The sequence below is a fragment of the Stenotrophomonas sp. GZD-301 genome (assembly GCF_049310345.1).
Classification (GTDB): Bacteria; Pseudomonadota; Gammaproteobacteria; order Xanthomonadales; family Xanthomonadaceae; genus Stenotrophomonas.
This window is the reverse complement of sequence record NZ_JBMOWY010000050.1, coordinates 55,924-104,498: the sequence shown is the minus strand read 5'-3', so window position 1 is coordinate 104,498 and position 48,575 is coordinate 55,924. Positions and strand designations below refer to the sequence as shown.

Below are 48,575 nucleotides of genomic sequence, written 5' to 3'. Positions count from 1 at the left end.
CCATCAGAGAACGCCTGGAGCCGGCCAGCGGCCGGCACTACACGCGTCATATCGGCGCCTGTGCGGGGCGCGCAGAACAAAACGCCCCCGCATGTGGCGGGGGCGTGCATTCACCCGTAGTACGCGCGCACTACGCCGCCTGCGGCATCCGCAGCGAACGCACCAGGCCGCCGATATCCACGATCAGCGCGACGCGGCCGTCGCCCAGAATGGTGGCGCCGGAGACCCCGCTGATGCGGCGGTAGTTGTTCTCGATGTTCTTGACCACCACCTGCTGCTGGCCAACCAGTTCATCCACTTCCAGCGCGATCTTCTGGCCATCGCCTTCGACCACCACCACCAGCGAATCGTCCTTGGTGCGCCCGCTGTAGCCGTAGTACTCGCTGAGCGACAGGATCGGCAGGTACTCGCCGCGAACCCGCAGCACGCGGCCTTCGCCGGCCATCGTGCGCACGTCTTCGGCCTGCGGCTGCAGGGCCTCGAGCACGTAGGCCAGTGGCAGGATCAGGGTTTCGCCAGCCACCGACACGGTCATGCCGTCGAGGATGGCCAGGGTAAGCGGCAGGCGGATCAGCACGCGGGTGCCGTTGCCGGCCTGGCTTTCCAGCTGCACTTCGCCGCCCAGCGCCTGGATGTTGCGGCGGACCACGTCCATGCCCACGCCGCGCCCGGAGAGATCCGTGACGGCATCGGCGGTGGAGAAACCGGGCTGGAAGATCAGGTCCCAGACCTGTGCGTCGGTGGGGTTGTCCGGCACGCTCAGGCCGCGTTCGACGGCCTTGGACAGAATCTTGTCGCGGTTCAGGCCGCGGCCGTCGTCGCTGACTTCAATCACGATGTGCCCGCCCTGGTGCGAGGCGGCGAGGGTGATCGTACCGGTCTCATCCTTGCCGGCGTCGCGGCGGACGTCGGGCATTTCCAGCCCGTGGTCGATCGAGTTGCGGACCAGGTGCACGAGCGGATCGGCGATCTTTTCGATCAGGCCCTTGTCCAGCTCGGTACCTTCGCCGATGGTGCGCAGGCGCACGTGCTTGCCCAGGCGCGAGGACAGGTCACGGACCAGGCGCGGGAAGCGGCGGAACACCGCGTCCACCGGCAGCATGCGCACGCCGATCACCGCTTCCTGCAGGTCACGGGTGTTGCGTTCGAGCAGGTCCAGGCCGGCGAACAGCTGCTCGGCATGGACCGGGTCCAGGGCGTGCGAGACCTGCTTGAGCATGGCCTGGGTGATGACCAGTTCGCCGACCAGGTTGATCAGGGCGTCGACCTTTTCAACGGCGACGCGGATCGAGGTTTCCGCTTCATGCGCGGCGGCGGCGGCCGGCGCGGCAGCAGCAGCGGCCACAGGTGCGGCTGCCGCAGCGGGGGCGGCGACCGCGGCCGGTGCCGCCGGTGCGCTGGTGGCCAGGCTCGGCGGCGCAGCCGGACGGATGTCCAGTTCGCAGTCGTCCACCACCCACGCGAAGGTGTCTTCAATCTTGCTGCGCGGCACCTTGCCGACCAGGCCCAGGTCCCAGGCCAGGTGGGCTTCGAGCGGATCGAGCTGGGCGAACCCGGGCAGGCGCTCCATGCGTGCAGCGACCTGCAGCGAACCCAGGTGCTCCAGCTCGCGGATGATGCGCAGCGGATCGTTGCCGCTCATGAACAGCGACGGCGACGGCACGAAGCCGATCTGCCAGGCTTCCGGCGTATCGTCCACTGGTGCGGCGGCGACCGGGGCGGCAGCCGCCACGGCCTGGCCGGACAGCACCGCTTCCAGGCGCGCCTTGACGTTGGCCACCGCTTGCGGATCGGCGGGCTGGCCATGTTCGGCTTCACGCAGCAGGGCGCGCAGCACGTCCACCGAGGACAGCATGGCGTCCACGGCAGCCGGTTCCAGTGCGCGCTTGCCGGCGCGCAGTTCATCCAGCAGCGTTTCCAGCACGTGGGTCAACGCGGCGATCGCGTCGAAGCCGAAGGTGCCGGCGCCGCCCTTGATCGAATGCGCGGCGCGGAACACGGAGTTGATGATCTCCGGGTCCTGCTGGCCCGATTCGAGTGCCAGCAGTCCGGCCTCCATCGCATCCAGCCCTTCGCGGCTTTCTTCGAAGAACGTGGCGTGGAAACGTTGCAGATCCATGCTCATGGTGCGTTGGGTCCGGTTGCGGGAAGGGGGGAGGGCGGAAGCGAAGCGGGCTGGGACTCAGCCCAGCACTTTCTGTACGGTGGCGACCAGCTGTTCGGGATTGAACGGCTTGACCAGCCAACCGGTGGCACCGGCGGCCTTGCCTTCGGACTTCTTGTCGGCGGCCGACTCGGTGGTCAGCATCAGCATTGGCGTGAACTTGTAGTCGGCCAGCTGGCGCAGTTCGCGGATCAGCGAGATGCCGTCCATGTTGGGCATGTTGACGTCGGTGACCACCGCATTGAAGCGCTGACCCTTGGCCCGGCCGAGTGCGATCGCACCGTCTTCGGCTTCTTCGACGGTGAAGCCGGCCGAGGTGAGGGCGAATGAGACCATCTGGCGCATCGACGCCGAATCGTCCACCACCAAGATACGTGCGCTCATGCAGCGTTCTCCACAGATTTCAGGTTGTCATGGGGTGCATCCAGGCCCAGGGCCTGGGTGACGCCGAGCAGGCGCGCGGCGTCACGGAAGGTTGCAGTGCAACCGTCGAATCCGGTCGCATGGCCCGCCTGGCGGCGGGCGTCGACGAATGCGCACAGGACCTGCATTGCTGCGGTATGGATACGGCTGACGTCGCTGGCATCCAGCGTCAGTGCGCCGGCCTGGTCCACAAAGGGGGCCAGGCGGGATTTGAGCTCGGTGCTGGTCTCGATACCGAGATCACCACCCAGGGCCACAGTGCTCATCGTTGCTCCGGACAAACGGTTCCGAGGTTGATAACGGCCCCGTGAGGGGAACCTTTAGGCCCGGCGCGACCGGCCAGCCCTCAGTTCAGCAGCTGCGTGGCATCAAGCAGGATCATCGGCTGGGCGGTGACGCGGGCGACGCCACGGAACAGGTCGTTGGAGATCTGGCAGATCCGGGCGGTGTCGGGCGGTTCGATCTGCGAGTCGGTGAGGTTGGCGACGTCTTCCACCGCCGATACACGCAGGCCCATCGTCTCGCCGTCCTCCTCGAGCACCACGATGCGAGTGTTGGCATCGTTGGCGGCCGGGCCGCTGCCGAGGTGGATGCCCAGGTCCATCACCGGCACCACCTGGCCGCGCAGGTTCATGATCCCCAGCATCGCCGGCGCGGTGCCGCGCAACGGCAGCAGCGGCACCGGCAGGACCACTTCCTGCACCTTCAGCAGTTCCAGTGCATAGGCCTGGGTGCCGCAGCGCAGGCGCAGCCAGCGCGAGGCGCGTTCGCTGGCGCGGCGGTTTTCGCGCGGGCTGGAGGCCGGATCGCGCGCCTGCGCCTGCAGTTCTTCCCAGCTGTTGGGGCGGCCGCCGCGCGGCGGTGGTGCGGCGGGGCGCGGCAGCGGTGCCGGCATCGCACGCGCGACCGGGGCCGGCGCTGCAGGTGCAGGTGCTGGCGGCGGTGGTGTCGGTGTCGGCGCGGCAACCGGTTCGGCGGCACGCGCGACCACGGCCACCGGCGCGCTGTCGTGCAGCACCTCGTCGGGCAGGTCGTCCCAGCCGGGGCGCGCCTCTGCCTGCGGGGCAGGCGAGATCACCGGGCCGAGCGCGGGGTCGTTCATCAGCTCGTCGAGCAGTGCCAGATTGGCCGGCGCGCCGGGCGAGGTCGGGGTGTCATGCGCAGGCGCGGCCTGGACCGGGCCGAGCGCGGGGTCGTTCATCAGTTCGTCGAGCAGTGCCAGATTGGCCGGCGCGCCAGGCGAGGTGGGGGTGTCATGCGCGGGCGCGGCCTCTACCGGCCCGAGCGCGGGGTCGTTCATCAGCTCGTCGAGCAGTGCCAGATTGGCCGGCGCGCCCGGCGAGGTGGGGGTGTCATGCGTGGGCGCGGCCTCGACCGGTCCGAGCGCGGGATCGTTCATCAGCTCGTCGAGCAGCGCCAGGTGGGCCGGCGCGCCGGCCGAGGTCGGGGTATCGAAGGCGACATCGGCCGCCGGCGCGTCGCTGTCCACGTCGGGGCGGGCGAACTCGGCGCTGATCGCCTGGGCCACGCCGCCGGCATCGTCCTCGTCGACGGCAGGCGGAGGCGCTGCCGCCACGGCCGGGGCCGCCGGCACGGCATCGCCGAGCAGCTGCTCCAGGTAATCGTCGAGCACGCCGGTGGTACTCATGCCGCGCGCTCCATCTGCTGGGCATCGTCGGCCAGGATCCACTCCAGCGCACGGCGATAGGCGGCCAGGCCGCGGCCGGGGTAGTCGTCCGACTGCGACGGCACGGTCAGGCTGGCGGCGTTGCAGATGCGGGTGTCCACCGGGATCGCGTCTTCCCAGACGCGGAGCCCGTGCCGTTCCTGCATCAGCTTGACGGTCTCGTGGCCGGCGCGGGTGCGGCGGTCGAACAGCGTCGGCAGGATCGACATCGGCAGCGTGCGCCGGCGCGAACGTTCGACCATCTCGCCGGTCCGCACCATGCCATCCAGGCCGTGCAGCGCCAGCGGTTCGGCCTGGGTGGGAATGATCAGGCGGTCGGCGGCGGCCAGCGCGTTGATCATCAGCAGGCCCAGGGTCGGGGCGCAGTCGAGCAGGATGTAGTCGTGCTGGCCGTGGTGCCGGGTCAGCGCCTGCTGCAGCGCCAGCCCGAGCCCGGGCTGGTTGGCGCTGCGGCGCTCCAGTGTGGCCAGCGCCGCCTGGGCGCAGACATGGTCCAGCCCCGGGATGGCGGTGGCATGGGCGAGCGCGGACAGCTCGGCCGGCGGGGTGGCGAACAGTTCCAGCACACCCTGCGGCGGCGGATCGACCGCGACACCGAACGCGCGGGTCAGCGAGGCGTGCGGATCCAGGTCGATCAGCAGCACACGGTGGCCGAGCGCGGCCAGACCGCGACCGAGCGCGAGGGTGGTGGTGGTCTTGCCCACGCCGCCCTTCTGATTGGCAATGGCCCAGATACGCATGCGGTTCACTCCTTCATTGCAGGGGGGACGGCGGCGCCGACACGGCTGCCAGCCGGCACCGGTGGCAACTGCACCGGCGCGATGGGGGAAACGGGGGAGGGGGCGGCCGCCGCAGCGGTGGCCGGTGCGGCGCGTTCGGTATCGGCGGTGAGCTGCGGGCCAATCGGGTCCACGCCCTGGGAGGTGTCAGCGAGGATGATCACCATCACCCGGCGGTTGCGGTTGCGCCCTTCGGCGCTGGCGTTGTCTTCGCGCGGGCGGAACTGGCCATAGCCGACCATCGCCAGCCGCGAGGGCTGCAGGCCCTGGTCGGCAAACAGATGCACCACGCTTGCCGCACGCGCGGCCGAGAGTTCCCAGTTGGACGGGAACAGTGCGGTGGCGATCGGCACGTTGTCGGTGTGGCCTTCCACGCGCACCCCGTTGGGCGCGTCGTGCAGCACCTTGGCCAGGCTGGACAGGGTGTCGCGCGCGTGCACATCCAGCGACGCCGAGCCGGTGGTGAACAGGATGTCGCTGTTGATCTCCACTTCGATCCACAGTTCGGTGCGGCGCACGGTGATCATGCCGCGGTCGATCAGCGGCGCCAGCGTGGCGGTCAGGCGGTCGGCGATGCCGTTGAGCTGGCGCTCGGCCCGCTTGAGCTGTTCCTGGTTGTGCACCGAGACCGGCATGCGCATCTGCGAGGCCATCGCCGGCAGCAGGGTGGGGTCGTTGGACGGCGCCGGCGCGGACGGGCCGATCTTGGTGCCGGACTTGATCACCGACGGGCTGTCCCAGCCGCCGCCCTGGACCTGCTGGTTGCCCACCTGCACCGGGTTGATGGTGCGCGGGGCGCCACCGAAGGCGGTGGTCAGTGCATCGGCCATGACCCGGTACTTGCCCTCGTTGATCGAGGAGATCGCGTACATCACCACGAAGAAGGCCAGCAGCAGCGTCATGAGGTCGGCATAGGGGATCGCCCAGGCCTCGTGGTTGGCATGCTCTTCGTGGTGCTTGCGACGGGCCATGTCAGTGCAGGAAGCCGGACAGGTTGGTTTCGATGTTGCGCGGGTTTTCGCCCTGCGCGATCGAGATCAGGCCTTCGATGATCATCTCGCGGTCGCGGCTGTTGTGGTGGATCACGCTCTTGAGCTTGGCCGACACCGGCAGGAACAGCAGGTTGGCCGAGGCGATGCCGTAGATGGTGGCGGTGAACGCCGCAGCGATGCCGTGGCCCAGCTTGCTGGGGTCGGCGAGGTTCTTCATCACCGCGATCAGGCCGAGCACGGCGCCGATGATGCCCAGGGTGGGCGCGTAGATGCCCATGCCCTCGAACACCTTGGAGGCGGCCAGGTCCTGGCTCTCCTGGCTGCCCAGTTCGATCTCCATCATGTGGCGGATGGTTTCCGGCTCCACGCCGTCCACCAGCAGCTGCAGGCCCTTGCGCAGGAACGGATCGTCCTGCGCCTCGACCTGGGCTTCCAGGCCCAGCAGACCCTGGCGGCGGGCGATGTTGCTCCACTCGACGATCTGCTGGATCAGCTCGCGGCGGTCGCTGCTCGGCGGGCGCACGACCCAGCGCACGATCTTGAAGGCATGCTTGAACACGGCGGGCGAGGTGTGTAGCAGGATCGCGGCGAGGGTGCCCACGATCACGATCACGAAGGCGGCCGGCGACCACAGCGAGGCCAGCCCCGCGCCTTTGAGGATGCTGCCGCCGACCAGTGAGGCCAGGGCGAGAAAAAGTCCAATGAGGCTGAGTCTATCCATGAGTCCGGTATCGGCTTGTGTGAATGGGACTTGAGACGCCGACGGAACAGGGTGATGCGGCGGTCACACTTTTGGGGGGAGAAGCCGCCGGGCAGCGCCCGGCGCTACCGGAGGTCAGCGCAGGCCGTCTACGTCGAGGATCAGCGACATGCGGCCGTCGCCGATCAGGGTGGCCCCGGCGTAGCCGCGCAGGCCGCGCAATGCCTTGGGCAGCGGCTTGATCACCACTTCCTCGCGGCCCCGCACCTGGTCCACGACCAGCCCGAAGCGGGCTTCACCGGCCTGCAGCACCACGATGGTGAGCAGCGGCGAGGGCACCGGGTCCACCTCTAGCCAATGGCGCAGGTCCACCAGCGGCAGGGTGTGCGACTTGCGGTCCAGCACCGCGCGGCCGTCGAACCAGCCCAGCGAGGTGTTCGGGGCGTGCAGCACTTCCATCACGCGCGCCAGCGGCAGCGCGTAGACGTCCTCGCCGGCCTGCACCAGCAGGGTGGGCAGGATCGCCAGGGTGAGCGGCACGCGGATCATGAAGCGGCTGCCGCGGCCCAGCTCGGACTGGATCTGGATCTGGCCGCTCAGCTCGCGGATGCGCGACTGGACCACGTCCATGCCCACGCCGCGGCCGGAGATGTCGGTGACCTGCTGCTTGGTGGAGAAGCCGGGCAGGAACACCAGGTGCAGGCACTCCTCGCTGGTCAGGCGGGCGGCCGCTTCCGGATCGATCAGGCCCTTTTCACGGGCCTTCTGGCGCAGCCGCTCCGGGTCGATGCCGGCGCCGTCGTCCTGCACTTCGATGCTGACGTAGTCGCCTTCCTGCTGGGCCGACAGCCGCACGTGGCCGCCGCGCGGCTTGCCCTGGGCTTCGCGCAGGTCGGGCATTTCAACGCCGTGGTCGATCGCGTTGCGCACCAGATGCACCAGCGGATCGGCCAGGGCCTCCACCAGGTTGCGGTCCAGTTCGGTCTCGGCGCCGACCAGTTCCAGGTCCACTTCCTTTTTCAGCGAGCGGGCAACGTCGCGGGCCACCTTGGGGAAGCGCGAGAACACCTTGCCCACCGGCTGCATGCGGGTGCGCATCACCGCCGACTGCAGGCGCGCGGTGGCGATGTCCAGGGTGGAGACGGCGCGGTCCAGCTCTTCATCATGCAGGCGCGCGCGCAGGGTCTTGAGGCGGTTGCGCGAGAGCACCAGTTCGCCGATCAGATTGACGATGGCATCCAGGCGCTTGGTGTCCACGCGCACGGTGTGCTCGGCCTCGGCGACCGGTTTGTTGGGCGCCGGTTTGGCGGCGGCCGGGGCCGGGGCACGCGGGGCCGGTGCGGCGACGGCGGCCACGGGCTGGGCGCCGGGGGCGGCGCCACCGTGCAGCTGGTCGAGCAGGGCTTCGAATTCGTCTTCGCCGATCAGGCCATCGGCGGCCTTGGCCGGCGCCACGGCGGTCGGTGCCGCGCCGCCATGCAGCTGGTCGAGCAGCGCCTCGAACTCGTCATCGGTGATCAGTGCACCCGCGGCCGCCGGGGCGGCCACCGGCGCCGGCGTGGCCGGTCCGTTGACGTCGAACTGGGCGATCAGCTCCGGCGGTGCGTAGCCCGGCTCGGTGCCGGCCGAGACCGAGTCCAGCATCGACTGCAGGTAGTCCAGCGACTGCTGGCCGGCGTCGAAGTGGTGTGCCTGCAGGGTGGCCTGGCCGGAACGGGCCATGCCGAGGGTCTCTTCGGCGGCGTGGCACAGCTCCACCATCGCCTGGATGCCGAGGAAGCCGGCACCGCCCTTGAGGGTGTGGAAGCCGCGGAACACGGCATTGAGCTGATCCGTATCCTGGGGCGACTGCTCCAGCGACACCAGCTGTTCGCCGAGGCGATCCAGGATCTCCTGGGCCTCGAGAATGAAATCGGCGGCAATGTCGTCCGGAACAGCACTCATCGTCTTACAACCCCAAATCGGAGAGCAGGTCGTCAGCGTCGACCTGGGATACCTGGTGGCGGTCAAGCCCGGTGACGGCCGGGCCGGCCAGTCCGGTGTCGCGCCTGCGCGCGTCGTCGTCCTGCGGCGGCAGGCCGAGCGCACCGAACCCTTCGTGCACGCGGCGCACGATGCCCACCACGCGGCGGATGATCTGCCCGGTCAGGTCCTGATAGCTCTGGGTCAGGGCGATCTCGGTGAGGTTGTGGCGGATCCGGTCCAGCTGCAGGTCCTGGTCGGGGCTGAGCCCGTTGGCGCGCAGCTGCTCGGTCAACGCACGGCATTCCTCGGCCAGGTCCAGGGTGCGGTGGGTGGCCTGTTCGGTCATCGCCACCACGTGGTCCAGGCGCGCGCAGGCGTCATCCAGTTCGCCGGCTTCGCTGGGCAGACTGGGCAGTTCGCCCAGTGCCTGGCCGAGCTCGCGGGCGAGCCGGTTCAGGCCGGCCATCATCGGCTGCGTGCGCAGCGCGGCCAGCGCGTCGATTTCCCGGCGCCAGCCCGCCTCGTCGCCGCCTTCCAGCGCGGCCAGGGCGTCCTGCAGGCGCTGCACCAGCGCCGATTTGTCGCTGAGGGTTTCCATCAGGCGCTCGCTGCCAGGCGTTCGAAGATCTTGCCGAGCTTCTCTTCCAGCGTCTGCGCGGTGAACGGCTTGATGATGTAGCCGTTCACGCCGGACTGGGCCGCTTCGATGATCTGCTCGCGCTTGGCTTCAGCGGTCACCATCAGCACCGGCAGGGTTTTCAGCTTGGCGTCGGCGCGGATCGCCTTGAGCAGGTCGATGCCGGTCATCACCGGCATGTTCCAGTCGGTGACCACGAAGTCGAACGGCTGGCTCTGCAACAACGCCAGCGCGGCATGCCCGTCCTCGGCTTCGGCCGTATTGGTGAAGCCCAGATCGCCCAGCAGGTTCTTGACGATACGACGCATGGTCGAAAAATCGTCGACGATCAGGATACGCATGTTCTTGTTCAAAGCACTTTCCTCGATTTCAAGGGTTCTCGAGGCCGGCGTCGGCCGCCTCGAAGATCTTCAGTCGGCCGCGCAGGCGCAATACCGCCTGGCCGTGGATCTGGCAGACCCGGGATTCACTCACCCCGAGCACCGCGCCGATTTCTTTCAGGTTCAATTCCTGTTCGTAGTACAGCGACAGCACCAGCTGTTCGCGCTCGGGGAGCAGGCCGATCGCATTGCCCAGCTCGCGGCCGAACTCGCCGCGCTCCAGGACCTGCTGCGGGGTCGGGCCGCCCTGGGCGACGGTGTCCAGCTCGCCCTGGTCTTCGATCCGCGATTCCAGGCTCAGCACCTGGCCGCGTGCGGCGTCTTCCATCAGCCGCAGGTATTCCGGCAGCGGCATGTCCATCGCGCTGGCCACTTCGGTGGCGCTGGCGGCACGGCCGGTGCTCTGCTCCAGGCGGCGGATGGTGGCGGCGGCGTCGCGGGCACGGCGGTGCACCGAGCGCGGCACCCAGTCGCCACGGCGGATCTCATCGATCATCGAACCGCGGATGCGGATCGACGCGTAGGTCTCGAAGGAGGCGCCCTGATCAGCGTCATAGCTGCGCGAGGCCTCGATCAGGCCCATCATGCCGGCCTGGATCAGGTCGTCCACTTCCACGCTCGCCGGCAGGCGCGCGGCCAGGTGGTGGGCGATGCGCCGGACCAGGTCCGAGTGCTGGGCGATGCACTCGTTGGCGGCGGTACGTTGGACCTCTTTGTATTGTGCGGCGCCTTTCATGCGGCCACCCCGCGTTGTTTGAGGATGCGTTCGAGGAAGAATTCGACGCCGCCGCGCGGCTCGGTCGGGGCCTGCCAGCGGGCGGTACGGCGGGCGATCTCGGTGATCGCCAGCGCCGACGGGCTGGACGGGTAGGCCTTGACCACCGGCTGCTGGCGTTGCACCGACAGGCGCAGCCAGTCGTCCTGGGGGACGCAGCCGAGGTAGTTGAGCGACACGTCGGCCAGGAACTTCTCGCAGACCCGGGTCAGCTTTTCGTACAGCACGCGGCCTTCGTTGGGGTCGCGCACCATGTTGGCCACGACCTGGATGCGGTCCACGCCACGCTCGCGCGAGAGCACCTTGATCAGCGCGTAGGCGTCGGTGATCGAGGCCGGCTCGTCACAGACCACCACCACGGTGTCCTGTGCGGCCTGGCAGAAGGTGAGCACGCCATCGGTGATGCCGGCGGCGGTGTCCACCACCATGATGTCCAGCTCGCGCTCCAGCTCGGAGAACACGTTGACCAGGCCCACGTGTTCGGCCGGCTGCAGTTCGGCCATGTGGCGGCGACCGGACGCGGCCGGCACCACCAGCACGCCGCCCGGGCCCTCCATGATCACTTCCTCCAGCGTGCAGCGCCCGGCGACGAGGTCGGCCAGGGTCACCTTCGGCTGCAGGCCGAGGATCACGTCGATGTTGGCCAGGCCGAGGTCGGCGTCCAGCAGCAGCGTGCGTTTGCCCATGTCGGCGAGCGCCACGGCCAGGTTGGCCGAAACGTTCGTCTTGCCCACGCCGCCCTTGCCGCCAGTGACGGCGATGGTGCGGACAGGGCCCAGCGGTTGGCTGCGGGTAGCCGACAACGGGAAGGTCTTGGTCAGCTTGGCGTACTCACGCGACGGCATGGTTGAACTCCGGGTTGCAGGGCATATCGGCCGCGCGGCGCAAATCTTCAAGGCGAAGTACAAGATTGGCTGCACTGGCGCGGTGCAGGTCCTCCGGAACGTCCTGGCCGTCGGTCACCCAGGTGATCGGCAGGCGGTGGTCGACCGCCACGGACAGGGCGGTGCCGAAGCGGCCGGTCTCGTCCAGCTTGCTCAGCACCACGCCCTGCGGGTTGGCGGCGCTGAAGCGGCGGACCACTTCGTCCATGTCGCCGAAGCTGGTGTTGGCCGGCAGCACCAGCAGGGTGCGGATGCGGTCGGCGGCCCGCAGCCACTGCAGCTGGGCCGCCAGGGCGCGGTCGCGCGGGCCCAGGCCGGCGGTGTCGATCAGGACCAGCTTGTAGTCCTGCAGGCGTTCCAGCAGCTGGCTCAGGTCGGTGCCGCTGTTGGCCTCGTGCACCGCGATGCCGAGCTGGCGGCCGAACCCGTACAGCTGCTCGCGGGCGCCGATGCGGCCGGTGTCGGTGGTGACCAGGGCCACGTCGCGGGCGGCGTGCTTCTCGGCGAAGCGCGAGGCCAGCTTGGCAATGGTGGTGGTCTTGCCGGCGCCGGTCGGGCCGACCAGGGCGATCACGCCACCGGCCTCGAGCGGATCGACCGGAGCGATCGGCAGCTTCTTGGACAGCAGGCCCAGCATCAGCCCGCGGCCACGGTGGGCTTCGGTATCCAGCGGAATCTGCAGGGCCACGTCGCGGCTGATGCCGGCGTCGAAGCCATACTCGTCCATCAGGTCCAGCGCGGCCGCACGGACCGGCGAGCCGCGCAGGCGCTCGTCGGTGAAGCGGTGCATTTCACGCTCGATCACATGGCGCATGCCGGCCACTTCGTGACGCAGCTGGCGGATTTCCTCGTCGTCGCGCGGGACCACGGTCAGTTCCGGTGCCGGGCGGGCAACCGCCTCGGCGGCGACGTCGGCAGCCGCGGCGACCGCGACCGGCAGTGCCGGCGGCTGCGCTGCCGGCACCGGGGCGAGGACGGCCGGGGCCGGCTCGGCCACGGCGGCGACCGGCAGCGGCGGCATCGTCACCGGGGCCTCGGCCGGCGGTGCATACATCTGGATGTGCGGCGCGTCGTCCATCGGCGGGTCGATCACGAAACGGGCGCGGTTGATCGGGGCGGCAAGCGCTGCGACCGGGGCGGCCGTCGATGCGGGCGCGGCGGCGGCAGCCTGCTCGACGTTGAACGGCGCGAAGATCTGCTCCGGCAGCGACGGTTCATTGACGGGGGCGGCAACGCTGGCACGCGACAGCGTGGCGGCAAAGCCGGCGCTGCCCGGCGGGGGCACGTTCTCGTTGGCGGTATCCAGCGTGCGGCCGGTGGCACCAACGGCGGCGCGTGCCAGCGCAGCTACGGCCGAGGTGGTGGCGGCCACCGGTTCCGGGGCGACGACCGGCGCCTTGCGGCGGGTGACGGCGGCGATCACTGCATCGGCGGCGCTGCGCGGGCGCGGCACCGGCGGCGGGGCGACGTCCTTGCGGGCGGCTTCCAGGGCGCGCTGCACGGCGCCTTCGTCGTAGTTGGCGGCGGCCACGATCTCCACGCCTTCCTCGATCCGGCGGTTGGACAGGATCACCGCGTCAGGACCGTGTTCCTTGCGCACCAGGTTCATGGCCGAGCGCATATCGGAGGCGACGAAGCGTTTGATTTTCATGCTGTGGTACCGGGACTGGGGCGGCGGGGTGGTGGAAGGGAAGCGCTGGTTGTCGGTGGTCTGCACGGTCCGGGTTTCCCTTTGTGTCCTGCTGCGGTGATGTCAAAAGTGGGGGTGTCTGTTTTCTGGCGCGTTGCCGTCGGGGTCCCGGCTCAACTGATCGTGCCGACCAGCTTCAACCGTTTGTCCTCGGGCACCTCGCTGTAGGCCAGTACCGACAGCGAGGGGACGCTGTGGCGTACCAGCCGTGCCAGCGCGGCACGTACCGGGCCGGGAACCAGCACAACCGCGGGCTCGTTCTTCGCTTCCTGCTTGCCGACACATTCGGCCAGGCTCTGGTGCAGTCGCTCGGCGAGTCCGGGTTCCAGCGCGGCGCCGTTGCCCTGCGTGGACTCCTGCAAGACGCGTTCCAGTTGCGGGTTGAGAGTGAACACCGGCAGCTCCGCCGACATTCCGGCGATCTCCTGCACGATGAAACGCCCCAGCGCGTTGCGCACGGCGGCCGTCAGTACCGACGGGTCCTGGCTGTTGGGGGCGTTCTCCACCAGCGCTTCGACGATCTTGCGCAGCTGGCGGATCGGAATGCGTTCGATCAGCAGGTTCTGCAGCACCCGCACCACCGCCGACAGCGGCAGCGACTTGGGCGTGAGGTCTTCCACCAGCTTGGGCGCGCTCTTGGCGAGGTTGGCCAGCAGCTGCTGCACTTCCTCGTGGCCGAGCAGTTCCGGGGCGTGCTCGCGGATCAGGTGCGACAGGTGCGTGGCCACCACGGTGGCGGGGTCGACCACGGTGTAGCCCATCGATTCGGCATGGGCGCGCTGATGCGGCTGGATCCAGGTGGCATCCAGGCCGAACGCGGGGTCCTTGCCGGCAATGCCCTCCAGAGCACCGAGCGCGCTGCCCGGGTCCAGCGCCAGTTCGCGGTCCGGATGGATCTCGGCCGTCGCCACGGGCACGCCGTGGATGAGCAGGCGGTAGCCGGTGGCCGGCAACTCCAGGTTGTCGCGGATGTGGACCGACGGAATCAGGAAGCCGATGTCATGGGTGAGCTTGCGGCGCACGCCCTTGATCCGCGCCATCAGCTCGCCGCCCTGGTTTTTGTCCACCAGCGGAATCAGCCGGTAGCCCACTTCCAGGCCAAGCGGATCGACCGGGCGCAGTTCGTCCCAGGTCAGCTCGGCGGTGGGCGAGGCGGCAGCGCCGGGCAGGCCCGGTGCATCGGGGCGGCCGGCGCTGGCGGTTTCAGCGGCGCGGGCGGCAGCGGTGCTCTTCTTCCAGAGTTTCCAGGCGATGAAGCCGAGGATGGCGGCCAGCGTCAAGAAGGCGACGTTGGGCATGCCCGGGACCAGGCCGACCACGCCGAGGATGGCCGCGGCGATGGTCAGCGCGCGATGCTGGCCGAACACCTGGCCCATCATGGCCTGGCTCATGTCCTGCGAACGCGAGGCGCGGGTGACCAGCATGGCCACGGCCGAGGACACCAGCAGCGCCGGCAGCTGCGCCACCAGACCGTCGCCGATGGACAGCAGGGTGTAGGTGGCCGCGGCCTCGCCGAACGGCATGCCGTGCTGGAGCACGCCCACCGCCAGGCCGCCGAGCATGTTGATGAACAGGATCAGGATGCCGGCGATGGCATCGCCGCGGATGAACTTGCTGGCACCGTCCATCGCGCCGTAGAAGTCGGCTTCTTCACGGACTTCCTCGCGACGGGCCTTGGCCTCCTCACGCGTCAGCAAACCGGCGTTGAGGTCGGCGTCGATGGCCATCTGCTTGCCGGGCATGGCGTCGAGGATAAAGCGCGCGGTCACTTCCGAGACGCGCCCGGCGCCCTTGGTGATCACCACGAAGTTGATGATGGTCAGGATCGCGAACACCACGATGCCCACGGCGTAATTGCCGCCGATCACGAACTCGCCGAACGCGGCGATCACCTTGCCGGCCGCTTCGTGGCCGTTCTGGCCGTTGAGCAGGATCACGCGGGTGGAGGCCACGTTCAGCGCCAGGCGCAGCATGGTGGTGATCAGCAGCACGATCGGGAAGATGGTGAAGTCCAGCGGCCGCTTCACGTAGACCACCGCCAGCAGCACCATCAGCGAGATGGCGATGTTGAAGGTGAACAGGGCGTCCAGGACCGGCGGGGCCAGCGGCACCACCACCATCGCCAGCAACGCCAGCACGATCAGCGGGGCACCAAGCCCGTGGCGGATCATATCCAGCGCCTTGCGCACGTTCATTCCTGCAGGCTGGGCGCTCACGGGCGGGCTCCGTTGGTGAATTCTTCAATGTCGATGCGCGGCGAGGCCGGCATCGGGCCGGAACGCCAGCTGCGCAGCTGGTAGACGTAGGACAGGACCTGGGCGACGGCCGAATACAGTCTCACGGGGATTTCCTTGCCGAGTTGGCCTTCCCGATACAAGGCGCGTGCCAAAGGCGGCGCGGAGACGATGGCGACCTTGTTGCCGTCGGCCACTTCGCGGATGCGCAGGGCGGTTTCATCCACGCCCAGGGCCACCACGGTGGGGGCGCCCATCTTGCCGCCGTCGTATTTCAGGGCCACGGCGTAGTGGGTCGGGTTGACCACCACCACGTCGGCGGTAGGCACCGCTTCCATCATCCGGCGATTGGACATCTGCTGCTGCAGCTGGCGGATGCGGCCCTTCACCTCGGGGCTGCCCTCGCTCTCCTTCATTTCCCGGCGCAGCTCTTCGCGGGTCATCTTCAGCTTGCGCATCCAGTTCCAGCGCTGGTACGGGGCATCGATCGCCGCCAGCAGCAGCATCGCGCCGCCGGTGGCCAGCATCAGCTTCAGGGTGAAGCCCAGCCCGTGCACCATCGCCGCTTCCAGCGGCTGGTGGAGCAGGGCGCGCAGCGGCTGGATGCCGCCCCAGACCACCAGCCCGGCCGCCGTACCGACGAATGCGATGCGCAGCAGTGACTTGGTGAACTCGGCGATCGCCTCGGCGCCGTACAGGCGCTTCATCCCGGCCATCGGGCTGAGGCGCTTGAAGTCGGGCATCAGGGACTTGTTGGACCAGCGCAGCCCGCCCATCACCACCGGCGACAGGAAGCTGGCCAGCAGGCACACCACCACCAGCGGCCACAGGGCCAGCAGCAGTTGCGCCAGGCTTTCGCCGAAATGGCCGAACAGCGCCATCGGGTTCTGGCGCAGGCCGGGCTCGGGGCTCAGCGCCTGCTTCATCCAGGCCTGTGCATTGCGTGAAATGCCGCCGGAGAAGGCCATCAGCGCCAGCACCCCGGCGCCGAACACCGCTGCCGTGGCCAACTCGCGCGAGCGGGGGATGTTGCCCTGCTCGCGGGCGTCGCGCAGCCGTTTCTCGGTAGGTTGTTCGGTTTTTTCGCCGGCTTGTTCGTTCTCGGACATCGGGGCACGACACGGGGGAGGATTCCCCGGGGAACGTGCAAGTTCCGTTCCGTTCCGTTTCGCGGCCCGGATGCCGGTGCCTGCGGGGCGGGGCAGGCCGATCACGACAGCTGCGGCGCGTTGGGCGGTGCATGAGATCGCCCTGCCCGGGGGGACGCAACCGTCTACAGGCAGATTCAACGCAGTCCGATGGCGCTGCCGGTTCCGCCCGGGAGACAGTCCCCGGCCCACGGAGGGCAGGAGGACAGTGTCATGCGCAGGTACTGGATCGTCGTTGGTGACACCACCAGCAGTTGCGGGCGGGTGATCACCGGCTCGCCCTTCACCGATATCGAGGGCGCGGCGGTGGCGCGCGTGGGCGACTACGCCACCTGTCCGCTGCACGGCGGCGCGTTCTCCATCGTCGGCGGCGATCCCACCCTGCGCGTGGACGGTCAGCCGGTCGCGCTGGACGGGGACCTGCTTGCGTGCGGCTGCCACCTCCGTTCGACCGCGCAGCGGCTGGTGTACGTGGAGGAGGCGCCGGCGCGGGCGACGGAGGATGTTGTGGGACCGGAACAGGCCCGCGCGCCTGCAGCCGCACCCAGTGCGCCGCAGGTGTGTCAGGCGTGCCTGGAGGACGCCGCGCGGTCCGGAACGCCGATGGTGCGGTTGTCGTGAGCGGGCTGCAGGAATTCGCGCTGGTGGACTGTGCCGCGTCACCCGGACGCATCGGCGACCTGCGCTACCACGTCGCCAGCGCGGGGGTGGCCGCAAGGTGCCTGTTCGCCGGGCGTCCCGAGGCCGTCCATGCCGACGCGGCGCCCTGGCTGGTCGCCCTGCCGCAGGGCGCACTTCAGCAGCCGGTGGAGCGTTGGCGATTGGCGCTGGGCGGCACGGCAGCCGGCGTTACCCGGGTCTGGGCGGAGGGCGGGTTCGATGCGCTGTTCGACCACCTGCAGGCGTGCCTGGAACTGCGGCTCCCGGATGGCCAGCGGGCGTTGATGCGCTTCTATTGCCCGCGCGCCTGGCGGCGCTATGGCGAGGTGCTGACGCCGGCGCAGCAGCGCGCCGTGCTCGGCCCCGTGCAGGAATGGGAGACGACGCTGAAGGGGTGTTCTGTCACGGTACGCGCCGACACCGCCATTGCGCCTGCGGAGATGGCTCCGCTGCAGCTGTCCTCAGGGCAGTACGCCGCGCTGAGCCTGCCCGATCCCGCTGACTGGGCACCTGCACTGACGGCCGAGGTCCGCCGCGACTACCCAGGCGCCACGCTCGCCGTCGCCGACGATGCCCTGCGGGCGACTGTGCACGACAGCTACCGGCACGCCGTGCGTGCGCTGCGCATCACCCACCTGCCCACGCTGGTGCGCTGGGTCAAGGCCGACGTGGCGTGGGCACGCACGCTGCGCGACCACGCCGTGACCGGTGTGTGGTTCAACACCTCCGACCAGCCCAACGTGACCGCCGCCGACCTGCTCGCGCTGCTGGCCTCGCCACACCTGTCCCACTGAAAGGAGCTCCAATGGGCGCGATTCCCTTGCCTCTGCCACTTCCGCTTCCACCCCCGGCCCAGCCCGGCGGCTGGGATCCGACCCGCGAGGTGCCGAGCGGGCCGCGCCTGGGCCAGGTCTGGGCGGACATCCAGCGTGCGATCGGCATCGGCACCGCAGCGGAGCCGGCCGTGCAGGCGCGCGAGACCGACTGCGCGCAGACCAGCAACCAGAACGCCTGCACGCAGTGCAAGCTCTCGCAGGGGCGCCTGACGCCGGCCAACTACACCATTCCGTACAGGCAGTTTCGTGATTTCGACTACCAGCGTCGCATCGCCAACCTGTATGCGGGGCCGGAACGCTTCGACTACACCTATGGCGGAACGACGATGGACCGGGTGCTGGCCAGGGTGCCGAAATCCAGAAGCGAAATCACGATCACCGAATGGCAGCACGGCGCGATCCGGTTCGACGGATTCTGGCGATCGCGGTGCACGGTGATCGAGGCGAAGGGGCATTACCAGCAGTTCTTCGATGAGAAGGGGCGCTTGCATGCATGGGCGGCGGCCCGGTCGCCGAACGTGCTGGGCACGTGGGTGATTCAGGCTCAGACCCACCGTGTTCATGTGGCTGCGTTGGGCAGCCCAGCGAAACTGGAGTGGCACTTTCTGCAGGCAGGATGTTTTGCCGCCGCGTGTAGAGCGTTCGGGCCGTTGGCCGACATCTGCAGGCACTCTCCGTGAGCGGCTTGTTCACCGCGTTCATTGATGTCGTTCTGCCGGCCGAAGCGATTGACCCGTGCGTGCTGCACCGGCGATTGCTTGATCTGACAACGCGTCTGGCCGACGTTCATCCGCTATTGGCAACATGGTACGAGCCGCCCCGTGCGGAGGGCGAGGTCGCCATGCCATTGGCCGATACTGACGGATTCATCGCGCGGATCACGCGAAATACGGCACAGGATCTCGTCATGCACCCGCACAGGCCGATGGCGGGAGGCGCTGACGCCAATCTCCGTAACACGCGGGACACTCACGACTGGCTGATGCCGGGCCGCCTGTCGATGTCCTATATGCCGTGGTGCGGGAGGCTGACGTTTGACATCAATGACCCGCTTGAGGCCTTCGGCGCCGCGACCCCAGGAATCGTGCGCGACTGTATCGCAGCCGTGGCAGCATCACTGGATACGCCATTCATCGGCACGGACGTGAGCTGCCTGCTGGCCGGAGGCAGTGGCTTCGACAGCTACGCGCTCGACCACCGCCTGTTCCCCCATCGCCGCTGGCTCGGCTGGATGGGGTTTGTCCCGGAACTGGTTCCGCATCGTTACCTCCCCGAAGCCGCTGCCGTCCATGTGGTCAACGGCCGCGGCACGATCATCGTGGCCGTGGAAGGCTGCCTGGACCTGCGCAACAGGGCGCACCTGCGGCAGGTGCACGAGGTTGAAGCGCGGATGGCGCAGCTGGGGCTGCTGGATGTCACCGATGCGACGCTGCTGGAGTGACCCGGCCGGGCCCGCTCAGCCGGCCGGGTGGCCGGGCTGGGAGAGGCCTTCGTCCGCGCTCCATTCCGGTGCCACTTCCATCCGCGGCCGCGGATGGTCATGCAGCTGCATGAAGCGCTGCGCGTCCACCGGCCGGCCGAGCAGGTAGCCCTGCAGGTAGTCGCAGCCCAGCCGCTCCAGGTACGCGCGCTGGCCGGCGGTTTCCACGCCTTCGGCGACGATGTCCATGTCCAGTGCATGGCCCAGGGCGACGATCGCCGAGACGATCACCACATCCTCCGAACTGTTTTCCAGATCGCGCACGAAGGCGTGGTCGATCTTGATCTCGCTGGCCGGCAGCCGCTTGAGGTACAGCAGGCTGGAATAGCCGGTACCGAAGTCGTCGATGGAGATGCCCACGCCCAGCGTGGCCAGCGCCTGCAGCAGGCGCAGGCTGGCCTCGGTGTCGCGCATGACGGTGTTCTCGGTGATCTCCAGGATCAGCCGCCGCGGGTCCATGCGGTGGGTCTGCAGTACGCGTCGCACCTCCTGCAGCAGGTCCGGCGAGCTGAACTGGACCGGCGACAGGTTGACCGACACGGTCCAGCTGTCGTGGCCGGCGTCGTGCCATTCGCGCAGCTGCCGGCATGCCTCATCCAGCGCCCAGCGGCCGATCTCGTTGATCACGCCGCTGCGTTCGGCGAGCCGGATGAAGCGCTCGGGCGGCACCAGGCCGTGCTGTGGATGACGCCAGCGGATCAGGGCCTCGGCGCCGCAGACGGTGTGTGCGGCCACCCGGGTCTTGGGCTGGTAGTGCAGGAACAGCTGGTCGGTGCCGATCGCCCGGCGCAGGTCGGCCAGCAGCTGGAACTGCTGCTCGGCGCTGTCGTTCATCCAATCGGAGAACAGCACCTGCGCGTTGCGGCCGGCTTCCTTGGCCTGGTACATCGCCGCGTCGGCGAACGCCATCAATTGCCGTTCGCTGGCGGCATGATCGGGGCAGATGGCGATGCCGATGCTGGCGGTGACCTGCAGCTCATGGTCCGGCAGCAGCGGCTCGTGGCCGATGGTCTGGATGATGCGGCTGGCCAGGGCGGCAATGTCCTCGCCGTTGTCGATGCCGACCACCAGCACGAACTCGTCACCGCCCAGCCGTGCGATCACATCGTCGGGGCGCAGCAGCTGGCGGGTGCGCTCGGCCACGGCGACCAGCAGCGCGTCGCCGGTCTGGTGGCCGTAGGCATCGTTGACCTGCTTGAACCCGTCCAGGTCCATGAACATCACGGCGAAGCGGGTGCCGTTGCGCTCGGCGTGGGCCAGCGACTGTTCGATGTGCTGCTGCAGCAGCAGCCGGTTGGGCAGGCGGGTGAGCGGATCGTGCAGGGCGGCCTGGGTCAGTTCGGCCTGGGCGTCGTAGAGCGAGGTGCGCAGGTCCGAGTTGCGTACCCGCAGCAGGTGCGACTGCATGCGCTGGTCCAGCCAGGACACCACCAGCACGATGGTCAGGATCGAGATGGTGAGCACCAGCACGATCGCCGCCAGCCACTGCGTCTGCAGCCCGTCCTGTCCGGCCGCGCCGCAGATGCTGCCGGCGGGAAAACGCGCCGCTGCCATGCCGGTGTAGTGCATGCCCACGATGGCGGTGCCGAGCAGAACCGCCGGCGCCAGCCGGTCGCGCAGGCGGCGTTGGCTGCCGCGCAGGCGGAAGGCCACGAACAGGGCGGTCCAGGAGGCGGCCACGGCGATCAGTACCGAGGCCACGAACCAGGCCGGGTCGTACACGATGCCCGGCTGCATGCGCATCGCGGCCATGCCCAGGTAGTGCATCGAGGCGATGCCGATGCCCATCAGCAAGGCCCCCAGCGCCAGCCGCGTGTGCGGCAGGGTGGGCAGCGAGACCAGCCAGAGGGCGAATACGGACGAGGCGATCGCGGCCAGCAGCGACATCCCCGTGATGGCGATGTCGTAGCCCAGCGGGATGGGCAGGCGGAAGGCCAGCATGCCGATGAAGTGCATCGACCAGATGCCGAGCCCCATCGCACACCCGCCGCCGGCGAGCCAGAGCGCGGTCTGGCGTCGGCTCGGCGCGGTGGTGACCCGTGCGGCCATGTCCAGCGCGGTGAAGGACGCCATCACGGCGACCAGGAGCGAGATCAGTACAAGGGACGGGGCGTAGCTGCCGACGAGCATGGGTGACTCTCCCTGGCCTGCACGAATGCAATGGCATGGCGTACACCGCCGTGGTCACCGAGGGCGCGCATTGGCACCCCCACCGGCAGTCTCCCCATGACTCCGATGAAACGAACGCTACCTGTGAAGACTACCGCGATCCCCGGGGGGTCTCGCAAGGGGCGCGGCGCAAATCCGTGACGGAACGTGCATCGCGCCCTGCGGCTCAGTGCGTCACGCCGTCGGCGGCCTGGAACGCGGCGTCGAACAGGCGCTGTACCGGCGGGCCCATTTCACCGGCCAGCACGGTCAGCAGGAACAGGCCGAGCAGCAGGGCCACCGGCAGGCCGAGCTGGATCGGGTTCAGGGCCGGCGCTGCCCGGGCCAGCACGCCGAAGGCCAGGTTGACCGCCAGCATCGCCACGGTGAGCGGCAGGGCGAGGGTCAGCGCGCCGCGGAACACCTGCAGCAGAAAGGTCGGTGCGGCACTCAGAAACGCATCGACGTTGGGCAGCTCGGCACCGATCGGCACGGCCTTGTAGCTGTCCATCAGCAGCGAGATCAGCGCGAGGTGTCCGTTGGACGTGAAGAACAGCAGCCCGAACAGCAGGTAGAACCATTGCCCGATCACGCCCGAACTGCCGCCGCGCAGCGGGTCGCTCATCTGCGCGAAGGCCAGGCCGGTGCCCTGGGCAACCAGCTCGCCGGCCATCGCGCCGGCCTCGAACACCAGGCGCAGCAGGAAGCCGATCGACACGCCGATGGCCAGTTCGCGCGCGATGCTGAGCACGGTGGCGGCATCGAACCCGGTCCAGGCCGGCACGGGCGGTAGCATCGGCGACAGGGCGATGGCCAGCGCGCCGGCCAGCATCACCCGTACCCGCTGCGGCACCGCACGGGTGCCGATCAACGGCATCGCCATGACCATCGCGCCGATGCGCAGCATGGTCCACAGGATGGTGCCGATCATGCCGAAGGCCTGCAGGCCGTCGGCAGCCATCTGGGTGGCCGAATCCATCGAGCGTGCCTGCCTAGCCGATGAGGTGGGGAATGCGCTGGAACAGCAGCGTGGTGTATTCCACCAGGTGGCCGATCAGCAGGCTGCCCAGCGCGAACAGGACCGCTGTCAGTGCGGCGGCCTTGGCCACGAAGGCGATGGTGGGCTCGTTGAGCTGGGTGGCGGCCTGCACCACGCCCACCACCACGCCGACGATCAGCACGGTGAGCAGCAGCGGGCCGGCGACCCACAACACGGTGATCAGGCCACCGCGCAGTTCGGTAAGGGCAAGTTCGGGCGTCATGGCGACCTCAGACGGCGTTGAAGCTGGCGGCAAGGGTGCCGACCACGAGGACCCAGCCGTCGACCAGCACGAACAGCAGGATCTTGAACGGGGCCGAGACCAGCATGGGCGACAGCATCATCATGCCCATCGACATCAGCACGCTGGCCACGACCAGATCGATGATCACGAACGGAATGAAGATCAGGAAGCCGATCTCGAAGGCGGTCTTCAGTTCGCTGGTGACGAACGAGGCCACCAGCACCGGGAACGGAATGGCATCGGGGCTGGCGTAGGTGCCGTGACCGGCCATGCCGGCGAACGTCATCAGGTCGGTCTCGCGGATCTGCGCCAGCATGAAGGCGCGCAGCGGCTGGGTGGTCAGCGTCCAGGCGGTCTGGAAGTCGATCTCACCGTTGAGGTAGGGCGCCATGCCACTGCCCCAGGCCTTCTGCCAGACCGGCAGCATCACCATTGCGGTCAGGAACAGGGCCAGGCCGAGCAGCACCTGATTGGACGGGGTCTGCCCGGTACCCAGCGCCTGGCGCAGCAGGCCCAGCACGATGATGATGCGGGTGAAGGCGGTCAGCACCAGCAGCATCGACGGGATCAGCGTGATCGCCGTCATCAGCAGCAGCGTCTGCAGCGGCAGGCTTACCGGCTGGCCGCCGATCTTGCCGACGTTCACGTCCGGCAGCGACGGCGTCCCCGGCAGGCCGGGGGCGGCCCAGGCCAGTGCCGGCAGCGCGCACAGGGCCAGCAGCAACAGCAGGGGCAGGTAATGGGTCCAGGAGTTACGAGGGCCACGCATGTCAGGAGTCCTTGCGCAGCCGCTGGTGCAGCATCTGCGCGAAATTCGGCAAGTTTTTGAAGTCCGGCAGCCGCGCCGGGGCAGGCGTCGGCAGCGGTTCGGGCAGGCGGTGCAGGGCGTTGATGCCACCGGCGGTGACGCCGAGCAGCAGCTGCTCGCCGTTGACCTCCACGACCACCACGCGCTCCTTGGCGCCGACGGTCAGGCTGGCCACCACGCGCAGGCCTTCGGCAGGGCGGAAGCCGCTGCCGGGCATGCGCTTGAGCACCCAGCCCAGGCCGACGATCAGGGCCAGCACCGCCAGCAGCGCCAGCACGGCACCGAACATGCTCGGCGCGGCGGCGGCGTGCTGGCCCACCTTGGCGGTGGTGGTGCCAGCGGCAATCAGCGCCCAGGCGCTCAACGCAGTCTCCGGATCCGTTCGCTCGGGCTGACCACGTCGGTCAGGCGCACGCCGAAGCGATCGTTGATGACCACCACTTCGCCATGCGCGATCAGGGTGCCGTTGACGAACACGTCCAGCGACTCGCCGGCACCGCGTTCCAGCTCCACCACCGAGCCCTGGTTGAGCTGCAGCAGGTTGCGGATCGGCAGACGCGCGCGGCCCACTTCCAGCGACAGCGTGACCGGGACATCGAGGATCACGTCCAGGTTGAGGTCGGTGCTGCCGGGGAGCTCGTCGGACTGCAGGGTGGTGAACTGGGCCGGTGCCGGCTCGTTGGTGTCGATGTCGTTCATTGCGGGTCTTCCTGGATTACGGGAACGCGCGGGCGGACGCCCGGGGGGTGGGTGGCGGTGATCTTCACTGCGTTGCTGCCGTTGGCGATGCCGAACTCGCCGGTGAACACCGGGATGTTCTCCACGCACACCGGCACCTGCGCCGGCAGCTCGATCGGCAGGATGTCGCCGATCTTCAGCCGGGTCAGTTCGCGCAGGCTCATGCGCTTGCTGGCCAGCACGCTGGACAGGGTGACCTCGGCGATGTTGAGCTGTTCGCGCAGCATCACGCCCCAGCTGGCGTCGCGGTCGTTGCGGTCACTCTGGATGCCGGCGTCGAGCAGCTCGCGGATCGGTTCGAGCATCGAGTAGGGCAGGGTGACGTGGATGTCGCCGCCGCCGCCGTCGAGTTCGACGTGCAGCCGGCAGACCACCACGTATTCGCGCGGCGTCACGATGTTGGCGAAGTGCGGGTTGATCTCGGAGTTGATGTACTCCAGTTCCACGTCCATCACCGGCGCCCACGCTTCCTGCAGGTCGGCGAAGGTCTGCTTGAGCAGCAGGTGGATCACGCGCATTTCCGTGGCGGTGAACTCACGGCCTTCGATACGGGTCGGGTAGCGCCCGTCGCCGCCGAAGAAGTTGTCGACGATGGCGAACACCAGGGTCGGCTCGAATACGATCAGCCCGGTGCCGCGCAGGGGCTTGAAGCGGATCAGATTCAGATTGGTCGGCACGTACAGCGAGTGCATGTAATCGTTGAATTTGATCAGCTCGATGCCACGCACCGACAGCTCGGCCGACCGGCGGATCAGGTTGAACAGGCCGATCCGCCACAGGCGGGCGAAGCGCTCGTTGACCATCTCCAGGGTCGGCATGCGACCGCGGATGATGCGGTCCTGGCTGGCGAAATCGTAGTTGCGCGCCTCGCCGGGGGGCGTTGCATCAATATCGGTTTCCACCGCACCGGAGTCCACGCCGTGCAGCAGGGCATCGATCTCGTCCTGGGAAAGCAGGTCATTCATGGCATGCCCTTACTGGGTCACGAAACTGGTGAACAGCAGTTCGTCGGCGCCCTTGGTGCCGGTCTCGGCCTTGAGCAGCTTCTGCACTTCGGCGAGCGAGGCGGCCTGCAGGCGCTCCTTGCCGGCGCGGTCGGCGATCTGCGCCGGCTCGACCTGCGAGAACAGCATCAGCAGCTTGGCGCGGATGGCCGGGGCGTGGACCTTGATCGCCTCCATCGCGGCCGGATCACGGGTCATCAACTGCACTTCCACCTGCAGGTAGCGCGGGCCGTCGAAGGAGCCGTTGAGGTTGACCACGAACGGCGGCTCCAGGCCGAAGTACTGCGCCGGGGCCGGCACGCCCTTGCTGGCGGTGGCCTTGGCCGGCTTTTCGTCATGAGTAGACTGGGTGAAGTACCACACACCACCGCCGGCGGCACCGGCGGCGAGCACCGCGACCAGGGCGGTGATCAGAAGCGGACTACGGGGCTTGGCGGCCTTGTCCTTTTCGGCGGATTTCTTGGTTTTGTCGGCGGCTGCGGCCACGAGGGGAAGCTCCATTGGATTGCTTCCTGGCTACATGCAAAGGCTGTGCCTGAATGGCCCCGGCCGCGCTTGCCGGAAAATTGACGGTGTGGGTACCGACCGTTGGCCGGTACGCCTGATGCGCTACGCGTAGGCGTCAACCAACCCACGCTGGCGCATCAGCTGCGCGGTGCTCACGGTGGTTTCCACGCTGCCCGAATCGTGATTGCCGCCGACACCGCCGCCGCGCTCGCCCTGGCCGCTGCCGTCCTTGCCGTCCTGGGCCGTGTGCTGGTGGCCGACGTCGGCGTTGCCCAGCTGGAAGCCCTGGTCGTTCAGCAGTTCGCGCAGGCGCGGCAGGGTGGATTCCAGCGCGTGGCGCACGTCGGCGTGGGCGCTGGTGAAGCTGGCGTGGACCTTGTCGCCGTCCATCTGCAGGCGGACTTCGATCAGGCCCAGGTCGTGCGGGGTCACCTTGATGGTGGCGTGGCCGATCTTCTGGTCGGCCAGCCAGCCGATGCGCGCGCTCATTGCCTCGTCGAAGTCCTCACCGCCCACGTGCGGGGTGGCCGTTGGGCTGCCGCTGAACGGTGCGGTCGCGGCCGGCGACTTGAGGTCCGCCGCGGTCTGCAGGGCGTGCAGGAAGGGCGTGGTCGGTGCGTCGCCGTCGGCGCTGCTGCTGGCGATGGCGTCGGCCAGCGCGTTGGGCAGGGCCAGTTCGTCGCTGACCTCGGCGTCCAGCGGCAGGGCGATCGGGCCCGGTTCGCCGGCGTTGCCGGCTGCGGTCGCGGCCGGCGCGGCCAGTGCCGGACCCGTGGCCGTCGGTGCGGACGGCGTCACCGTCGGCAGGGTGTTTGTGTTGGCCGCCACTCCCGGGGTACTGCCGGTGAGTGCACGCACTGCCGCTGCGGTGCCGTCTGCCGCAGGCGGAGCGAGGCCGCTCAGGGCCAGACCGGCCAGGCCCAGCGGCGGCCACGCGACGGCCTCGGTGGTGGGGTCGGTGGCGTCGGTCTCGTCGGTCGGCTTGCTCGCATCCGCGGCCGTGGCCGGTGCCGGTGCCGTGCTGTCGTCGGTCGACGGCTTGCTGGCGCTGTTCCGGGGACCGTCGGGCTTCGGCCGCGCGGTGTTGTCCTGGGTCGCACCGTTGGCACTGTCGGGGCTTTTGGCCTTCGGCTTGTCGGCGCCTGCGGTCGGACGCGGCGTGTCTTTGTTGCCGTTGAGCAGCGCGTCAAAGTCCCGGCGGTTGCCGCCCGCGCTGTTGGTGCGCGCGGTGCTGCTGCCCGCGCCGGTGCCGCCGGTCGGGGAGGACGGCGCGCTGCCGCCAAGCAGGGTCGGGGACGTCACGGGGTGCCTCCGGTGTCGGTGTCCGGCGCGTTGGCCAGGCGGCTGCGGCGTGCGCCGATGTCGTCCATCTCGCGCTGGTCGCGGCGGTCGGTCAGCACTTTCTCCTGCGCCCGGTAGCTGGCGGCCAGCTGTTCCAGCACCTGCTTGTCGCGGCTGGCCAGGATCAGGCGCGCGCGCTCGGCTTCGACCTTCTCGCGGTTGGTGTCCACGGTCTGGCGCTGCTGCGCCACCGCGCTGTCCAGGCGGTCCAGGAACGCGCGGCGGTTCATCAGCTGGGCCGGGCTGGTGGCTGCCATCTGGGCGTTGGCGTACTCCTCGGCGTACCGGCGCAGTTCGTCCAGGCGCGACAGATGGGTGTCGAGCATGCGCTGGCGCTCGGCCAGGTCACGGGCGACCTCGTCTTCGTGGTCCTGGGCGCGCTTGAGCAGGGGATCGATTCGCTTGGACTGGATCATGGTTTAAGTCTCTGGTTCCACCAGCCGCTTCAGTGCGGCCTGGCTGTGCGGCAGGTCGGCAGCCTTGCCGACGTCCTGGCCGAGGAATTCAACAATGTCCGACCAGCGTTCCAGCGCTTCGTCGGTGGCGGGGTCGTTGCCACGCTGGTAGGCGCCGATGGCGATCAGGTCGCGGTTGCTGGAATACGCCGAGACCAGCCGTTTGAGCTTGCGGATACGCAGGCGCCACGGCTCATCGGCGATTTCCGTGACCACGCGGCTGACCGAGGACTCCACGTCGATGGCCGGGTACAGGCCGCTGTCGGCGACCCGGCGCGAGAGCAGGATGTGGCCGTCGAGAATGGCGCGCGCGGCGTCGGCGATCGGGTCCTGCGGGTCATCGCCTTCGGTCAGCACGGTGTAGAAGGCGGTGATCGAGCCGCGCCCCTTGGCACCATTGCCGGCGCGCTCCACCAGTGCCGGCAGTTTGGCGAACACCGACGGCGGGTAGCCGCGCGTGGTGGGCGGCTCGCCGACCGACAGGCCGATCTCGCGCTGGGCCTGCGCGAAGCGGGTCAGCGAATCCATCAGCAGCAGCACATTCAGGCCCTGGTCGCGGAACCACTCGGCGATCGCGGTGGCGCGGTAGGCGCCGTGCAGACGGGCGAGCGGCGGGCGGTCGGCCGGGCTGGCCACCACCACGGCGCGGCGCAGGCCTTCTTCGCCGAGGGTGGTTTCGACGAAGTCGCGCACTTCGCGGCCACGCTCGCCGATCAGGCCGACCACGATCACGTCGGCGGCGGTGTAGCGGGTCATCATGCCCAGCAGCGTGGATTTACCCACGCCGGAGCCGGCGAACAGACCCACGCGCTGGCCACGGCCGATCGGCAGCAGCGCGTTGATCGCGCGCACGCCCACGTCCAGCGGCTGGGTGATCGGTTCGCGCGCCAGCGGGTTGATCGATACGCCGGCCATGCCCACGGTGCCTTCGGCACGGATCGGCCCCTTGCCGTCCAGCGGCACGCCATCGCTGTCGATCACACGCCCCAGCAGGCCTTCGCCCACTTCCACGCCGCCCCGTCCCAGTGCAGGCACCACGCGGGCATTGGGCAGCAGACCGTGCAGTTCGGCGCTGGGCATCAGGTAGGTGCGTTCGCCGGCGAAGCCGACCACTTCCGCATCGACCCAGCCGCCGTCCATGACTTCGACCTTGCAGCTGGCGCCCAGCGGCGATTCGCAGCCCACCGCTTCCAGGGTCAGGCCCACCGCGCGGCGCAGCACGCCTTCGCGGATGAGGCCGCGCCCGTGCGCGGTATCGGGCTGGATGCCGTCCAGCCGCGCGGCCAGGCGCAGGTTGCGCGCGGCGGCCCAGTCGGCGGCGGGGGCGGGTACGGTGTCGGTGTTCATGCGCTGGCTCCGGCCTTGCGGATCACGGCATCGAGCGCGCCGCGCAGGCGTGCTTCCAGGGTGCCGTCGATGCGCACCGCCTCGGCATGCACGCGCAGATCGCCGCGGCTCAGGCTGAGGTCCGCGCTGAGGCGCTGGTGCGGGGCCAGCTGCAGCAGCGGGGTCAGTGCGGCGATATCGTCCGGGTGCAGGCGCACCTCCACCTCGCGCGTGGCGCCGCCGACCGCATCGATGGCTTCGCCGACCAGCTGCGCCAGCAGGGCCGGGTCGGCCTCGTAGGCGCGCCCGACCAGGGTGCCGGCAATGCGCACGGCCAGTTCGCCGAGCGCGGCGACCACTTCATTCTCCAGGCGCACCAGCGGCCGGCTGAAATTGTCCAGGATGCCTTCGATCTGTGCCGCCAGGCGGCGCACTTCGGCCTGGCCCTGCGCGTGCCCGTCGGCGTGGCCCCGTTCAAAGCCGTCCTTCTCGGCGTCGTCCTGGATCTGCTGGATCTCTTCCAGCGTAGGCAGTTGCAGCACCGGCTCCGGTTCGTGCTCCGGATCGGGCTCGGTGAGTTCGAACATCTCCTCGACCGGCGGTTCGGGAACCGCCAGCAGATCCGGAGCGAGCCAGCGGACGGCGTTGTTCACAGCATCGCCTCCGCATTGCCGCCGATGGTGACGGTGCCTTCATCGGCCATGCGCTTGACGATCGCCAGGATCTCGCGCTGCGCGACTTCCACATCCGACAGGCGCACCGGGCCACGGGCTTCCATGTCTTCGAGCAGGATTTCGGCGGCACGCTGGGACATGTTGCGGGTGATCTTGTCGCGCACCTTGATGTCGGCGCCGCGCAGGGCCAGGCCGAGGCGCTCGCCGCTGACTTCGCGCAGCACCAGCTGCAGTTCGCGGTCTTCCAGGTCCACCAGGTCGTCGAACACGAACATCAGGTCCTGGATGCGGCCGGACAACGGCGCGTCGATGCGCGCGATCTCGCCGAGGATGGCCTGGTCCTGGCCGCTGTCCATGAAGTTGAGGATGTTGGCCGCGCACTGCACGCCGCCGATGTTGGACGACTTCAGATTCTGGTTGCCGGCGAACTGGCGCTCCATGATCTCGTTGAGTTCGTTGAGCGCGTTCGGCGGGATGCCGTCCAGGGTGGCGATGCGCAGCAGCACGTCCACACGGGTGCGGTCGGGCAGCAGCTTGAGCGCATCGGCGGCCTGGTCGGTTTCCAGGTGGGCCATCACGATCGCGATGATCTGCGGGTGCTCGTTGCGCACCAGGTCGGCCACGGCACGCGGGTCCATCCACTTCAGCGCGTCCAGGCCGGTGGTGTTGCGGCCGAGCAGGATGCGGTCGATCAGATTGCCGGCCTTTTCGCTGCCCAGCGCCTGCACCAGCATGTTGCGGATGTAGTCGTCCGAGCCCACGCCGAGCGAGGTCTTGGAGCCCAGCTCGCTGCCGAACTGGTCCATCACGCGCTCGACCTGCTCGCGGGTGATGTCGGTCATCGTCGCCATCGCGATGCCGATCTTCTGCACTTCCTTGGGTTCCATGTGGCGCAGCACTTCGGCCGCGTCCAGTTCGCCCAGCGACAGCAGCAGCACCGCCGCGCGCTGCACGCCGGTCAGGGGAGGGGCCTCAGTCATTGGCCACCCAGCCCTTGACGACCTGCGCCACACGCTTGGAATCGGTCTTTACAGCTTCACGCGCCATGCGCAGTCGTTCCTCGTAGGAGTCCACCGGCAATGCCAGCGTTTCATGTCCGCCCGCGTGGTTGCGATCGTTGCCCAGCGCGGGCAGCGCATCGCCGTCCTCGACCAGGTGTACGTCGGCGCCATGCGGTTCCAGTTCGTCTTCGTCCGGCTTCTTGGCCGTGCCGGTGATGGAGCGCAGTGCCGGGCGCAGCACGCCGAACACCAGCGCCAGCACCACGATCGCACCGAGCAGCAGACGCAGGCCGTCCTGCACCTGGGGCAGCTCCCACCACTTCGGGCCTTCGACCGGGGTGACCTCACGGACGAACGGCGCGTTCATCACCGACACGGTGTCGCCACGCTCGGCATCGAAGCCGACCGCCTGCTTGACCAGGGCCTCGACCCGGGTCAGCTCGGCCGCCGACAGCGGCTGCTCGGTGGTTTTGCCGTTGGCGCCGGGACGCGGCACGTTGTCCATCAGCACCGCCACCGAGACGCGCTTGATCCGGCCGGCCGGCTGGCGGGTGTGCTGCAGGGTGCGGTCCAGCTCGTAGTTGCGGGTGGCGTTCTTCGACGACTCGGTCGGCGCCTGCGCGGTAGCCGGTGCCGCTGCCGCCGGGCCCGGCGGGGTATTGCTGGTGGCGCCCGGGATGCCCTGGGGCCCCGGCACGTTGCTGCTGTTCTCGCTCAGCTGTTCGCTGCGCAGCTTCTGCGGCTCGCCGTTGTACAGCTCACGGGCTTCCTCGATGACCGAGAAGTCCATGTCCACGCTGACTTCCGGATTGACCCGGCCCGGGCCGGTCATCGGCTCCAGCAGCTCGCGGATGCGCTGGTTGAAGGAGGTTTCCTGGCGGCGGACCTGTTCGAACTGCGCGGCATTCATCGCCGCATCGCTGTTCGGATCGGACACGCTCAGCATGCGCCCGCTCTGGTCCACCACGGTGACCCGCTCCGGTGCCAGGTCCGGGATGCTGGCGGCGACCATGTGCACGATCGCGTCGATCTGCCCGCGTTCCAGCTGCTGGCCGCCACGCAGTTCCAGCACCACCGAGGCGCTGGCCACGTCGCGCTGACGGGTGAAGGCGCTCGGCTTGGGAATGGCCAGGTGCACGCGCGAATCGCGCACCGGACGCAGGGTGTTGATGGTGCGCGACAGCTCGGTTTCCAGCGAGTGCTGGTAGCGGGCGTTCTCCATGAACTGGCTGACGCCGAAGCCCGGGTCGCGTTCCATCAGCTCGAAGCCGAGCCGGCCGCTGTCGGTCAGCCCGGAACCGGCCAGCTTCAGCCGCGCGTCGTGCAGGTTCTTCTCCGGCACGGTGATGCCACCGGTGGCGGCGTCCAGCTCGAACGGAATCTGCGCGGCGCGCAGCAGGTCGGTGGCCTCGGCGGTGGCCTTCTGGTCCAGCCCCGTGTAGAGCGGCACCATGCCGGGCTTCTGCGACCAGAAGAACACGAACAGTCCTGCCGCCACGGCCACGGCGATCATCGCCATCAGTCCGAGCCGACGGGTGATCTGCAGGCTTTGCAGCCGGTCGAACCACTGGCCCGCCTTTTCGGCGTTCAGGGATTCCTTGGTAAGCGACAGGGCCATGCGTTTCTATCCTTACAGCGGCATGTTCATCACGTCCTGGTAAGCCTGGACGAGACGGTTGCGGACTTCCACGGTGGCGCGGAAGGCGATCTGGGACTGCTGCGAGGCGACCATGACCTTGGCCAGGTCGGCGCTGGGATCGCCCAGCTCGAAGGCCTTGGCCAGCGCGCCGGATTTCTGCTGGGCGTCGTTGACGCCGGCAATGGCGCCACGCAGCGTTTCGGTGAAGCTCGGGCCCTGGATCTCCTGCGGCGACACCAGCCCCTGGATGGCATTGCTCTTCGGCGCTTCCGTCAGCGGACTGACGGCCGACTGCCCCATCTGGGTCTGGAAGGTGCGGATCTGGGAAAGGACGGAGGTAACGGAGTGCGACATCTGGAACGTTCCGAATCTGGGGATGGGGGTTTCGAGTGAATACGTTGCAAGCCCCGTGCCGAAATCAGCCGATGATTCAGTTTTGTCGTGGTGGCGGGCACTTACGTATTCAGCGCGGCCCCCATCCTCCCTGCCGCGAGTGGCGGTGCGACGGAATGTCGCTGCGGCGCGATGACGCGGCGGCCGGTGTCGGATGCCCGGCGTCGGAAAACCGGCGGCCGCCACCGCGAGGTGCCGCGCCGGCGCCAGAACGCAGAAGCCCGGGACGGGCCCGGGCTTCGATGGTGCGGCGGCGGTTGACGGATCAGCTCGCCAGTTCGGTGTGGTCGCGTTCGATGCCGTACTTGCGCAGTTTTTCCACCAGCGTGGTGCGGCGCAGGCCGAGCAGCTGGGCGGCGTGGGCGACCACGCCCTGGGTACGCTCCAACGCTTCGTTGATCAGGTTCAGTTCGATGTTGGCCATGTGGTTGCGCAGGTCCAGCCCAGCGTCGGGCAGGCCCGGTGCACGGGTGACCGGGCCGATGCCGTTCTCCAGCGGCGGGGCATTGCCCGGTGCCGGGGTATGGAAGGAGAAGCTGCGCAGGTCCAGGCGTTCGTCGGCCACCGGGGCCGGCGCGGCCACGGCAACGACGGCCGGGCTGAAGTCGCCGCGGTAGCGGGCCGGCAGGTCCTGTACGCGCACGTTGCCACCGGGATGCAGCACGGCCAGGCGCTCGACCAGGTTGGTCAGTTCACGCACGTTGCCCGGCCACTCGTAGCTGGCCAGTGCCTGCAGGGCCTCGGCGCTGAAGCGCACTTCGCCGCGGCCGGTGCGGGCCAGCTGGGTGGCGATGGTGGTGACCAGCGCCGGCAGGTCTTCGCTGCGTTCGCGCAGCGCCGGGACGTCGATCGGGAACACGTTGAGGCGGTAGAACAAATCCTCGCGGAACTTGCCGTCGGCGATGCGCGACTCCAGGTCGCGATGCGTGGCGGCGATCACCCGCACGTTGCAGCGGATGGTCTGGTTGCCGCCGACGCGCTCGAAACTGCGCTCCTGCAGCACGCGCAGCAGCTTGACCTGCATCGGCAGGCTCATGTCGCCGATTTCATCGAGCAGCAGGGTGCCGCCCTCGGCCATTTCGAACCGGCCCTTGCGTGCGCTCAGCGCACCGGTGAAGGCGCCTTTTTCGTGACCGAACAACTCGCTTTCAAGCAGGTCGGCCGGGATCGCGCCGCAGTTGATCGCCACGAACGGTCCGTCGCGGCGCGGCGAGCGCTGGTGGATCGAGCGCGACACCACTTCCTTGCCGGTGCCCGATTCACCCAGCACCAGCACGGTGGTGTCGAACGCGGCGACCTGCTCGATCATCTGGCGCAGGGCGCTGACGGCCGCGCCGTCGCCGGTCGGGCCCTGTTCCTGCACGGCGCCGGCCTGGTGCTCGGCATCCAGGCGCTTGAGGCTGGCGCGGCGCAGCAGGCCTTCCATCTGCGCGTGGCGCAGCGGCGCTTCCAGCGGCCACACATTGGCTTCGTGCAGGCCATGCTGGTGGGCGAAGGCGGTGGTATCGCCATCGATCAGCATCACCGGCGGCGGCAGCGAGCTCTGCCCCAGCCAGGCGAACAGGGCGTCGCTGCGCTCGTTCGGGTCCAGCGCACCGATGATCACCGCCATCCAGTCGTTCTGGCGGTGGCGGACGGTGTCGATGTCAGTCGCGTCGGCGACCCAGCGCGGGTTGAAGTCCATGAACTCCAGCAGGGCGACGGTGCGTTCGGCGCGGACGGCGTCGTTGTCCAGTACCAGGATGCGCGACTCACTCATGATCCATTCCCCTTCAGGCCTTCCAGGATCGGCATGACTTCCTGGATGTAGGACAGCTTGCTGACGAAGTTGTCGGCGCCGGCGCGCAGCGCGTGTTCACGGTGTTCGGCGTCATCGAAGTGACTGGCGATAACGATGTACGGTGCGTCGTCCTGCGACTTGATCAGACGGGTGGCCTGCAGGCCGCCCATCTCGGGCATGGCCAGGTCCATCAGCACCACCTTCGGGCGCAACGACTCGGAACGCTCGATGGCTTCCAGACCGTTGCAGGCGCTGCCGATCACGTCGAGCCAGTCCACCTTGCGGAAGTGGCGCATGGCGGCGTTGATGAAGCCCTCGTGGTCGTCGACCAGCAGGACGGTGAGCTTGTTCATGTCGTTCATTCCTTCAGCCCACGCGGGCCAGTTGCGGGGCCCTGGCATTGGCCCGGCGGCGTTCACGCGCCGGGGCGATGTCCAGTTGTTCGCGGTATTTTGCAACGGTACGGCGGGCGATGTTCACGCCCTGACGCGACAGCAGGCCGGCAATGGCCTCGTCGGCGAGCGGCCGGCCGGCCGGCTCGGCATCGATCAGGCGGCGGACCATCGCCTTTACGGCCTGCCCGGAGACGCTGGCGCCTTCCAGGCGCACCGCGAAGAAGTGCTTCAGCTCCAGCGTCCCGCGCGGGGTCTGCAGGTACTTGCCGGTGGTGATGCGCGACACCGTGGATTCGTGCATGCCGATCGCGTCGGCCACTTCCTTCAGGGTCAGCGGCGCCATCGCCTCTTCGCCGCGGGTCAGGAAGCCGGCCTGGCGCTCGATGATCACCCGCGCGGTGCGCAGCAGGGTGTCGTAGCGCATGGACAGGCCACGGGTCAGCCAACGGGCTTCCTGCAGCATGTCGCGCAGCGGCTGGGCGGCGTCGCCGGCCTCGCCAAGGGCCTGTTCGTACTGGGGGTTGATGCTCAGGCGGCGGCTGGTGGCCGGGTTGAGCGCCACGCGCCACTGCCCGTCGGCGTGCCAGGCGATGACGTCGGGGATGACCACGCCATTGCTGTCCGGCAGCAGGCTTTCGCCCGGGCGCGGCTGCAGCGAGAGGATCAGGCGCACCGCTTCATGGATATCGGCGATCTCCGCGTCCAGTTCGCGGGCCAGCGCGGCGTAGTCGTGGCTCGCCAGGGTGACCAGGCCCTCATCGAGCACGCGCAGCGCCAGGTGCCGGGCTGGGACGCGGCCGGGCAGGGCGCGCAGCTGCACGCACAGGCACTCGTGCAGGTCCTGTGCGGCCAGGCCGACCGGGTCGCCGTGCAGGATGTACTGACGGACCGCTTCGACGCCCTCGGCGTCCACGTCGCACAGCGCGCTGGCCAGCAGCTGCAGCTGTGCGAGCGGGGCGTCCAGGTAGCCGGCGTCGTCGCAGTGTTCCAGCCAGAAGGCGGCCACGGCCAGTTCGCGCGGCGCCAGCTCCAGCGACAGACGCTGCAGGGCGCGCAGCTGCGGGTCGCTGGATTCGCCGGCGGCCACGCGCTGCATGCGGTCGTCGTCGCCGTCCTGCCAGCTGCTGCCGGCCACGTCCCACATCGAGCTTTCCGGCAGTTCGTCGAACGCGGCCACGTCCTGGGTGGCTGCCGCGGTCTCGGTGGCATCGGCGCGCTCTTCTGCGGCCTCGTCCAGTTCCAGCAGCGGGTTGGTCTCCAGCGCACGCTGGATTTCCTGTTCCAGCTGCATGCCATTGAGCTGCAGCAGCCGGATCGACTGCAGCAGTTGTGGTGTGAGGTGTAGCTGCTGACCCATCTGGGTCGAAAGAGTTGCTTTCACGTCCGTTCCCCGTCGGCGCCGACTCCCCGGCGCGATCTGGAACACATCTTGCTTCTGTTCCCGCATCACCGGAATCAGGGGGTTCCTGAGTGGGGTCGTCAAACTCCCGACAGCGTGTAGGGATTTTCCTGACAGGTGTCGGGTTCTTTGACGCTGTCCGTGCCGTTCTGCCTGTATTGGCGGGACGCGGGGGGCTGCCTGCGGAGCAATAAACCGACGCGTTCGCCCTGGCGGGGTGCCAGGCGTCGGAGAGCCGTCGCCGGCTTACTCCAGTTCGTGCTGGTGACGGGCGGCCAGCAGCAGCAGATCGTTGGCGCGGCGGCAGCCCAGCGACTCCATCATGCGGGCGCGGTGGGTTTCCACGGTCTTGACGCTGATGCCGAGGTCGGCGGCGATTTCCTTGTTGCTTTCGCCCTTGCCGATCTGGCGCAGGATCTCTCGCTGGCGTGGCGACAGCGCCGCAATGCCGACCGGCTTTTCACGGCCGAGCATCGGCGCAAGCATCTTGGCCGAGATCTGCGGGCTGAGGAACACCTGGCCGGCGTGTGCCGCGCGCAGCGCCAGTTCCAGCTCCTGCGGGGCGGCATCCTTGACCACAAACCCGACCGCACCGCGATCGAGCGCATCGCGCACGTGCACGGCGTCGTCATGCATGGTCATCATCACCACCCGCGAGCCGGGCGCGCGCAGCAGGATGTCGCTGAGCGCCTCCAGGCCGGTACGGCCGGGCAGGGACAGGTCCATCAGCACCACGTCCGGTGAATGCTGGACGGCCATCTGCAGGGCCTGCTCGGCATTGCTGGCATCGGCCACCACCTCCACGCCGGCAAAGCCCTGCAGCAGGCGGCCGAGGCCGGCGCGGACCAGGGTGTGATCGTCGACGATGAGAACGCGCACAGGCAGGCAGGGAAGCGGGGAATGCGCCACCTTAACGGAGTGGCGTGAAACCGCCAAGGTCCATCGGTAACGGTCGGGACCGTATGGTCAGCGCAGACGCCGTGCTTCGGCGATCTGGCGGCGATGCAGGCGGAACAGATGGCGCTCCAGCGCCATCTCCAGGCCATCGCTCAGCCCTTCGAAGCGCAGCCACAGAAAGTAGGCGCCCGAGCCGTTGGCCGCCTCGGCGAGTGCGGCCACCGGGAGATCGATATGGTCGGGCAACCAGTCGCAGGGCTGCAGGCGGATCACCCCGAGCGCGCCGGGGTTGGCACCGCTGCGCACGCCCAGCTCCAGGCGGATGCCGCGCCGCGACCAGCGCAGGGGGCGCAGCGGCAGGTCCTGGGTCTGCTGGCGGACCAGCCGGCCGAGCAGCACCATCGTCAGGTCGAGCTTGGCCTCCAGCCGCTGCAGCTGCAGGGTGGCTTCGCCGCGTTCGTCATGGCCGTCATCGCCGCGCGCGTCTTCCACCAGCGCCACGCTGCGCAGCAGCGTCTCGGCGCTGCCGGGACGGATCACCGCCGAGCCCAGGCGGAACTCGGCGGGCAGCGCGACCTCGCAGCTCAGCGTCTCATCGAACAGCTCGCTTTCGGCCGGGTGATGGATGTCGCTGGCGCGCAGGTCGGTCATGTCAGGGATTCTGCCCGAAGGTAGGCGAGGGACGCGCGAACGGCGCGGCGGTCGGCGTTGAGGTGCCGGGCCGCTTCGTCGCGGCGTGCCGCCATGCGCAGGGTGAGCTGCTGCTGGCGGGCGATCAGCCCGTGCAGGTCGGCCGCCTCGATGCGCGCATCGTGCTCGGCCAGGTGGCTGCGCACGTCCGCGTCGTAACGGTCCATCAGCTGCTGGGTGAGGTCGTGGTCGTCGCCTTCCACGGCCGCTGCCAGGCGCGCCAGCGCCTCATGCAGCGGGCGGAGCACGTCGACCGGGCCGGTGTCGTCCATCAGGCACCCGCCGCGGCGGGCTGGCGCTGGTCGTGCGGGATGGCATTCCAGGCCGCATCGATCTCGGTGAGCAGTTGCAGGGCTTCCTGCAGCGCGCTGGCGTCGTTGTGCAGATTGGCTTCGGTCAGGCGCTGCATGACGTAGTCGTACAGGGCCGAGAGGTTGCCGGCGATCTCGCCACCGGCTTCATGGTCCAGCGAGCCGTTGAGGTGGCCGACGATGGCGCATGCTTCGCCGATCGCCTTGCCCTTGCGGGCCTGGTCGTTGCGCTCGAGGCAGGCTTCGGCCAGGCGGATGCGCTCGCAGGCACCGGACAGCAGCAGGGCCACCAGTTTGTGCGGATCGGCGTCGGTCACGGCGGTGGATACGCCGACTTTGCGGTACTGCTCTGCATACTGACGGCTGGAACCGTACATTCGAAGTGTCTCCTCTGTTCCTGGGGCCACTGTGGTGGGCGGCCCTCGGTAGCGCCGGGCTTTGCCCGGCGAGCCCGCCGCTCGGGTCGAGCAGCGGGTGATGCCATGAATATCGGCGCTGCAGCGCTGAAACTTGAGCGCTGCGGCGTGGCCGCACTCAGCTGTTCTTCTTGGCCAGCTGCTGGCTCAGGTTGTCGCTGGTGGTCTGCATCTGGGTGACCAGTGTTTCCATCGCGGTGAACTGCTTGGTGTAGCGCGTGGACACCTGCACCATGCGCGCGTCCAACGCATCCAGGCGCTTTTCCAGGTCCTTGATCTGCTTGTTCAAGGTGTTGGTGCGCTGGGTGATGGTGCCCGTTTCCTTGTCCAGGTTGCTCTTCAGCAGGGCGTCCATCGAGGCGCCGATGATGCCCTGCTTGCCGAACAGGTCGGCGACCGAATCGGGGTCCTTGCCGATCGCCGTTTCCATCTTGCTGCTGTCCAGGCTCAGGCTGCCGTCCGCAGCCAGGGTCACGCCCATCGCCTTCAGGCCGTTGATGTTGCTGCTGAACTGGCTGCGCAGCTGCTGCTGCAGGCCGCGCACCATCGCATCGCCGGTCAGGGCCGAAGCGGTCTTGGTTTCGGCGTTGTAGGCGCTGGACGACTTCAACGCCGAATTGATGGCGTTGTAGGCGGCCACGAAGGCCTGCATGTCGGTCTTGAGCGAGGTGTTGTCGCGGGTGACGGTCAGCGTCTGGGTTTCGCCCGGCTTGGTCCCGGCCTTGGTCAGGGTCAGGTTGATGCCCGGTACGATATCGCTGATGGTGTTGGAGCTGGAGGTGCGGGTGAAGCCGTCCACCACCACCACCGCGTCCTTGGGGTCCACGGTCTGGCTCATGCCCGAGGCGGCGGTACCGTCGTAGGTCAGCCCGGACAGGCCGCCGTTGCCGCCGGAGGTGCTGATCTTCAGTGCGCCCTTCAGGCCGCTGTCCACGGCACTGAGCGTCAGATGCTGGCCGTCGTCGGCGGTGATGACGCTGGCGGTCACCACCTTGCCACCGGCGGCCTTGTTGATCGCCTTGGCGATGTCGGACAGCTTGCTGTCCTCGGCGATGTCGATTTCCAGGGTCTTGTCGCCGTAGGCAATGGTCATCTTGCCACTGCCCACCACCACGTCCTTCTCGAACGCGCCGGAACTGAGCTTCTGGCCCTGCGCCAGCGATTTGACCTCCACCTGGTGGACGCCCGCGGTGGGCGAGGGCGCCCCTTCGGTGGTGTCCATCACGGCGGTGAAGTTGGAGTCGGTGACGGTGCTGGTCTTGTAGGCCGGTTTGTCGGCGCTCTTGATCAGGTTGGTCAGCGCGGTCTGCAGATTGGTCAGCCCGCCCTTGAGGGTCGCCAGCGCCGACAATTTGGCGTTGGCGGCCTGGCCGGCTGCGTTGATCTGGTTGTCCTGCGGCTCGCGCTCCTTGGCCACCAGCTGGGCCACGAAGGCGGGGATGTCGAGGCCAGTACCAATCGAACCAATAGCCATGTCTGCAATCCTGTAGTCAATGTGGGCGCGGAGACCGCCTGCGCTTCCTGCAGGTGATATCGGCCCGGAACGGGGAGGCTTGAGCCCGGCCGCCAGGCGCCGGGCATGTTGATGCAGAGCAGACTGCAAGTGCCGTGCCAGTCCAACGAAAAAACCCCGCCGGAGCGGGGTTTTTCGTGAGGCGGTTGCAGGCGGGGATCAGCCCTGCAGCAGGCTCATGACGCTGGACGGCGACTGGTTGGCCTGGGCCAGCATCGCGGTACCGGCCTGCTGCAGGATCTGCGTGCGGGTCAGCTCAGCGGTTTCCTTGGCGTAGTCGGTGTCGCGGATACGGCTGCGCGAGGCCGACAGGTTTTCCGAGGTGGTGTTGAGGTTGGCGATGGTGGAGGTGAAGCGGTTCTGGATCGCACCCATGTCGGCACGCGAGGAGTTGACCGCCTTCAGCGCCTTGTCGACCACGTCGATGGCCTGCTGGGCGCCGGCGACCTTGGAGATGTCCAGGCCGGAGGCGTAGGTCTTGGTGGCCGGGGCGGCCGGGGACGCGGTGAAGCCCGGCGTGGTCTTGGCCACCGGGGTCGCGGCGGTGTCGGACCAGGTGCCGCCGGTCACGTTGAACGCCTTGAAGGCGCCGGTCGCGTCGGTGCTGTCCTTGATCGCGGTCAGGTTGATCTTGGTGGCGTCGGTCTTGTCGACTTCAGCGTACACGCCGGACTGGTCCATCTTCTCGTTGATGGCGGCAGCCACAGCCTTTGCCGTCGCGCCCTGGATCTCGGCCGCGGTGGTGCCGGTCGCCTTGACGTTGATGGTGTCCAGATCGATGGTCTTGCCATCCGAGCCGGTCACCTTCATGCCGGTGATCTTCATGCCCTGGCCTGCGGTCACGGCGGCGGCGTCCACGGTCAGCGAGTTCTTGTCGAACTGCGAACCGCCCAGCGCCGAGCTGCTGGCGTTGACGATGCTGTTGATGCCGATGGTCTGGCCCGAATCGGCGCCGACCTGGAACAGCGCACCGGAGAAGGTGCCGTCCAGCAGCTTGGTGCCGTTGAAGTTGGTCTGGCGCGACACGCGGTCGATTTCCGAGACCAGCTGCTTGACTTCGGCGTTCAGCGCTTCACGGTCGCTGTCGGAGTTGGTGGCGTTGGACGACTGCACCGACAGCTCGCGGATACGCTGCAGGTTGTTGCCGATTTCGACCATCGCGCCTTCGGCGGTCTGCGCCAGCGAGATGCCGTCGTTGGCGTTGCGCACGGCAACGTCCAGGCCGCGGATCTGGGTGCTGAAACGCTCGGAGATCGCCAGGCCGGCGGCGTCGTCCTTGGCGCTGTTGATGCGCAGGCCCGAGGACAGGCGCTGGATGGTGGTCGCCAGGCTGGAGCCGCTGGTCGACAGGTTGCGCTGGGCGTTCAGCGACATCACATTGGTATTGATGACTTGTGCCATTTTCTTGCTCCTGGTGGCGATGATGTCGCCGGGTTGTCGAGGTGTTTCCTCCCGTGGGAGGGGCCAGGGAATGCAGTCATGCCGTGGCTGAAATCAATAACGACACAATGTCAACAACCTTTAGTGGATTTGACCGAAAAAATGCGGTTTTCGGCTTTGTTTTCCTGCGCCTGGCGGTCATGCGGCACTCCCTGCCGGCGGCGGCGGTTCAACGTCCCGGAAAACCAGAAAACCCCGCCGGAGCGGGGTTTTTCGTGAGACGGTTGCAGGCGGGGATCAGCCCTGCAGCAGGCTCATGACGCTGGACGGCGACTGGTTGGCCTGGGCCAGCATCGCGGTGCCGGCCTGCTGCAGGATCTGCGTGCGGGTCAGCTCGGCGGTTTCCTTGGCGTAGTCGGTATCGCGGATACGGCTGCGCGAGGCCGACAGGTTTTCCGAGGTGGTGTTGAGGTTGGCGATGGTCGAGGTGAAGCGGTTCTGGATCGCACCCATGTCGGCACGCGAGGAGTTGACCGCCTTCAGCGCCTTGTCGACGATCGAGAGGGCCTGCTGTGCACCGGCGACCTTGGAGATGTCCAGGTCGGCGGCGAAGTTGTTCTTCAGTGCTGCCTGGCCAGTCGCATCGGTCTGGGTGTAGGCGGCGGCGGGCAGGGCGACCGCGGTACCCGCGTCCAGGGTGCCGAAGGCGACGTTGATCGCGTTGAACACGCCCTTGTCGTTGACGCTGTTCTGCACCGAGGTCAGGTTGATGGCGCCGCCGGTAGCGACTTCAGCGTACACGCCGGTCTGGTCCATCTTGTCGTTGATCGCAGCGGCGATGGCGGCGTTGGTGGCCTTGGCCGTGGCGGCCATGTCGGCACCGGCCTTGACGTTGATGTCCGACAGCGTATAGGCCTTGCCGTCGGCGCCGGTCACCTTCATGCCGCTGATCTTGACGTCGCTGTTGACGGTGCCGGCGGCCAGGCTGAAGGAGCCCTTGTCGAACTTGGCGCCGCCCAGTGCGCTGGCGCTGGCGTCGACGATGCTGTTGATGCCGATGGTCTGGCCCGAGTCGGCGCCGACCTGGAACAGTGCGCCGGAGAAGGTGCCGTCCAGCAGCTTGGTGCCGTTGAAGTTGGTCTGGCGGGAGACGCGGTCGATTTCCGAGACCAGCTGCTTCACTTCGGCGTTCAGCGCTTCACGATCGCTGTCGGAGTTGGTGGCGTTGGACGACTGCACCGACAGCTCGCGGATACGCTGCAGGTTGTTGCCGATTTCGACCATCGCGCCTTCGGCGGTCTGGGCCAGCGAGATGCCGTCGTTGGCGTTGCGGACGGCGACGTCCAGGCCGCGGATCTGGGTGCCGAAACGCTCGGAAATGGCCAGGCCGGCAGCGTCGTCCTTGGCGCTGTTGATGCGCAGGCCCGAGGACAGGCGCTGGATCGTGGTGGCCAGGCTGGAGCCGCTGGTGTTCAGGTTGCGCTGAGCGTTGAGCGACATCACATTGGTGTTGATGACTTGTGCCATTTCCGTGCTCCTGGAAGTTCGTTCGGGTATCGAGGGGGGCCCCGGGGGAGAGGCCTTGTGGGCGTTGTGCCCTGGTTGAAATCATTAACGACACCCCGCTGGGAACCTTTAGCGGTCGCCGGTGTTTTTTTCGGTTGATCGCCCGTCCGCGCGGCCGTTGGCGGGGGTGCAGAGCCGGGCCACAACGAAAAACCCCGCCGGAGCGGGGTTTTTCGTGAGGCGGTTGCAGGCGGGGATCAGCCCTGCAGCAGGCTCATCACGCTGGACGGCGACTGGTTGGCCTGGGCCAGCATCGCGGTACCGGCCTGCTGCAGGATCTGCGTGCGGGTCAGTTCAGCGGTTTCCTTGGCGTAGTCGGTATCGCGGATACGGCTGCGCGAGGACGACAGGTTTTCGGAGGTGGCGTTGAGGTTGGCGATGGTGGAGGTGAAGCGGTTCTGGATCGCACCCATGTCGGCACGCGAGGAGTTGACCGCCTTCAGTGCATCGTCAATCACCGACAGGGCGCGCTGGCCGCCCGCCACGGTGGAGATGTTCACGCCGCTGACGGTGTCGCTCACGGCGGCCTCGACCTTGGTGGCCGAGATGCCGGTGAAGGCCACGGTCAGACCGGTATCGGTGGTGGCACCGGCGGTGAATTCGAAGGCCTTGTCCGACTTCAACGAGGTCAGCGTCATCACGCCGGCCTTGTCCAGCTCGGCGTACACGCCGGTCTGGTCCATCTTTTCATTGATCGCGTTGACCGTCTTCTTGGCCACGTCGATGGCCTTGTCGCCGGCCTTGAACGTCACATCGCCGATGTCCAGGCCGTTGACCTTCAGGCCGGTGACCTTGCCGTCAGCGGCAGCGGCAGCGCCGTAGATCGCCGCATCGGTCTTCTGCGTAGCGGCGTACTTGCCGTTGCCCAGGGTGGCGGTACCCGCGTTGACGATGCTATTGATGCCGATGGTCTGGCCCGAATCGGCGCCAACCTGGAACAGTGCGCCGGAGAAGGTGCCGTCCAGCAGCTTGGTGCCGTTGAAGTTGGTCTGGCGGGAGACGCGGTCGATTTCCGACACCAGCTGCTTCACTTCGCCGTTCAGCGCTTCACGGTCGCTGTCGGAGTTGGTGGCGTTGGCCGACTGGACCGACAGTTCACGGATACGCTGCAGGTTGTTGCCGATTTCGACCATCGCGCCTTCGGCGGTCTGGGCCAGCGAGATGCCGTCGTTGGCGTTGCGGACAGCAACGTCCAGGCCGCGGATCTGGGTGCTGAAGCGCTCGGAGATCGCCAGACCGGCGGCGTCGTCCTTGGCGCTGTTGATGCGCAGGCCCGAGGACAGGCGCTGGATCGTGGTGGCCAGGCTGGAACCGCTGGTGGACAGGTTGCGCTGCGCGTTCAGCGACATCGCATTGGTATTGATTACTTGTGCCATTTATCTTTTCCTGTGGGCAATTTCCGGTCGCGGCGTGCACCCGGAGATGACGCAGAGCCCGCACCGCGCTGCGGTACGACTGTTGCAGGAGAGATAACGGCGCACAGGCCGGTGGCTTGAGCGGAAAAACGCCAAAAACATCACCTCGTTGAGGTGATGGTCGGTGGGCGGCGTTGTCCAGGTGGCTTGAAAACCCCTGGAAACGCTGCGTTCTACGTGGCCGGGCGCGATGGCCCGGCGGCGCGTGCAGGCGTCAGCGGATGGCGTTGAAGAGCGACATCTGCTGCATCTGGGTGAAAATGGTCTGGGCAGCCTGCAGTGAAATCTGCTCGAGCTTGTACTGGCCGATCGCCTCGGCGTAGTCCAAGTCGCGCATCGCCGACAGCGTGGTTTTCAGGGTGACGGTGTTGGATTCGCGCAGTGCGCCGGCATCGTCGATGGCCTTGAGCTGCGAACCGCCCATCGCGCGCGCATCGATGAATTTCTCCGAGGCGCGGGCCACATCGCGGATGCCGGCCTGCAGGATGTTCTGCTGCCGGGCCACCGAGGTGGGGTCGTTGGCGGCGTTCTCCAGCGTGTCGATCATGCCGGTCAGGGTGGCGAAGATGTCGCGCGGCTGCGCGGCGCCCACGCCGAAGCTGTCCCCGGCGGCCGGTTCACCCTCGATGCGCATCGACACGCCGGCAAAGCTGATGTCCTCACCGGCCTTGAAGGTGCCGGTCTTGACCACCGCGTTGCTGGCGTCCACCACTTCGTAGGTGTCCGGCGCGGTGAAGCGCACGGTGTAGCTGCTGCCGTTCCAGTCGCCGGACGCGGCGTTGCGGCCGAAGGTGGTCAGCACGCCGGTGCCGGTGTTGCCGGTGGCGGCACTGCCGTCCAGCGTGCCGTCGCCGGTCAGGATGCGCAGGAAGATCTCGCTGCCGGGCAGGGCGTCCTTGACGAACGTATCCGGGGCGACCTCCACCTGGCGCTGGGTCTGGTCACCGTTGTAGGTCACCACCCCGTTGGTCAGCTTGAACGGCGCGTCGGCATCATCGGTGCCGCCGAACAGGTACCGGCCGTTGCCGTCGGTGCTGTTGGCCAGTGCCAGCAGCCCGTCCTTGACCGACTGCAGCTCGGAGCCGATCGACTTCAGGTCGGCCGCGGAAAGGGCCGGGTTGTTGGCCTGGATGGTCAGTTCGGTGATGTGCGCCATCATCTCGCCGGCCTGCGCCAGCGCGTTCTCCTGCAGGCCCAGGCGGTTCTGCACCACGTCGCCGTTTCGCTCGAAGCGGTCCAGCTCGGCCACGGCACGGTCCAGACCCACGGCGGTGCCGGCGGCGACCGGATCGTCCTTGGCGCTCACCAGCCGCTTGCCCGTGGCCAGCTGCTGCTCCAGATGGTTCATCTTGGCCTGCTTGGCCAGCATCATCGAGACCGACTGGTTGAACATCATCCCGGTGGAAATGCGGTTGTTCATCGGGAAACGGCCCCCAGGATGGTCTGGAACATGGAATCGGCGGTGGAAATCAGCTGCGAGGCGGCCTGGTAGGCCTGCTGCAGGCGGAGCATGTCGGCCGCTTCCTCGTCCAGGTTGACCCCGGACGTGGCGTCGCGGTTGGCCTGCGCCTGGTCGGTGATGACCTGCTGGGCCTGCAGGGAGTAGTCCGCCGCACGCGCGGCCGAGCCGACCTGGGTGGTCAGCCCGCCCAGGGCGCCGTTGAGCGTCACGGTGCCGCTGTTGAATGCCTTGGCTTCTTCGACCTTGGCCAGCAGCAGGGCATTGGTGTTGTCGCTGGACCCCGCCGGCGTCGGGCCGATGGAGAAGCTGTCGCCCGGCTTCGGCGCGCCGTCGAGCACGAAACTCCAGCCGTTGGCGGAGATGGTCTGCCCGGCGGTGTAGGTGAACGGACCATTGCCGTCGATGGTGTACTGGGTGGCACTGGTGAACGCGATCGCCGCCGGGGTGCGCAGGTTGGCGTTGGTGTAGTCGGTGACCTTGACGCCGGTGAGCTTGCCGGTGCCGGTGTTGGTCAGGCCGGCATTGCCCTTGATCGGCGCGGCGGCAGCGATGCGCGAGGTATCGGTGATCGCCACCGACAGGCTGCCGGCCACGCCCGCGGTGGGCTGCAGCAGGAAGCGGTCGTTGGTGGCCGGGGTGCCGCCCATGACCAGTTCCACGCCATTGATCACCAGCGGATCGGTGGCCGAGCCGGTACCGGTGAGCGGCACGTTGGCGCCGGTGTCGGCGCGGGTGGCCTGCCACTGGGTGCCGTCGAACTTGAGCACGATGTTCTGCCCGTCCAGCTTGGACAGGTCGCCGTAGGCGGTGCTGAAGGTGGCCGTACCGGTGTTGTGGGTGTTGCCGGTGATGCGCGGGCTGGAGAAGTTGAAGAAGTCCGCCCCCATCTGGCCGTACTGGTCCACGCCCTGGTGGTGGGTCTCATTGAACGTACTGGCCAGGCCGACCGCGAGGCGGCCAAGCTCGGCCTGGGTCGGGGTCAGGACGGTCTCGCGGAATTCCAGCAGGCCGCCGATCTGGCCGCCGAGCGACTTCGGGTCGAGCGTGATCTTCTGGCCCTGGGTTTCCAGCGCCAGCTGCAGCCGCTCGGGCTGGTAGGGATCGGTGACGGTGGTGACCTTCGAGGCGGTCGTGCCCACTACCAGCGCCTGGCCACCGGCGGTGTAGACATTCATGATCCCGCCGTCCTGCAGGATCGCGGTGCCGCCGGTGTAGCCGACCAGGTTGGCGATCAGCTGGTCGCGGCGGTCGAGCAGGTCGGGCGCGGCGGCGTTGGCATTGCTGCCGATCACCCCGTTGATCTGCGCGATTTCCGCCGCGAGGCGGTTGACCTCCGACGCACCGGCGATCAGGCCGTTGTTGACCTCGCCGTTGAGCGCGTTGAGGCTTTCATTGAGCTGCTTGAAGCGGTTGGCCAGTGTGCCGGCACTGTCGAGCACGTTCTGCCGGTCGGCGGTGCCGGAGGCATTGGACGACAGGCCGCTGACCGAATCGAAGAAGTTGGACCACACACCGGCGACGTTGGTTGCGGTATCGGAGAACATGGTGTCCACCCGGTCGGCCATCGTGGAGAGCTGCTTCAACCGCGCCAGCTCGCCGCTGCTGTCGAGCAGCCGCGAGATCGCCAGCTGATCGGCCACCCGGCGGATGTCGGTGATGCGGGTGCCGTTGCCGACGTCGCCGTACCCGTAGTTCTGCGGGTTGGCGGTGGCGAAGTCCACCTTCTGCCGGCTGTAACCAGGCGTATTGATGTTGGCGACGTTGTGGCTGGTGGTCGCCAGGGCCCGCTGGAAGGCGAGCAGGGCGCTGGTGCCGGTGGAGAGTACGCTGGACATGGATTACCTCAACGACGGATGACACCCAGCCCGGTCGGGCTGGTGGTGCTGGCAAAGGTGCGGCCCAGCCGCAGGCTGGCATCGCCCACCGCAGCGACGGCGCGCTCGATGGTCGGGCCGCCGGCAATCGCGGCGATCTTGGCCGCGTAGCTTGGGTCGGTGGCGTAACCGGCCTTTTGCAGGCCCTGCGCAAAGCCGCGCACATCGGCGCCGGCCTGCAGGGCGTTCTGGTAGCGCGGGCTGTTCTTGAGCAGTTTCACGTAGTCGGCGAAGCTCTCGCCCACCGAGGCATAGGCGCGGAAGCTGGCGGTTTCGTTGCGGCGCACGCCGTCCACATACTCATGGGTGCCGGTGGTGGCGCGCTCGCCGCTCCAGCCGTTGGCCTTGATCCCGAACAGGTTGTGCGAGCTGCCGCCGTTGTTGCGCGGAATGAGCTTGCGGCCCCAGCCGGTTTCCAGCGCCGCCTGGGCGACCAGTGCCTTGGCATCCACGCCGAGTTCGCGCGCGGCCTGCTGGGCATGACCCCAGATGCTGGCGACGAAGCCTTCCGGCGTATGCGGGCCCAGCTGTGCAGCGGCCGTGCTGCCGGCCAGGGTATCCACGGCGCCGGCCGCACGCGGGGCATCGCTGCCCACATCGCGCCAGCGGTCGTCGGCCATCGCCCAGTTGGCGCTGGACGGGTCGGCCGCCGGTGCCGGCGTGCCGTAGGGATCGCTGCGGCCGATGGCCTCGTGCATCTGGCTGGTTTCGCGCCCGGCGATCAGG

General features: G+C 68.3%; 48 protein-coding genes and 1 pseudogene (1 of these 49 running past the window's edge). 5 read left to right on the top strand and 44 right to left on the bottom strand.

What is annotated here, in order from left to right; all coding sequences use genetic code 11:
• Nucleotides 1-130: 130 nt before the first annotated feature.
• The 15 genes and pseudogenes from ACO6VK_RS14010 to flhB form a co-directional block, all read right to left on the bottom strand.
• On the bottom strand, nucleotides 131-2,125 hold the full coding sequence (locus ACO6VK_RS14010) for a chemotaxis protein CheA (protein WP_422508096.1): 1,995 nt from the start codon (nucleotides 2,123-2,125) through the stop codon (nucleotides 131-133).
• Nucleotides 2,126-2,182: 57 nt separating this feature from the next.
• The gene (locus ACO6VK_RS14005) at nucleotides 2,183-2,548 is read right to left on the bottom strand and encodes a response regulator (protein ID WP_136004044.1); all 366 of its coding nucleotides are present in this window, start codon (nucleotides 2,546-2,548) and stop codon (nucleotides 2,183-2,185) included.
• Entirely contained in the window at nucleotides 2,545-2,853 is a 309-nt protein-coding gene (locus tag ACO6VK_RS14000; protein ID WP_422508093.1) for an STAS domain-containing protein, read from the bottom strand. Before ACO6VK_RS14000 ends, ACO6VK_RS14005 begins: the two co-directional genes overlap by 4 nt.
• A gap of 80 nt (nucleotides 2,854-2,933) precedes the next feature.
• Nucleotides 2,934-4,235 carry a chemotaxis protein CheW gene (locus ACO6VK_RS13995; protein ID WP_422508091.1) on the bottom strand — a complete coding sequence of 434 codons (1,302 nt, stop codon included), beginning with the start codon at nucleotides 4,233-4,235 and terminating at the stop codon, nucleotides 2,934-2,936.
• Entirely contained in the window at nucleotides 4,232-5,014 is a 783-nt protein-coding gene (locus tag ACO6VK_RS13990) for a ParA family protein (RefSeq protein WP_422508089.1), read from the bottom strand. The genes ACO6VK_RS13995 and ACO6VK_RS13990 overlap by 4 nt, the downstream gene beginning before the upstream one ends.
• A gap of 122 nt (nucleotides 5,015-5,136) precedes the next feature.
• Nucleotides 5,137-6,024: pseudogene (motD, locus tag ACO6VK_RS13985) on the bottom strand (flagellar motor protein MotD); the annotation flags it as partial.
• Nucleotide 6,025: 1 nt separating this feature from the next.
• On the bottom strand, nucleotides 6,026-6,766 hold the full coding sequence (locus tag ACO6VK_RS13980; RefSeq protein ID WP_017357458.1) for a flagellar motor protein: 741 nt from the start codon (nucleotides 6,764-6,766) through the stop codon (nucleotides 6,026-6,028).
• Between the two features lie 114 nt (nucleotides 6,767-6,880).
• The gene (locus ACO6VK_RS13975; RefSeq protein ID WP_422508086.1) at nucleotides 6,881-8,689 is read right to left on the bottom strand and encodes a chemotaxis protein CheA; all 1,809 of its coding nucleotides are present in this window, start codon (nucleotides 8,687-8,689) and stop codon (nucleotides 6,881-6,883) included.
• Nucleotides 8,690-8,693: 4 nt separating this feature from the next.
• Nucleotides 8,694-9,308 (bottom strand): protein phosphatase CheZ, encoded by a 615-nt coding sequence (locus tag ACO6VK_RS13970; RefSeq protein ID WP_422508084.1) that lies wholly within the window; start codon nucleotides 9,306-9,308, stop codon nucleotides 8,694-8,696.
• Nucleotides 9,308-9,700 (bottom strand): chemotaxis response regulator CheY, encoded by a 393-nt coding sequence (cheY, locus tag ACO6VK_RS13965; RefSeq protein WP_017357461.1) that lies wholly within the window; start codon nucleotides 9,698-9,700, stop codon nucleotides 9,308-9,310. The genes ACO6VK_RS13970 and cheY overlap by 1 nt, the downstream gene beginning before the upstream one ends.
• 16 nt (nucleotides 9,701-9,716) lie before the next feature.
• Nucleotides 9,717-10,463, bottom strand: coding sequence for an RNA polymerase sigma factor FliA (locus tag ACO6VK_RS13960; RefSeq protein ID WP_422508082.1), 747 nt, complete (start codon nucleotides 10,461-10,463; stop codon nucleotides 9,717-9,719).
• Nucleotides 10,460-11,347 carry a MinD/ParA family ATP-binding protein gene (locus tag ACO6VK_RS13955; protein ID WP_017357463.1) on the bottom strand — a complete coding sequence of 296 codons (888 nt, stop codon included), beginning with the start codon at nucleotides 11,345-11,347 and terminating at the stop codon, nucleotides 10,460-10,462. Before ACO6VK_RS13955 ends, ACO6VK_RS13960 begins: the two co-directional genes overlap by 4 nt.
• Nucleotides 11,334-13,037, bottom strand: a complete 1,704-nt coding sequence (locus ACO6VK_RS13950) for an AAA family ATPase (RefSeq protein WP_422508080.1) — start codon at nucleotides 13,035-13,037, stop codon at nucleotides 11,334-11,336. Before ACO6VK_RS13950 ends, ACO6VK_RS13955 begins: the two co-directional genes overlap by 14 nt.
• Before the next feature lie 152 nt (nucleotides 13,038-13,189).
• The gene (gene flhA, locus ACO6VK_RS13945) at nucleotides 13,190-15,271 is read right to left on the bottom strand and encodes a flagellar biosynthesis protein FlhA (RefSeq protein WP_422508108.1); all 2,082 of its coding nucleotides are present in this window, start codon (nucleotides 15,269-15,271) and stop codon (nucleotides 13,190-13,192) included.
• Nucleotides 15,272-15,288: 17 nt separating this feature from the next.
• Nucleotides 15,289-16,419 (bottom strand): flagellar biosynthesis protein FlhB, encoded by a 1,131-nt coding sequence (gene flhB, locus ACO6VK_RS13940; protein WP_422508078.1) that lies wholly within the window; start codon nucleotides 16,417-16,419, stop codon nucleotides 15,289-15,291.
• Nucleotides 16,420-16,671: 252 nt separating this feature from the next.
• Here flhB and ACO6VK_RS13935 point away from each other — a divergent pair, with 252 nt between their 5' ends.
• From ACO6VK_RS13935 to ACO6VK_RS13920, 4 genes are read left to right on the top strand one after another with little or no spacing between them, the layout of a single operon-like run.
• Entirely contained in the window at nucleotides 16,672-17,079 is a 408-nt protein-coding gene (locus ACO6VK_RS13935; RefSeq protein ID WP_422508076.1) for a PAAR domain-containing protein, read from the top strand.
• A complete protein-coding gene (locus tag ACO6VK_RS13930; protein ID WP_422508074.1) occupies nucleotides 17,076-17,912 on the top strand; it encodes a DUF4123 domain-containing protein in 837 nt (278 codons plus the stop codon). Before ACO6VK_RS13935 ends, ACO6VK_RS13930 begins: the two co-directional genes overlap by 4 nt.
• Nucleotides 17,913-17,923: 11 nt before the next feature.
• Entirely contained in the window at nucleotides 17,924-18,634 is a 711-nt protein-coding gene (locus ACO6VK_RS13925) for a Tox-REase-5 domain-containing protein (RefSeq protein ID WP_422508072.1), read from the top strand.
• Nucleotides 18,631-19,395, top strand: coding sequence for a hypothetical protein (locus tag ACO6VK_RS13920; protein WP_422508070.1), 765 nt, complete (start codon nucleotides 18,631-18,633; stop codon nucleotides 19,393-19,395). The genes ACO6VK_RS13925 and ACO6VK_RS13920 overlap by 4 nt, the downstream gene beginning before the upstream one ends.
• Nucleotides 19,396-19,410: 15 nt before the next feature.
• Here the strand turns inward: ACO6VK_RS13920 and ACO6VK_RS13915 are convergent, their stop codons facing one another.
• The 24 genes from ACO6VK_RS13915 to ACO6VK_RS13800 form a co-directional block, all read right to left on the bottom strand.
• Complete coding sequence (locus ACO6VK_RS13915) at nucleotides 19,411-21,564, bottom strand: putative bifunctional diguanylate cyclase/phosphodiesterase (RefSeq protein WP_422508068.1); 2,154 nt, start codon at nucleotides 21,562-21,564, stop codon at nucleotides 19,411-19,413.
• A gap of 205 nt (nucleotides 21,565-21,769) precedes the next feature.
• Complete coding sequence (gene fliR, locus ACO6VK_RS13910) at nucleotides 21,770-22,561, bottom strand: flagellar biosynthetic protein FliR (RefSeq protein WP_017356084.1); 792 nt, start codon at nucleotides 22,559-22,561, stop codon at nucleotides 21,770-21,772.
• A gap of 13 nt (nucleotides 22,562-22,574) precedes the next feature.
• Nucleotides 22,575-22,844 (bottom strand): flagellar biosynthetic protein FliQ, encoded by a 270-nt coding sequence (locus tag ACO6VK_RS13905; protein WP_017356083.1) that lies wholly within the window; start codon nucleotides 22,842-22,844, stop codon nucleotides 22,575-22,577.
• A gap of 7 nt (nucleotides 22,845-22,851) precedes the next feature.
• On the bottom strand, nucleotides 22,852-23,634 hold the full coding sequence (gene fliP / locus ACO6VK_RS13900; protein WP_422508065.1) for a flagellar type III secretion system pore protein FliP: 783 nt from the start codon (nucleotides 23,632-23,634) through the stop codon (nucleotides 22,852-22,854).
• 1 nt (nucleotide 23,635) lies between these two features.
• Nucleotides 23,636-24,022 carry a flagellar biosynthetic protein FliO gene (fliO, locus tag ACO6VK_RS13895; RefSeq protein WP_422508106.1) on the bottom strand — a complete coding sequence of 129 codons (387 nt, stop codon included), beginning with the start codon at nucleotides 24,020-24,022 and terminating at the stop codon, nucleotides 23,636-23,638.
• Between the two features lie 11 nt (nucleotides 24,023-24,033).
• Complete coding sequence (gene fliN / locus ACO6VK_RS13890) at nucleotides 24,034-24,372, bottom strand: flagellar motor switch protein FliN (protein WP_422508063.1); 339 nt, start codon at nucleotides 24,370-24,372, stop codon at nucleotides 24,034-24,036.
• Nucleotides 24,369-25,376 carry a flagellar motor switch protein FliM gene (gene fliM, locus ACO6VK_RS13885; RefSeq protein ID WP_422508061.1) on the bottom strand — a complete coding sequence of 336 codons (1,008 nt, stop codon included), beginning with the start codon at nucleotides 25,374-25,376 and terminating at the stop codon, nucleotides 24,369-24,371. Before fliM ends, fliN begins: the two co-directional genes overlap by 4 nt.
• A 9-nt stretch (nucleotides 25,377-25,385) precedes the next feature.
• A complete protein-coding gene (locus tag ACO6VK_RS13880; protein ID WP_422508059.1) occupies nucleotides 25,386-25,916 on the bottom strand; it encodes a flagellar basal body-associated FliL family protein in 531 nt (176 codons plus the stop codon).
• 108 nt (nucleotides 25,917-26,024) lie between these two features.
• Nucleotides 26,025-27,224 carry a flagellar hook-length control protein FliK gene (locus tag ACO6VK_RS13875; RefSeq protein ID WP_422508057.1) on the bottom strand — a complete coding sequence of 400 codons (1,200 nt, stop codon included), beginning with the start codon at nucleotides 27,222-27,224 and terminating at the stop codon, nucleotides 26,025-26,027.
• Entirely contained in the window at nucleotides 27,221-27,679 is a 459-nt protein-coding gene (fliJ, locus tag ACO6VK_RS13870; RefSeq protein WP_422508055.1) for a flagellar export protein FliJ, read from the bottom strand. Before fliJ ends, ACO6VK_RS13875 begins: the two co-directional genes overlap by 4 nt.
• A 3-nt stretch (nucleotides 27,680-27,682) precedes the next feature.
• Entirely contained in the window at nucleotides 27,683-29,065 is a 1,383-nt protein-coding gene (locus ACO6VK_RS13865; RefSeq protein ID WP_422508053.1) for a FliI/YscN family ATPase, read from the bottom strand.
• On the bottom strand, nucleotides 29,062-29,697 hold the full coding sequence (locus tag ACO6VK_RS13860; RefSeq protein WP_422508051.1) for a FliH/SctL family protein: 636 nt from the start codon (nucleotides 29,695-29,697) through the stop codon (nucleotides 29,062-29,064). The genes ACO6VK_RS13865 and ACO6VK_RS13860 overlap by 4 nt, the downstream gene beginning before the upstream one ends.
• Entirely contained in the window at nucleotides 29,694-30,680 is a 987-nt protein-coding gene (fliG, locus tag ACO6VK_RS13855) for a flagellar motor switch protein FliG (protein ID WP_422508104.1), read from the bottom strand. Before fliG ends, ACO6VK_RS13860 begins: the two co-directional genes overlap by 4 nt.
• Nucleotides 30,681-30,690: 10 nt before the next feature.
• Entirely contained in the window at nucleotides 30,691-32,337 is a 1,647-nt protein-coding gene (gene fliF / locus ACO6VK_RS13850) for a flagellar basal-body MS-ring/collar protein FliF (RefSeq protein ID WP_422508049.1), read from the bottom strand.
• A gap of 12 nt (nucleotides 32,338-32,349) precedes the next feature.
• Entirely contained in the window at nucleotides 32,350-32,712 is a 363-nt protein-coding gene (gene fliE, locus ACO6VK_RS13845; RefSeq protein WP_422508047.1) for a flagellar hook-basal body complex protein FliE, read from the bottom strand.
• Nucleotides 32,713-33,016: 304 nt separating this feature from the next.
• Nucleotides 33,017-34,510 (bottom strand): sigma-54 dependent transcriptional regulator, encoded by a 1,494-nt coding sequence (locus tag ACO6VK_RS13840; RefSeq protein ID WP_422508045.1) that lies wholly within the window; start codon nucleotides 34,508-34,510, stop codon nucleotides 33,017-33,019.
• On the bottom strand, nucleotides 34,507-34,884 hold the full coding sequence (locus tag ACO6VK_RS13835) for a response regulator (protein WP_422508043.1): 378 nt from the start codon (nucleotides 34,882-34,884) through the stop codon (nucleotides 34,507-34,509). Before ACO6VK_RS13835 ends, ACO6VK_RS13840 begins: the two co-directional genes overlap by 4 nt.
• A 13-nt stretch (nucleotides 34,885-34,897) precedes the next feature.
• Nucleotides 34,898-36,307: an RNA polymerase factor sigma-54 gene (rpoN, locus tag ACO6VK_RS13830; RefSeq protein ID WP_422508041.1), complete on the bottom strand. Its 1,410-nt coding sequence runs from the start codon at nucleotides 36,305-36,307 to the stop codon at nucleotides 34,898-34,900.
• Between the two features lie 264 nt (nucleotides 36,308-36,571).
• Nucleotides 36,572-37,204, bottom strand: a complete 633-nt coding sequence (locus tag ACO6VK_RS13825) for a response regulator (protein WP_026070519.1) — start codon at nucleotides 37,202-37,204, stop codon at nucleotides 36,572-36,574.
• A gap of 87 nt (nucleotides 37,205-37,291) precedes the next feature.
• Entirely contained in the window at nucleotides 37,292-37,873 is a 582-nt protein-coding gene (locus ACO6VK_RS13820; protein ID WP_422508039.1) for a PilZ domain-containing protein, read from the bottom strand.
• Nucleotides 37,870-38,184 carry a hypothetical protein gene (locus tag ACO6VK_RS13815; RefSeq protein WP_422508037.1) on the bottom strand — a complete coding sequence of 105 codons (315 nt, stop codon included), beginning with the start codon at nucleotides 38,182-38,184 and terminating at the stop codon, nucleotides 37,870-37,872. Before ACO6VK_RS13815 ends, ACO6VK_RS13820 begins: the two co-directional genes overlap by 4 nt.
• Nucleotides 38,184-38,600 carry a flagellar export chaperone FliS gene (fliS, locus tag ACO6VK_RS13810; protein ID WP_422508035.1) on the bottom strand — a complete coding sequence of 139 codons (417 nt, stop codon included), beginning with the start codon at nucleotides 38,598-38,600 and terminating at the stop codon, nucleotides 38,184-38,186. Before fliS ends, ACO6VK_RS13815 begins: the two co-directional genes overlap by 1 nt.
• A gap of 157 nt (nucleotides 38,601-38,757) precedes the next feature.
• Nucleotides 38,758-40,113: a flagellar filament capping protein FliD gene (fliD, locus tag ACO6VK_RS13805; RefSeq protein ID WP_422508033.1), complete on the bottom strand. Its 1,356-nt coding sequence runs from the start codon at nucleotides 40,111-40,113 to the stop codon at nucleotides 38,758-38,760.
• Nucleotides 40,114-40,311: 198 nt separating this feature from the next.
• Nucleotides 40,312-41,553: a flagellin gene (locus ACO6VK_RS13800; RefSeq protein ID WP_422508031.1), complete on the bottom strand. Its 1,242-nt coding sequence runs from the start codon at nucleotides 41,551-41,553 to the stop codon at nucleotides 40,312-40,314.
• 83 nt (nucleotides 41,554-41,636) lie between these two features.
• Here ACO6VK_RS13800 and ACO6VK_RS13795 point away from each other — a divergent pair, with 83 nt between their 5' ends.
• Nucleotides 41,637-41,852: a hypothetical protein gene (locus ACO6VK_RS13795; RefSeq protein WP_422508029.1), complete on the top strand. Its 216-nt coding sequence runs from the start codon at nucleotides 41,637-41,639 to the stop codon at nucleotides 41,850-41,852.
• On the opposite strand, the gene ACO6VK_RS13790 is transcribed toward ACO6VK_RS13795, so the two are convergent.
• The 5 genes from ACO6VK_RS13790 to flgJ form a co-directional block, all read right to left on the bottom strand.
• Nucleotides 41,830-43,059, bottom strand: coding sequence for a flagellin (locus tag ACO6VK_RS13790; RefSeq protein ID WP_422508027.1), 1,230 nt, complete (start codon nucleotides 43,057-43,059; stop codon nucleotides 41,830-41,832). The two genes, ACO6VK_RS13795 and ACO6VK_RS13790, sit on opposite strands and share 23 nt — an antisense overlap.
• Nucleotides 43,060-43,295: 236 nt before the next feature.
• Nucleotides 43,296-44,474, bottom strand: a complete 1,179-nt coding sequence (locus tag ACO6VK_RS13785) for a flagellin (protein WP_422508025.1) — start codon at nucleotides 44,472-44,474, stop codon at nucleotides 43,296-43,298.
• Nucleotides 44,475-44,727: 253 nt separating this feature from the next.
• Nucleotides 44,728-45,933, bottom strand: coding sequence for a flagellar hook-associated protein FlgL (flgL, locus tag ACO6VK_RS13780; protein ID WP_411850939.1), 1,206 nt, complete (start codon nucleotides 45,931-45,933; stop codon nucleotides 44,728-44,730).
• Complete coding sequence (flgK, locus tag ACO6VK_RS13775; RefSeq protein WP_422508023.1) at nucleotides 45,930-47,810, bottom strand: flagellar hook-associated protein FlgK; 1,881 nt, start codon at nucleotides 47,808-47,810, stop codon at nucleotides 45,930-45,932. Before flgK ends, flgL begins: the two co-directional genes overlap by 4 nt.
• Nucleotides 47,811-47,818: 8 nt before the next feature.
• Nucleotides 47,819-48,575, bottom strand: partial view of a flagellar assembly peptidoglycan hydrolase FlgJ gene (gene flgJ / locus ACO6VK_RS13770; protein ID WP_422508021.1) — the 3' portion only. It continues 467 nt past the right edge of the window; 757 of the gene's 1,224 nt are visible here — the last part of the coding sequence; the start codon falls outside the window, past its right edge — the gene reads right to left on this strand; its stop codon occupies nucleotides 47,819-47,821.

Excerpts from the sequence above, each read along its gene's own strand:
- ACO6VK_RS14010 (WP_422508096.1), bottom strand. The coding sequence starts at position 2,125 with ATGAGCATGGATCTGCAACGTTTCCACGCCACGTTCTTCGAAGAAAGC.
- ACO6VK_RS14005 (WP_136004044.1), bottom strand. The coding sequence starts at position 2,548 with ATGAGCGCACGTATCTTGGTGGTGGACGATTCGGCGTCGATGCGCCAG.
- ACO6VK_RS14000 (WP_422508093.1), bottom strand. The coding sequence starts at position 2,853 with ATGAGCACTGTGGCCCTGGGTGGTGATCTCGGTATCGAGACCAGCACC.
- ACO6VK_RS13995 (WP_422508091.1), bottom strand. The coding sequence starts at position 4,235 with ATGAGTACCACCGGCGTGCTCGACGATTACCTGGAGCAGCTGCTCGGC.
- ACO6VK_RS13990 (WP_422508089.1), bottom strand. The coding sequence starts at position 5,014 with ATGCGTATCTGGGCCATTGCCAATCAGAAGGGCGGCGTGGGCAAGACC.
- ACO6VK_RS13980 (WP_017357458.1), bottom strand. The coding sequence starts at position 6,766 with ATGGATAGACTCAGCCTCATTGGACTTTTTCTCGCCCTGGCCTCACTG.
- ACO6VK_RS13975 (WP_422508086.1), bottom strand. The coding sequence starts at position 8,689 with ATGAGTGCTGTTCCGGACGACATTGCCGCCGATTTCATTCTCGAGGCC.
- ACO6VK_RS13970 (WP_422508084.1), bottom strand. The coding sequence starts at position 9,308 with ATGGAAACCCTCAGCGACAAATCGGCGCTGGTGCAGCGCCTGCAGGAC.
- ACO6VK_RS13960 (WP_422508082.1), bottom strand. The coding sequence starts at position 10,463 with ATGAAAGGCGCCGCACAATACAAAGAGGTCCAACGTACCGCCGCCAAC.
- ACO6VK_RS13955 (WP_017357463.1), bottom strand. The coding sequence starts at position 11,347 with ATGCCGTCGCGTGAGTACGCCAAGCTGACCAAGACCTTCCCGTTGTCG.
- ACO6VK_RS13950 (WP_422508080.1), bottom strand. The coding sequence starts at position 13,037 with ATGAAAATCAAACGCTTCGTCGCCTCCGATATGCGCTCGGCCATGAAC.
- flhA (WP_422508108.1), bottom strand. The coding sequence starts at position 15,271 with ATGAACGTGCGCAAGGCGCTGGATATGATCCGCCACGGGCTTGGTGCC.
- flhB (WP_422508078.1), bottom strand. The coding sequence starts at position 16,419 with ATGTCCGAGAACGAACAAGCCGGCGAAAAAACCGAACAACCTACCGAG.
- ACO6VK_RS13935 (WP_422508076.1), top strand. The coding sequence starts at position 16,672 with ATGCGCAGGTACTGGATCGTCGTTGGTGACACCACCAGCAGTTGCGGG.
- ACO6VK_RS13925 (WP_422508072.1), top strand. The coding sequence starts at position 17,924 with ATGGGCGCGATTCCCTTGCCTCTGCCACTTCCGCTTCCACCCCCGGCC.
- ACO6VK_RS13915 (WP_422508068.1), bottom strand. The coding sequence starts at position 21,564 with ATGCTCGTCGGCAGCTACGCCCCGTCCCTTGTACTGATCTCGCTCCTG.
- fliR (WP_017356084.1), bottom strand. The coding sequence starts at position 22,561 with ATGGATTCGGCCACCCAGATGGCTGCCGACGGCCTGCAGGCCTTCGGC.
- ACO6VK_RS13905 (WP_017356083.1), bottom strand. The coding sequence starts at position 22,844 with ATGACGCCCGAACTTGCCCTTACCGAACTGCGCGGTGGCCTGATCACC.
- fliP (WP_422508065.1), bottom strand. The coding sequence starts at position 23,634 with ATGCGTGGCCCTCGTAACTCCTGGACCCATTACCTGCCCCTGCTGTTG.
- fliN (WP_422508063.1), bottom strand. The coding sequence starts at position 24,372 with ATGAACGACATCGACACCAACGAGCCGGCACCGGCCCAGTTCACCACC.
- fliM (WP_422508061.1), bottom strand. The coding sequence starts at position 25,376 with ATGAATGACCTGCTTTCCCAGGACGAGATCGATGCCCTGCTGCACGGC.
- ACO6VK_RS13880 (WP_422508059.1), bottom strand. The coding sequence starts at position 25,916 with ATGGAGCTTCCCCTCGTGGCCGCAGCCGCCGACAAAACCAAGAAATCC.
- fliJ (WP_422508055.1), bottom strand. The coding sequence starts at position 27,679 with ATGATCCAGTCCAAGCGAATCGATCCCCTGCTCAAGCGCGCCCAGGAC.
- ACO6VK_RS13865 (WP_422508053.1), bottom strand. The coding sequence starts at position 29,065 with ATGAACACCGACACCGTACCCGCCCCCGCCGCCGACTGGGCCGCCGCG.
- fliF (WP_422508049.1), bottom strand. The coding sequence starts at position 32,337 with ATGGCCCTGTCGCTTACCAAGGAATCCCTGAACGCCGAAAAGGCGGGC.
- fliE (WP_422508047.1), bottom strand. The coding sequence starts at position 32,712 with ATGTCGCACTCCGTTACCTCCGTCCTTTCCCAGATCCGCACCTTCCAG.
- ACO6VK_RS13840 (WP_422508045.1), bottom strand. The coding sequence starts at position 34,510 with ATGAGTGAGTCGCGCATCCTGGTACTGGACAACGACGCCGTCCGCGCC.
- ACO6VK_RS13835 (WP_422508043.1), bottom strand. The coding sequence starts at position 34,884 with ATGAACAAGCTCACCGTCCTGCTGGTCGACGACCACGAGGGCTTCATC.
- ACO6VK_RS13820 (WP_422508039.1), bottom strand. The coding sequence starts at position 37,873 with ATGACCGACCTGCGCGCCAGCGACATCCATCACCCGGCCGAAAGCGAG.
- ACO6VK_RS13815 (WP_422508037.1), bottom strand. The coding sequence starts at position 38,184 with ATGGACGACACCGGCCCGGTCGACGTGCTCCGCCCGCTGCATGAGGCG.
- fliS (WP_422508035.1), bottom strand. The coding sequence starts at position 38,600 with ATGTACGGTTCCAGCCGTCAGTATGCAGAGCAGTACCGCAAAGTCGGC.
- fliD (WP_422508033.1), bottom strand. The coding sequence starts at position 40,113 with ATGGCTATTGGTTCGATTGGTACTGGCCTCGACATCCCCGCCTTCGTG.
- ACO6VK_RS13800 (WP_422508031.1), bottom strand. The coding sequence starts at position 41,553 with ATGGCACAAGTCATCAATACCAATGTGATGTCGCTGAACGCCCAGCGC.
- ACO6VK_RS13790 (WP_422508027.1), bottom strand. The coding sequence starts at position 43,059 with ATGGCACAAGTCATCAACACCAATGTGATGTCGCTCAACGCTCAGCGC.
- ACO6VK_RS13785 (WP_422508025.1), bottom strand. The coding sequence starts at position 44,474 with ATGGCACAAGTAATCAATACCAATGCGATGTCGCTGAACGCGCAGCGC.
- flgL (WP_411850939.1), bottom strand. The coding sequence starts at position 45,933 with ATGAACAACCGCATTTCCACCGGGATGATGTTCAACCAGTCGGTCTCG.
- flgK (WP_422508023.1), bottom strand. The coding sequence starts at position 47,810 with ATGTCCAGCGTACTCTCCACCGGCACCAGCGCCCTGCTCGCCTTCCAG.